The organism is Micromonospora sp. WMMD812 (genome assembly GCF_027497215.1).
Taxonomy (GTDB): domain Bacteria; phylum Actinomycetota; class Actinomycetes; order Mycobacteriales; family Micromonosporaceae; genus Micromonospora.
The window spans coordinates 3,388,662-3,444,041 of the sequence record NZ_CP114904.1 but is presented as its reverse complement, the minus strand read 5'-3'; the positions used below and the strand labels follow the sequence as shown (position 1 = coordinate 3,444,041).

Below are 55,380 nucleotides of genomic sequence, written 5' to 3'. Positions count from 1 at the left end.
AGCAGGCCGTAGACGGTGCCGGCGGGCACCTGGAGGTCGATCCCGGCCAGTGCCCGGGTCTCCCCGAACGACCGGGTCAGGCCCTCGGCCTCGATGGCCAGGCCGGTCGTGCGCTTACTCATGGTCTTCTCTTCCTTTCCATGTCAGGAGACGTACGGGCGCGCCGCGCGGCCCTCGCGCAACGCCAGGCCCCACCAGCAGAGCTGGTCGAGCAGGACGTGGGCGTCCTGGCGGAGCTGGTCCGCGTGCAGTGGCGTCGGCTCGCCGCAGAGCAGGTCGACGCCGACGACATCGCGCACCGTCGTCGCGTGCAGCGCGGTGAAGACCGTGCGGAGCTGGTCCACCGCGTGGACGCCGGTGGAGCGGCAGCCGTACGCGACGAAGCCGACCGGTTTGGCCTGCCACTCGTCGTACGCATAGTCGATCGCCTGTTTCAACGAGGCCGGGAAGCTGTGGTTGTACTCGGGGGTGACCACCGCGAACGCGTCGGCCCGGCGCACCTGCCCGACGAACGACCGGATCGCGTCGGTCGGCTCCGCCGGGTAGTTGGCCGGGAAGTCGTATTCGGCCAGGTCGACTACGTCCACCATAAGCTCGTCCCGCAGGCGTGCCTGGTCGACGAACCACTGGGCGACGCGGTCGCCCATGCGTCCCTCACGGGTGCTGCCGATGATCACGGCGAGCCGTAACGGCGTCATGGTTCCCCCTCCCGGCCTCGGGTCTCGTCCCTGAGGCGCGAGAAGGGGGCGCGCGTCCGCTAGACGGGATCTAGCGGGCTACCTACCAGCACAAACCCGTCGCGGCCTGATCGGTCCTGTCGGCGACCGGTTGCGGGGATACTGCGGGGGTGCGTGGCGCGTTCGTTCACGAGGCGGTCCTCCTCATGGAGCCGGATGCCGACCTGCGCGCGCCGGGCGGGGCGATCACCGTGGCGCTGTGCGGGCACTGGGATCACGAACCGCCCTGCCCGCTGGCGCCGCACCACACGCGGGTGGACCGGGTCGGTGGTGAGGTACGCCTGCGGGTGCTGTTCGCCGTCGAGCCCGACCGGGAGCAGGTCGTCCGGCACCGCATCGACCAGGCGCTGTCCGGTGGTCAGCTGCGCGGGCCGGACGGCGTGACCACGCGGTGGCGGCTGGAGAGCAGCCGGCCCGGTGTCGTCGCCGAGGAGGAGGCCGACCACGCCGAGCGGCTGGCTCGCGGCTGATCCGCGGCCGAGCGGAGCCTGGCGCCGAATCGGTCGCACCTCAGCCGCCCCGAACGACAGGGGGGCTCCCCAGGGGCATCCGCCAACGATTGATGTTCGTTGACGTGTCGGGGGAGTCCTGTTGACTGGACTCCGACGACGAGGGGGGCGGCATGGCGGAGGTGCGCATCGCGCCGTGGAGCGAGGACGATCTCGACCTGCTGCGGCGGCTCAACGCGCCGCAGATCCGGGCACACACCGGCGGGTCGGAGACCGACGAGCAGGTGCTGGCGCGGCACGAGCGCTACGTGCGGTTCGGCGGCATCGGCCACGGCTGCATGTACACGGTGGTGCTGCCCGACGGGGCGAAGGTGGGCAGCGTCGGCTACTGGGACCGCGAATGGCACGGCGAGCAGGTCTACGAGATGGGCTGGGCGGTGCTGCCCGCGTACCAGGGGCGGGGGCTGGCCACCGCCGCGGTGCGTGCGGTGGTCGAGGCGGCGCGCGCCCGGCGGACCCACCGCTGGGCGCACGCGTACCCGTCGGTCGACAACCCCGCGTCGAACGCGGTTTGCCGTAAGGCGGGGTTCACGCTGCTCGGCGAGACGGAGTTCGAGTACCCGCCGGGCCGGCTCATGCTCTCGAACGACTGGCGCATCGACCTGACCGCTCCCGCCGGGCGTGACCGGCCGGCGGCGGCGGTGGCTGGCGACGGGGCCGGGAAGGCGGCGGGGGGCCAGTAGCATGAGCCGATGCCGGAGCCGACTGCCAGCCGAAACGGCGGCGCGACGCGGGTCGACGCCGGGCCCGAACCCGCGGTCGCGGTCACCGATCTGACCGTCACGTACGGGTCGACGACCGTCCTCGACGGTGTCGACCTGCGGGTTCCCACCGGCACCGCGCTTGCCCTGACCGGTGAGAACGGGGTGGGCAAGTCCACCCTGCTGCGCTGCGTCACCGGTCTGCAGGAGCCGTCTGGCGGCGAGGTGGTCGTCCTCGGCGGGACGCCCGGGCGGGGCGTGGCGTTCTGGCGGCAGGTGGCCACCACGGTCGAGTCGCCGACCTGGTACCACGGCCTGACCGTACGGGAACACCTGGACCTGGTGCGGGTCGCCAACGGCGGTGACCCCGCCGACGGGCGGATCGACGAGGTCTCCACCCTGCTCGGCATCGACGCCCTAGCCGACAGCCTCCCGATCACCCTCTCCTCCGGCCAGCGGCAGCGGTTCCTGCTCGCGGCGACCTTCGTCCGCCCGAGCCGGCTCCTGGTGCTCGACGAACCGGAGCAGCGCCTGGACACCACGGTCAAGCGTGCCCTCGCCGATCACCTGCGGGCCTACGTGACAGCCGGCGGGACGCTGCTGATGGCGAGCCACGACGAGCAGTTCTGGCGCGACGCGGGCGCGACCCAGGTCGTCCTGCGCCGGCCGGAGGCGTGATTCGGTGACCGCGACGCGCGCGCCGGCCGCCGTGCCCACCAGCGCCGCGGCCACCGGTATCCGCCGTCGGATCCGGCGGATGCGGATCGCCGCCGTCGGTCGGGTCGACCCGTCGTCCGTCTACTGCGTGCTGCTCGCCATCGGGATGGCGGCGGCGCTGGTGGGGCAGCCCGTCGTCGCTGTCGTCTGGCCGTCTCGCGCGTCCGGACCGCCGGCGCCGGTGCTGGTCGTTGCCGCGCTGGTGCTGCTGGCCTTCTTCGGCGTGCTCCGCCGGCTCGGCCCGCTGGTGGTCAGCCGGGCGGACGCCACCTGGCTGCTGCCGGCGCCGGTGCCCCGGCGGACGCTGCTGGCCCCGGCACTGCTGCTGACCGCCCTCGCCGCGGTGATCCTCGGCGGGGTGGTCGGGCTCGCCGTCGCCGGCCACCTGGCCGCACGGCCCGCCACCGCGACCGGCGTCCTCGCCGGCCTCACCGGCGGTGCCGCCGCCGCGCTGGTCCTGGTGCTGCTCGCGGTGCGGTGCCAGCATCGGCCCCGCACCGCCCGGGTCGTCGACCTGCTCACCGGCGCGGCCGGGGCGGCGCTCGTCGTCGCGGCCGCCGGGGAGCGACTGGCCGCCGGGGAACGACTGGCTGGCGGGTACGCGCCGCGCGACGTCCTGCCGCCGGCGTCGGCGGTGCTGGCCCTGGCGGGCGCGGTGCTTCCGCTCGCCGTCGTGGCCCTCCTGTGGGTGTGGTGGCGGCTGGACGACTGGCCGACCCACCGGATCGTCGAGGCCTCGGCGACGACCGGCTCCTACGCCGACGCCGTCTACGCGGTCGAGCCGTCGTTCCTGGCCGAGCAGAGCACCCGTCGGTACTGGCGGCGCCGCACCGGGGTCCGCACCTCGCGGCTGCTGCGCGGCGGGGTTCCGCCGCTGGTGGCCCAGGATCTGCTCCAGGTCGGACGCCGGCCCGGTCGGCTCGGTTGGCTGGTCCCCACCGCCGTGGCGCCGACCGTGCTGGCCGACGGGCCGACCTGGCTGCTGATCGGTGTTCTCCTGGTCGGCGCGCTGGCGGCGGCCAGTGTCAGCGGCGCGTCGACGCACACCGACGCCGCGAATCCGGCGGTGCTGCGGCTGCTCGGCCTCACCGCCCGGCAGGTTCGGGCGCAGCGGCTCGTGGTCCCCACCGGGATCGCCGCGCTCTGGTGCGCGCTCGCGCTGGGCCTGCTCCAGGTGGCCGGCGAGCGGGCCGGCCCCTGGTGGGCGTTCGGCGTGGCCGCCGCCCCGGCGGTCGCCGTCGCCGCGCTCTGGCGGGCCAAGGCGAGCGCCTCCAGCCTCGGCACCGTCTTCATCGACACGCCGCTGGGCGCGTTCCCCAGCGGCATGCTCCTGTGGTTGGCCAACGGTGTGGACGTGGTGGCGGTGCTGGCCCTGCCGCTGTGGATCGGCCTGGCCACGGTGTCCGCCCCGGAACCGCTCGGCTGGCACTGGGTGGTGACGCAGGCGGTGCTGTCGGTCGTCAGCTGCCTCGTGTTGCTGCTGCGCCCGTCCGCCGCCCGTACCGTCGGGCTGTAGGGCGGCCGGACCCCGTCCCGGCCGCGTGGCCAGGACGGGTCAGTGGGCCGCCGGCCGGTACGCGGCCAGTCGCTCCTGCGCGGCCTCGACCAGCGCCTCCGGGTCGTCGGCGTGGAAGCGCAGCTCGGTGACGGCCGCGCCGCGGGCCTTGCGGACCGGCACCGCGATCGGCTCGCGCAGCAGAACGTCGATGCTGGTCTGGCTGGCCATGCCGAGGCTCAACGTGACGCCGGACGCGTTGGACTCCACCTGGGTCTGGCCCTCGGGCGGCATCGACCGGCGGTGGACGCGCACCCGCTCGATGGCCGACCAGGGGACGGTGTGGTCGAGGCTGATGCCGTTGCGGATCCGGATGCCACCCTCGCCGACCACGTGCGGGTGCACCTTGAGGCTCGCCAGCAGGCCGAACATCCAGAACAGGCCGTAGATGCCGAGGCCCAGCACGATGTTGGAGACGAGTTCCCAGGGCACGATCAGCTCCAGGATCGGGATCTCGATCGCCGAGACGATGATGAAGACCCACATCAGGGTCATCACCGCGCCGGTGTAGCCGAACGTCCGATCGCCGGGCCGCAGCTTCTCGGGGCGGCGGAAGATCCACCGGTAGAGGCTCGTCCACAGGCGGATCTCGTAGCGCGTGGCCATCCGTAGCAGTCGCAGCACGGCGGTCACCGGTCCTCCTCGCGGATCTCGGGGGAGAGGCCGTGCTCCCGCAGCCGGCCCAGAATCTCGTCCAGGCCGGCGAGGAAGGCGTCGAGCCGCTCGGCGGGCATCCGCCCAAAGAGAAGCTCGGCGAATTCGCGCTGGCCCTGCTCCAGCCCCTCCACCGTGGACAGGCCGTGCGGGGTGAAGGTCACCAGGAAGGCTCTCCGGTCGGCGGGGTGCGGCTCCCGGGTGACGAAGCCGGAGGCGACCAGGCCGTCGACCAGGCCGGTTATGGTCCGGGCGCTGACGCCGAGCGCCTCGGCCAGGTCCCGCTGGGTGACCGGTCCGGTGCGCCGCAGCGTCCAGAGCAGGGTGGCCCGGGACTCGGTCAGGCCCTCCCGGGCCAGCCCCCGGCTCATGTCGTCGCCGAGCACCACGACGAGTTCGAGCACCCGGTCCAGCGCGCCGGTCCAGCGGTCCCGCTCCGACACCGTTACCTGCCTTCACAGTGAGTGTGCTTCACTATGTTGCCACGCCACGATGCGCTCCGGCCATCCGCCCGGTACCGGTCACCAGGGCAGGACGCCGTACCCGCCGTCGCCGTCCGCGAGGTGGCCCCAGAGCTGCCCGGTCGGGCCGTCCGCGGGCAGCGTCGCCAGGTGCACGCTCACCTCCGCGCCCTCGTCGGCGGAGCGGAACCCGTGGTGGCCGTTCAGGTCGGTGGCGCAGTACCCAGGATTCGCCGCGTTCACCTTGATAGGGGTGTCCCGCAGCTCCTTGGCGTACATGGCGGTGACCATGTTCAGCGCGGCCTTCGACGACGGGTACGGCACCGAGGTCAGGGTCCAGATGAAGCTCTCCGGGTTCGTGATGGTGGCGATCGAGCCGACCTCGCTGGAGACGTTCACGATCCGGGCGGCGGGCGCCCGGAGCAGCAGCGGCAGCAGCGCGTTGGTCACCGCCACCGCCCCGAAGACGTTCGTCTCGTACACCTGGCGCAGCGTCGCCACGGTGGTCTCACTGGGCAGCGCCAGCGTGCCGTCACCGATGGCGATGCCGGCATTGTTGACCAGCACGTCGAGCCGGCCGTACTCCTCCTCGACCAGCTTCGCGGCGGCGGCGACCGACTCGGCGTCGGTCACGTCCAGCGGCACGAACCGGGCGTCCGCGCCGCCGGCGCGCAGCTCCCGCCCGGCCGCCCGGCCGCGCTCGGCGTCCCGGGCGCCGACCAGCACGGTCATCCCGCGCGCGCCGAGCTGCCGGGCGGTGGCCAGGCCGATTCCCTTGTTGGCCCCGGTGATCAGGGCGATCATGTTCGTCGTCATGCCGTCGACGCTGCCCGCCGTGTCGGGCGGGCGGGAGAGACGCGGCGAGGCTGGGACCGGCGGTACCACCCTCACCGCGGGCGGCTGAGGCAAGCTGGAGGGCATGACCAGCACCGGCCTGCGGCGCGACGAACTGGCGGCGTTCCTGCGCAGCCGCCGTGCCCGGCTGCGGCCGGCCGAGGTCGGCCTCCCCGACGGGGTACGCCGCCGCACCCCCGGCCTGCGCCGGCAGGAGGTGGCCCAGCTCGCCGGCATGTCGGTCGACTACTACATCCGGCTGGAGCAGGGCCGCGGCCCGCACCCGTCCCGGCAGGTGCTCGCCGCGCTGGCCCGGGCGCTGCTGCTCAGCCGCGACGAGCGTGCGTACCTGTTCCGGGTGGCCGGGGAGAGCCCGCCACCGTCCGCCGGGCCGAGCCGGGAGGTCGGCCCCGGCCTGCGGCACCTGATGGACGCGATGACCGAGACGCCGGCATACCTGGTCGACGCGGCCTACGACGTGCTGGCCTGGAACCCGATCGCCCGGCACTTCATCGGCGATCTGTCGGCGGTGCCGGCCGGCGACCGCAACATGCTCCGCTGGACGTTCCGGAGATCCGGCGACGGCGGCCACTGGGAGGACCCCGAGACCATGCGGTTCGTCCGCACCTCGGTGGCCGACCTGCGGGCCGCCTACGGCCGCTACCCGTCGGATCGGAGCATCCAGCAGCTGGTCACCGAGCTGCTCGGCACCTCGCCGCGGTTCGCACAGCTCTGGGCGGAGCACGACGTCGAGGAGCGTCGACCGGTCGTCAAGCGGGTGCCGCACCCCGAGCTGGGGCCGCTGGAGTTCGAGTGCCGGGTGCTGCACGTCCCGGAGACCGACCAGCGGCTGATCGTCTACGTCCCCGAGCCCGGCTCACCCACCCAGGTGGCGTTCCGCCGGCTCGCCGAGCGCGTGGCCGCCTGACCCGGCGGGAAGCCGAGGCTCAGGCGGCCTTCTCGAACGACCGCGCGTTCACCTCAGGCCGGCACGTAGTCGAAGGTGTCCGGGTTGCCGCCCTGCCGTCCAGCCGCGCCCCGGTCGAGTGAGCTGATCCGCTCCATCGCGGCGTCGTCCAGCTCGAAGTCGAAGAGCTGGAAGTTCTCCTCGATCCGCGCCGGCGTCGTCGACTTCGGGAAGATCACGTCGCCGCGCTGCACGTGCCAGCGGAGCACCACCTGCGCCGGCGTGCGCCCGATCTGGTCGGCGATGTCCACCACGGTCGGGTCGCCGAGCACCGCGCCCTGCGCGATCGGCGACCACGCCTCGGTGATGATGTTGAACTCCCGGCCGTACGCCCGCACCTCCTCGTTGCCGAAGTACGGGTGCGCCTCGACCTGGTTCACCGCCGGCACCACCTCCGCCTCGGCGGCCAGCCGCTCCAGGTGCGGCACCTGGAAGTTCGACACCCCGATCGAGCGGGCCCGCCCGTCCTGCTGGAACTCCTTGAGCGTCTTCCAGGTCGACACGTAGTCGCCGTCGTACAGGGTGGGCAGCGGCCAGTGGATCAGAAACAGGTCGATGTAGTCGGTCTTCAACGCCGACAGCGTGGACTCGAACGCCTTGCGGGCGTCGTCGGGCCGGTGGAAGGCGTTGCTCAGCTTGCTGGTCACGAAGACCTCGCCGCGGTCCAGCCCGGAGGTGCGGATCGCCTGACCCACCTCGGCCTCGTTGCCGTACATCTGCGCGGTGTCGATGTGCCGATAGCCGATGCTGAGCGCCGTGCCGACCGCCTCCGCGGTGTCCTTCGGATCGATCTGAAAGACCCCGAAGCCGAGCTGCGGGATGGTGTTGCCGTCGTTCAGGCTGATGGTGGGGACGGTGTTCGCCACGGGGGCTCCTTCGCGCGTCGTCAGGGCGTCGGGCCCGGGAAGTGCTCCCGCACTTGCCCCGGGCCGGACCTGCCACCTGCCCCCATACCCACCCCCGTCGCCGGCTCACGGATCCGCCGCCGGTGATCTCGGCCACGGCGCCGGCTTGATACTTGGCTCGACCCCGCCACGCCCGCGAAGGAGCCGGTGCCGTCGGGAGTCGCCCCCCGGGTCGGCGTCAGCCGGCCTCGTCGAACAGCACCGGCCACGGCCGCGGCGCCGGTGTCACCGCCGGGCCGGTCGGCGCGGGCTCGACGTCGGCCAGCACCTCGGCCGCGAGCTGGGCGAACATCGGCGCGGCCGGGTGCCCCGCGCGCTCCGGCCAGGCCGCCGAGGTGCGCTTGACCAGGGGAGTGCCCACGATCGGCCGCCACGCGAGCCGGGGCTCCCGGCGCGCCGTCGTCGCCGGCTCCACGGCCACCCCGCCGCCGGCGAGCACCAGCCCGAAGAGGAACTCGGGATTGCGCGCCGGCCGGACCCGGCCCGGGCGGAAGCCGTGCTCCCGGCACACGGCGAGGAGGTGGTCGTGCCAGCCGGGCGCGGTGGCCCGGGGCGCGGTGACCAGGTCCAGGCCGGCCAGCGCGGCCAGCTTCACCTCCCGCGCACGGGCGAGCGGCGAGGTCCGCGGCACCAGCACCCCCAGCGGTACGTCGACCGGAGCGCCGAACCGCAGCCCGTCCGTCTCGACCGGGTGGTGCACCAACCCCACGTCGAGCCGCCGCTCGGCGAGCATCCGCAGCTGTTCGCCGCTGGTCAGCTCGTGCAGCTCCACGTCCAGGCCCGGTGCCCGGTCGGCGAGCCGGTCCAACAGCGCGCGCAGCGTCACCGCCGGCGTCTCCGGCGGTACCCCGGCCCGCAGGACGCCGAGCGCCCCCGCGCGCACCTGGTGCATCAGGTTGCGCAGCCGCCCCTCGGCGGCGAGCAGCTCCTCGGCCTCACCGAGCAGCAGCTCACCGGCCGTGGTCAGGCGCACCTGCCGGCGGGACCGGTCGAAGAGCTCCACCGCCAGCTCCCGCTCGAGCCGCTGGACGGACTGGCTCAGCGGCGGCTGGGCGATGCCGAGCAGTTCGGCGGCCCGCCCGAAGTGCAGCTCCTGGGCGACCACGACGAAGTGCCGCAGATGCCGGAGCAGGTCCATTGCCCGGACCTTACGCCAGCACCCGACCAGGCGCCCCGGGGCCAGGGCGGGCGTTGTCGATCGGCTCGGGATCATGGAAGTCGGGGTGACGCTTGGATACCCCGACTTCTTGGAACCCGAGTGGATCAACGGGTGGCCGGCGCGGCGACCGGGCCGCTGGATACCGTGCCGGGGTGGCAGTGGGCGAGCTGATCCAGGACATCTTCGACCGGGCCGGCGTGACCGCCAGCCTGCACGTGGTCGACATCGACGCGCCCGGACGGGGCGACGCGCCCGGGCCGGGTGGCGCGCCCGGGCCGGATGGCGCGCCCGGGCCGGGTGGCGCGCCCGGGTCGGTCGGTGAGTGGGAGGTCGCGGTCCGGGCCGACGAGCAGGTGGTGATCGCGTCGATCTTCAAGATCCTGCTGGTGCTGGAGTTCGCCCGGCAGGTCGCCGCCGGTCAGCTCGACCCGACCGAGCGGGTCCTGGTCACCGCCGCCGACCGGCTCGGCGGCTGGGGGCTGGCGGGCTGCGCCGACGACGCCGAGGTGTCCCTGCGCGACCTGGCCTACTTCGCCATGTCGGTCAGCGACAACACGGCGGCGGACCTGCTGCTGCGCCGGGTCGGCGCGGACCTGCTGCCGATGCTCGCCGCCGAGCTGGGGCTGGCCCGTACCCGGATCGTCGGCGGCCCCCGGCAGCTGGTCGAGATGATGCTCGCCGACGTCGGCGCGCGCAGCGAGGCGGACTTCGCCCGGATCTTCCCCACGCTGCCCCCCGAGCGGGTCCACGCGATGCGGGTCTTCGACCCGCAGCAGACCACGTCCAGCACCGCGCGGGAGATCACCCGGCTGCTCGGCCTGATCTGGCGGGACGAGGCCGGGCCCGCCCCGGCCTGCGCGATGGTCCGTGCCTGGATGGCCCGCCAGCTGTTCTGGACCCGGCTCGCCGCCGGCTTCCCGCCCGGCGTACGGGTGTTCGGCAAGACCGGCACCCTGCCCGGGCTGCACCTGGAGGCCGGGGTGGCCGAGTATCCCGACGGCGGCCGGTACGCGATCGCGGTCTTCGCCCGCACCAACCAGCTCGCCACCCGGCGCATCGAGGTGGACCTGGCCATGGGGGAGGCGGCCCGGACCGCGGTCGAGGCGCTGCGCGGCCGAGAAATTTGATCCGCCGCACGCGGCGGGCGCGACGGTTCTGAGCAGGCCCGATATCCGCTGGCATATCACCGGTGCGTCTGTTCGATCTTGGACGCGGCCGGGGTGGCGCTGCTTGGCTCGGCGCCGACCGTTCGTACCGCACACGGGGAGCAGAATCCGTATGCCCAGTCTCGACCGCCGCCGCTTCCTCCGGGACGCCGCCGCCTCCACCGCCCTCGTCTCGGCTGGCGGGCTCGCCTCGACCGCGCTCGCCGCTCCGGCCCAGGCCGCCGCCACCGGGCCGGCCCCCGCCGCCGCGACCACCCGCCGCACCGGACGGGCCAGCTTCCGCTGGTGGGGCACCGCCGGCTGGCGGCTCGACATCGGCCAGCGGACCGTCCTGGTCGACCCGTTCCTCAGCCGGATCAACACCGGCCTGTTCGACGGCACCTTCAACGCCAAGACCCGGCTCGAGGTCCGCACCGACCAGGTCGACGCGCGTGTCGACCGGGCCGAGACGGTGCTCGTCACGCACACCCACTGGGACCACTTCATGGACGTGCCGTACATCGCCGGGCGTACCGGGGCCCGGGTGTTCGGCACGCTGACCGCGTACCACCTGGGGCTCGCGTACGGGGTGCCGTCCGGGCAGCTCAGCATGGTCAAGGGCGGCGAGGTGCTGGACTTCGGCGACTACACCGTCGAGGTGGTCGGCTCGCTGCACAGCCGCAACGTCTCGTACTCGATGGCCTTCCCGGGCCTGCGGGTGAGCCCGCCGGCGAAGCCGGAAACCATCGCCGACCTGCCGGAGGGCGACACGCTGAACTACCTGGTCCGGGTGGCCGGCGGGCCGTCGGTGTTCTTCATGGGCGCCAGCGACTTCGTCGCGCGGAACCTGGCCGGGCTCGCGCCCGACGTGGCCATGGTGGCGCTCAACAGCACCACCGTCACGGCCGACTACGTGCCCCGGCTGATGGCCGCGCTGGACCATCCGAAGGTCGTGGTGCCGGTGCACTTCGACAACTTCGAGACCGAGCTGCGCAACCCGCCCACCGTCGCGCCGAGCGACCGCAAGCAGCTCGACCAGCTCATCGCCGCGGTACGCGAGTCGTCGCCGCGCAGCCGGGTGCTCGTGCCCGAGTACGACACCGCGTACCACTTCTGACCGGGGCCGGCGGGTGGTCGCGGCGCCGCGACCACCCGCCGGTCGATCACAGGCCCTGCCGCGCGAGCCAGTCGAGACTGGTCCGCGCGACCTCCCGGAGCTGGCCGCCCAGCAGATGATGATGCTCCGCGACGGCGCGCTGACCGGCGCCTACCTCGACGACCGCGAGCCGATGGCCGCCGCGCTGATCGCCGCCGGCCGGGCGATCGGCGCCTACCGGGAGGACTGACCGGCGGCCAGGTCGGCCAGCGCCCGCACCGACTTCCAGTTCCGGGTGGTCGCCACCACCCCGAGCTTCTTCTCCAGGTACGCGTTGGTGAACTTCGACCGGCCGTACCCGCCCTCGGGAAAGTGCAGGTAGACCTCCCGCCCGGTCACCGTGAACGCGACGTTCTCGCCGCCGGGCACGGCGAGCGCGTCCACCGTGGACCGTGCGGGCGCGGTGGCGAGGAACGCCACCAGCAGCTTCGTCGGGTCGTCCTCACCGGTGGAGTACGGGTTGCCCCCGGCGATCGCGGCCAACTCCCGGGCGCTGCGGACCAGCACCGGCACCGACAACCCCAGCTCGTCGGTGATCGCCCGCTCGATGCCGGCGGCCAGCCGGCCCGCGTCCCGCACCCCGCTGCCGAAGACCACGTTGCCGCTCTGCAGGTACGTCTGGACGTCGGCGTGCCCGAGGTCGGTCACGAGCCGGCGCAGGTCGGCCATCGCGATCCGGGTGGTGCCGACGTTGACCCCGCGCAACAGGGCGACGTACCGGGTCATGCCGTCCTCCTCGACGTGCGGCTGCCGCCAGCCTAGGTACTGGCCGCCGCCGCGGTCGACGTCGCCACTCCGCAGGAGCCCGCGACGCGGCGGATCGTCGCGGAACGGCGGCCGCTCAACCGGGGTCGCGCCGGGGCCCGGGCGGGCCGACCAGCCCCGTCTCGTACGCGACGATGACCAGCTGCGCCCGGTCACGGACGGCCAGTTTGGTCAGCAGCCGTCCGACGTGCGTCTTCACCGTGGCCAGGCTGAGGTGCAGGTGCGCGGCCAGCTCCGGGTTGGACAGCCCACGGGCGATCAGCGTGAGCACCTCGCGCTCCCGCTCGGTGACCCCGTCGAGGCGGCGCGGCAGCGGCCGGGCCGGCTCCGGCCGCTGGGCGAACTCGTCGATCAGCCGCCGGGTCACGGTGGGCGCGAGCAGCCCCTCGCCGGCGGCGACGACGTGGATGCCGGCCAGCAGGTCGGCGGGCGGGGTGTCCTTGAGCAGGAAGCCACTCGCCCCGGCCCGCAGCGCGCCGTAGACGTACTCGTCGAGGTCGAACGTGGTCAGGATCAGCACCCGGGAGCCCGCCGTCGCCGGGTCGCCGCAGATCCGCCGGGTCGCCTCGATGCCGTCCATCTCCGGCATGCGCACGTCCATCAGCACCACGTCGGGACGGTGCCGAGCGGTCAGCGCCACCGCCTCCGCGCCCGTGCCGGCCTCGGCGACCGTGGTGCAGTCCGGGGCCAGGTCGACGAGCACCCGGAAGCTGCCGCGCAGCAGCGCCTGGTCGTCGGCGATCAGCACCCGGATCATGCGACGGCCTGGTACGGCAGCCGTGCGGTCACCGCGAAGCCCCCGCCGGCGCGCGGGCCGGCCGCGAACTCACCGCCGTGCATCGCCACCCGCTCGCGCATGCCGGTCAGCCCGTGGCCCTCCCCGTCCATCCGGACCGGGCGCCGCCCGTCGTCGGTCACCTCGACCCGCACCTCGCCCGGCGCCACCGTGACCGTGGCGCGGCAGGCCGCGGGTGCGGCGTGCTTCACGACGTTGGTCACCGCCTCCTGCACGATCCGGTACGCGGCGAGCCCCACCGACTCGGGCACCGCGGCCACGTCCGGCACGTCCCGCCGGACGTCGACCCGGACGTCCACGCCGCCGATCGCGGCGTGCTCGGCGAGCCTGGGCAGCTCATCCAGGCCGGGCGCCGGCCCGTACGCGACGCCCTCGCGCAGCGCGCCGAGCACCCGGCGGATGTCGGTGAGCGCGGCGCGGCCGGTGGCCTCAATGACCCGCAGCGCCTCGCGGGCCTCACCCGGCTGCGCGTCCGCCACATGGTTGGCCACCGCGGCCTTCACCACGATGAGGCTCATCGTGTGGGCCACCACGTCGTGCAGCTCACGGGCGACCCGCAGCCGCTCCTCGGTGGCGGCCTGGCGCACCAGGTGTTCGCTCTGCCGGGCGGCGAGCGCCCGCCGTTCCCGGATCGACCAGCCCAGCAACCACGCTGGCGCGATCATGACGGCCGCGTAGGCGATCGCGCCGGTCCGGGACCAGAGGTCTCCACCGGTCAGCGCCAGCGCGACACTGACCCCCACCAGACAGCTGGCGGCGCAGAACAGCGACCGCAGCATCGGGGTGGTGACGGCCAGCGTGTAGAACACCAGCCCGATGGCGACCGCCGGGGCGGCGGCCGCGAAGTTCGGGATCAGGCCGGTCACCAGCGCGGCGGCGGCCGCCAGGCTCACCGTGACCGCCACCGCGACCGGCCAGCGCCGCCGTGCGGCCACCGGCAACCCGATGACCAGACCGGTGAGCACCGACACCCACACCGGCTCGCGCGCGCCCCCGTTCAGCGGTGTCTCCAACGCCGCGTACGCGCAGAGCGCCGCGCCGACCACCACGGCCAGCGCGCCGTCCACCAGGTACAGATCCACCGGCCGCAGCCGCCGGGTCAGCAGGTGAGCGCTCACCCGTCAGACGGTAACCGTCCCGGCGGTCGACCGCGTCGGCCTCAGGGCGGTCATCCCCGGGGATGACGAGCGGGCCCTCCACGTACGGACACACCGCCCTGGGGACGGCGGGGAAGTGCCGGCCCCGGCACGACGCGCGAACCCCGGTGAGCGCGGCAGCGTGATGGCATGACGACACAGACGGTGACGCTGACCGGCCTCCGGGCCGTGTACGGCTCCGGCAGCCGCCGGGTCACGGCGCTCGACGGCGTGACGACCGGCTTCGCGAGTGGGACGTTCACGGCGGTGATGGGACCCTCGGGTTCCGGAAAGTCGACCCTGCTGCATTGCGCGGCGGGGCTGGACCGCCCGGCCGAGGGGACCGTCACCGTCGACGGTGTCCGCCTCGACGAGCTGGGCGAGGACGCGCTGACCCGACTGCGCCGCGACCGGATCGGCTTCGTGTTCCAGACGTTCAACCTGATCTCGACGCTGACCGCGGCACAGAACGTCGCGCTGCCGCTGCGCCTGGCCGGCCGGCGTCCGCCGGACGAGGACGTCACCGCCGCGCTCGCCGCCGTCGGGCTGGCCGACCGCGCCCGGCACCGGCCGAGCGAACTGTCCGGCGGCGAGCAGCAGCGCGTCGCCATCGCCCGGGCGTTGATCACCCGACCGGCGGTGGTCTTCGCCGACGAACCCACCGGCGCGCTGGACAGCGCGGCGTCCCGGCAGGTGCTGCGACTGCTGCGCGGGCTGGTCGACGAGCACGGGCAGACCGTCGTGATGGTGACCCACGACCCCACCGCCGCCGCGTACGCCGACCGGGTCCTGCTGCTCGCCGACGGGCGGCTCGCCGACGAACTCGCCGGCCCGCTCACCGCCGGGGACGTCGCCGCCCGGATCACCGACCTCACGCCGGAGCCGTCGTGCTGACCGGCCGCCGGTCGCTCGGCGCGTTCGTGGCCGTCGCCGTCGGGGTGGCGCTCGTCGCCGCGTCCACCCTGCTCCTGGCGTCCGGGCAGGCGCCGGTGCCGGACCGGCTGGCCCGCGCGGCGGTGGTCGTGCAGAGCCCCGAGGCGGGGAGCCCGGGAGACCCGTTCCCACCCACCCGACCCTGGTCCTCGGCGGCGGCGACCGCGCTCGCGGCACGGCTGAGCGGCCTGCCCGGCGTCGAGGAGGCCGTGCCGGACCGGACCTTCCACGCCCAGCCGCTCGTGGACGGCCGCCCCCCGGCCACCGACGGCCAGCGGCAGGACGTCCACGAGGGACACGGCTGGTCCAGCGCCCGCCTCGGCTCGGCCCGACTGACCGCGGGCGCGCCGCCCCGGCACCCCGGCGAGGTCGTCGTCGACGCCGCGCTCGGCCTGCGTCCCGGCGCCCCGGTCACCCTGCTCACCGCGACCGGTCCAGCGCCGTACACCGTCACCGGGCTGCTCGACGGGCCCGGCCCGCACGTCGCGGACGAGGTGGCCGCCGCCCTCGCGCCCGGGGTGCGCGCGATCGGCCTGATCCTGGCCCCGGACGCCGATCCGGATCGGGTCGCCGCCGCCGCCCGCGAGGTCGTCGGCGACGACGGTCGCGTGCTCACCGGCGACGCGCGCGGCGCGCTGGAGCCCCGGACCGACGCGCGGACCCGCTGGATCGGCCTGCAGGTGCTCACCGCCACCGCCGCCCTCGCCGGCTTCGTCACGGTCTTCGTCGTCGCCGCGACCTTCGCGTACGCGGTCGCGCAGCGCCGCCGGGAGCTGGGGCTGCTGCGCGCCGTCGGCGCCACGCCGCGCCAGGTGCGCCGACTGCTGTACGGGCACGCCCTCACCGTGGGCGCCGCCGGGGCGCTCGCCGGTCTGCTGGCCGGGGCGGTGCTCGCCCCGATCCTGGGCTGGTTGCTGGTCGATGCCGGCCTCGAACCGGCGACGTTCCGCGTCCGGTACACCCTCTGGCCGGTCGCGGCCTCCCTCGCGGCCGGGCCGACGGTCGCGCTGCTGGCCGTCTGGTGGACGGCCCGGCGGGCGGCGCGGATCCGGCCACTGGAGGCGCTGCGGGAGGCGGCGGTGGAGCAGCGGCCGATCGGGTGGCTGCGGCTGGTCACCGGCGGCCTCCTCGTCGCGGCCGGTGCGGCGGCCGGGCTCGCCACCGCCACGACCGCGGACGCGCAAGACGGGGCGAACGTCGCCCTGTTGATGGTGATGGCCCTGGTCACCGGCGCCGCGGTGCTCTCGCCGGCGTTCGTCGGCCCGCTGGTCGGCCTGCTCACCCCGCCGACGCGGCGACGCGGCGGCGCGGTCGCGCTGCTCCTGCGCGCCGGAGCGTCGACCGCGACCCGGCGGACCGCGTCGACCGCCGCGCCGGTCCTGCTCACCGTCGCGTTCGCGGTGCTGGTGTCCGGCATGGTGCGCACCTCCACCGCCGTGTACGCGGCGGGCCGGGCGAACGCCGTCAACGCCGGCTGGGTGCTCCTTCCCGACCGTGCGCCCGGCCTCTCCGACCAGGCCGTCGCGGCGGCCCCCGGAGCGGCCGTGCTGCCCACCACCGTGTTCGTGCCGAACGACGACCCGGCGCCGCCGTACCGGCCACTGACCGCGCTCGGCGTCGACCCGGCGGCATTCACCGCGGCGAACCGGGCGCTCTCCGTCGTCGCCGGCTCCCTGGCCGACCTGCGGGGCGACGACACCGTGGTGGTCGCCGCCTCGGCAGCACCGGGGTCCGGGCTGCCCGCCGAGCCCTTGCCGGTGGTCTTCGCCGACGGGGAGCGGGTGGCGCTGCGCGTCGTGGCGGTGGTGACCGACGACTCGCTCCCCGGCGACCTGCTGCTGCCCCGTGCCTCCGTACGCGCGCACGACCCGTCGGCCCTGACCTCGGCGGTGTACCTCTCCGATCCGATCGACCCGCCGCTGGGCGCGCGGGTGGTCGACGTCGCCACCTGGGCCGCCGAGGCGGACCAGGCGGAGGACCGTCGAGTCTGGCTGGCCACCCTGCTGCTGATCGGAGTGACCGCCGGGTACGGCGCCATCGCCGTGGTGAACACGTTGCTGATGGCGGCCGCCGGCCGGGCCGCCGACCTGCGGCTGATCCGGTTGGCCGGGGCGACCCGACGGCAGGTCGTCCGGCTGGTCGCCGCGGAATCGGCGCTGGTGGTGCTGGTCGGCGCGGTGCTCGGCGGGGCCGTGGCGTTCGCCGGTCTGCTGGGCATCCGGGCCGGCCTCGCCGAGCAGCTCGGCGCGCCGGTCGACCTGGTCGTGCCGTGGTGGGTGGTCGGTGGTGTTCTCGGGCTGTGCCTGCTGCTCGCGCTCGTGGCGAGCGCCGTCCCGACCTGGCGGCTGCTGCGCGGCCGGGCGATCGCGGACGCAACGGTCTGACCGGCACCTCCGGCGGCGACCCGGCCCGCGTGGTGCGGGTCGCCCGCCGGGTGGTCCGGCGGCTACCGTGCGCAGATGCGTTTCGCGCGCCTGGCCGGTCTGCTGCTCGCCGCCGTCGCCGTCGTGCTGTGGGCGGTCAACATGACCGTGCTGCAACCGCTGACCGAACCGATCGGCCCGTGGTCGGAGCAGCTGCCCGGCAACAACGCCTACTGGGCTCGCGACCTGCGCTTCGCCACGATCGTCGCGGTCGTGCTCGCCCTGGTGCTCGCCGGGCGCGGCGACCGTCGGTGGATCCGGCTCGCCGTGCCGCTCGGCGGCGTCTGGGTCGCCGTCGACCTGGCGGTCGACCGGGCCGACCCGACCGGCGCCAGGCCGACCGTGCTGCTCGCCGCCGGCGGCTGCGCGGTGCTCGCCGCGCTGGCCACGCTTCTGGTACGACGCACCGTGGACGCCTCCGCCGCGGACCGCCGCGCCGGGCAGCCCATCGGCACGGCGCACCGGTGCGCGTTGGCGGCGGCGGCCTCCGTGGCCGGGGTGCTGACCATGGTGGCCGCCGGCATCGAGTCACCGACCGACCGGGAGCCGGAACTGAACCCGGCCGCCGTCGCCGCCGCCGCGCTGCTCACCGCGCTGGCCCTCGGCTGCGCCCTGGCGGCGGCCCCGACCCCGACCTGGCCCCGGCGTTGGCTGGCCGTCGGTGCGGGCGCGGCGACCCTCGTCGGCATCGGGCTGCTCCGCACCGTCTCGCCCGAGGACGGGCGGGTGCTGCCCGAGGTGCTGCTCGGCGCGGTGCTGCTCACCGCGCTCACCCTGCTCGCCTGGGACTGGCCGCACGGCCGGCCGGACTGGCGCCGGCACGCGCTGGCCGCGCTCGCGGCCCTGATCGCCCCGATGGTGATGCTGCTCGCCGCGGTCCTCGCCACGATGCTGCTGCGCATCGGCGCGCCGTTCACCGCGTTGGCCGGCAACAGCCCGATCCACGCCGCCGACTCCGATGTCCTGCTCTCCCTGGCCGGGGTGCTCGCCGGACTCGGGATGGCGCCGCTGATCGCCTGGCCGCCGGCGCTGACCGGCCGGCGGGCCTCGCCCGACCCGGTGCCGCCCCTACGATCCGGCTCCCCGCACTGAGGGCAGGCGCACCGCCGCCCAGAAGGCCGCCGCCCACGCCCGTGATCCCGCCACCCACGGCCGGCGGACCGCGGCGCGCGGGCTACCGGCGGTCCTGCCCCGGCTCGCTGGGCGTCGGCTCCTCCGACGTGGGGAGCACGGCCCGCATGGTCAGCCGCCAGTACTGCCGGCGCTCGTCGTCGCGCACCACCACCCCGATCCGACCCAGCTCCCGGCGCAGCTCCCGGACGTCGTCGCGCCGGTCCCGGGTCAGGGCGTCCTGCCGCGCCCGCAGCAGCGCGTCGGCCCCCACCGGCAACCCGGGCAGCCCGGGAACCCAGAGCCGGTAGGCCGCCCGGTGCGGGTCCTCCTCCGCCCACGGCCAGCCGTGGGCCCGGAACGCCGACCGCAGCCGGTCCCGGTCCAGGTCCGAACGCTCCCGGACCAGTTCGCCGCCGTCCGCGTCCAGCAGCACCAGGTCCTTGCCGTCGACGAACACGACCCGAACCTCCCGCCGCGCCACGTCACGCTGCCGACCGTCGCGGCGCAGGCCGACCCCCGCACCGTCCACGCCGACGGTGAGCCGCTCGGCGTGGCCGGCACCGGCGAGCAGCCCGCCGGCCACCGCGCCGACCACTGCGGCACCGATGGTGACCTGCGGCTGCGGCAACCGGGACAGCGCCTCGAACAGCCCCTGCGCGGGCGCCCAGGGCAGGTCGGCGACCCAGCCGGCCGCCGCCGCGAGCAGCCAGCCCGCGGCCGCGCCGAGCAGCGGGAACCCGGCCCACATGACGACCAGTTCGGTCGCCCCGCCGCTGACCGTGATGCGCGAGCCAGGGGCGCCGTCCATGGTCAGGCCACCTCGCGGCGCAGCGTCCGGATCAGCCCGGCCGCCACGGGGACGGCCAACCAGACCAGCAGCGACACCGCCAGCCGACCCCACTGCCCACCGGTCAGATCACCGGTGAACAACGGCTCCATCGTCCGGCCGGTGTCCAGCCAGCCGGCCGGCTCCCGCAGCGCCGGCACCATCTCGCCGACGATCGACCAGACGGTGGGGAGCAGCAGGTAGGTCACGATGGCCAGCGGGGTGTTGAGGAGCAGCAACCCGAAGCCGGCCCCCATCAGGATGTTGGCGACCTGGAAGACCACGGCGTTCAGCAGCAGGGTCTCGTCGAACCGCCAGCCGCCCCCGTCCCCGGTGGCGCCGGCGATCAGCGTCCCGGCGGCGGCCACCGCCAGACTGGCCAGCACCGAGGCGAGCGCCGCCAGCACCACCGCGCCGAGCTTCGCGGCGACCACCCGCTCCCGGCGGGGCACCAGGGCGTAGGTGACGAGCGCGGTGCGCTGCGACCACTCGCTGGTGATGGAGAGGATGCCCAGCACGGGCAGCAGCACCCCCACCGGAAGCAGCGACGGCACGAAGAAGTTGGCGAAGGTCTGGTCCGCGTCGTCGGCGTAGATGAGCTGGAGGGCGACGATGACGGCGGTGGTCAGCCCGATGATGATCAGCAGCCACAGCCCGGCCCGGGTGTCGGAGAGCTTGCGCAGCTCCACCCCGGTCAGCCGGAACAGGGACGGCCGGCGTACGCCCGGACGGTGCTCGGGCGCGACGGCGCTCGCGGTGGGTGCGGTCGTGGTGGTCACTGTCCGGCCTCCTTGGTCGGCTCACCGGCGGTGAGGGTGAGGAAGAGCTGTTCCAGCCCGCCGCCGGCCGGGCGCAGCTCGGTCAGCACCACGCCGGCCGTCGCGGCGGCCTGCCCGACGGTCTCGCCGTCCGCGCGGACCAGCAGCCCGTCCGCGCTGTCCTTCGCGGCGAGGCCGGCGACGTCGAGGGCGCGGCGCAGCGCCGCGGTGTCCCGGGCGCGCACCAGCGTGCCGCCGCCCGCGAGCAGTTCGGTCTTGTCGCCCTGGGCCACGATCCGGCCGCCCCCGATGACCACCAGCCGGTCCGCGACCGCCTCCACCTCGCGCAGCAGGTGGGAGGAGAGCAGCACGGTGCCGCCCCGGTCGGCGAAGTCGCGCAGCAGCCCGCGCATCCAGAAGATCCCCTCCGGGTCCAGCCCGTTGGCCGGCTCGTCGAGGATCAGCACGCGCGGGTCGCCCAGCAGCGCCAGCGCCAGGCCGAGCCGCTGCCGCATGCCCAGCGAGTACGCCCGCACCCGCCGCTTGGCGGCGGTCCCGTCCAGACCGACCTGCTCGAGCTTCGCGGCGACCTCCCGCCGGTCCACCCCCATCGTGTACGCCGCGACGGCCAGCGCCTCCCGCCCGGTCCGGCCGGCGTGCTGGGCCGAGGCGTCCAGCAGGACGCCGACCTCCCGGCCCGGGTTGGCCAGCTGCCGGTAGGGCCGACCGTCGACCGTCGCCCGGCCGGCGGTGGGCGGGGTGAGCCCGCAGATCATCCGCAGGGTGGTGGACTTGCCGGCGCCGTTGGGCCCGAGGAACCCGGTCACCGTGCCCGGCTCGCAGCGGAACGACACGTCGTCGACGGCCGGGTGCCGGCCGTACCGTTTGCTCAGGTTCTCCACGCTGATCATGCCGTCGAGCCTGCCGGGGCCACCCGGTCGCCCGCTGCGGCCGGCGGTCTGCGTACGCACCGACCTTGGTCGACGTCCGGGTCTCGACTTTGGTAGCTGGTCGTCGCGGCGGGCCGCTGCCTAGCATGGGCGCGTGACCAGCGTCGTCGTGCCGGATCACCCCTGGCTGCTGCCCGGGGTGCTCACCGTGCCGGCCGACCGGGCCCGCGCACACCCGCGCCGCACCACCCGCGACTGGGTCGTGGACGGTGTGGCCTTCGTGATCTCGCTGTGCTGGGTGCTGCTCGCCACGCTGGACGCCCTCACGCCCGCCCCCGAGTTCGCCACCCGGCTGCCCTACGGCTGGATGATCGTCGTGGACGCGCTGGTCGGGCTGGTCTGCTGCGGGCTGCTCTGGGTGCGCCGGCGCTGGCCGCTCGGGCTGGCGGTGGCGAGCCTGCCGCTGACCACGTTCTCGCTGGCGGCGGCCGTCCCGCTGCTGATCATCTACTTCACCGTGGTGGTGCACCGGCGCGCCGCGGTCGCGCTGGCCGTCACCGCGGCCGGCCTGTGCACCAACTTCGCGTTCGGCTACCTGCGCCCCGAGCCGAGCATGCCCTACTGGGCGGCCACCGCCTTCGGCGTCGTGCTCAGCGGGACCGTGCTGGCCTGGGGGATGTTCGTCCGGGCCCGCCGGCAGTTGGTGGTGTCGCTGCGCGAGCGCGCCGAGCGGGCCGAGGCGGAGCAGCAGCTGCGCGTGGCGCAGGCCCGCCACCTCGAACGCACCCGCATTGCCCGGGAGATGCACGACGTGCTGGCCCACCGGATCTCGCTGCTGAGCCTGCACGCCGGCGCGCTGGAGTTCCGCCCGGACGCGCCCCCTGACGAGGTCGCGAAGGCGGCCGGAGTGATCCGGGGCAGCGCGCACGCCGCCCTGCAGGATCTGCGCGAGGTGATCGGGGTGCTGCGCGCCGTGGGTGACGGCGAGGCGGACCCGGAGCGGCCGCAGCCCACCCTGGGCGACCTGCCGGCGTTGATCGAGGAATCCCGGTCCGCCGGGGTCCGGGTCAACGTGAGCGACCTGGTGGCCGCCCCGGAGGCGGTGCCGACCGCGGTGGGCCGCAGCGCCTACCGGATCGTGCAGGAGGGGCTGACCAACGCCCGCAAGCACGCGCCGGGCGCGGTGGTGACCGTCGGCCTGGCGGGTGGGCCGGGGGCGGGCCTCACCGTGGAGATCCGCAACCGGTGGCCGGTCGGCGGAGTCAACGCCGTCGCGCTGCCCGGTGCCGGCACCGGGCTCGTCGGCATCGCCGAGCGGGTCACCCTGGCCGGCGGGCGGCTCGAGCACGGGCGCGACGACTCCGGTGACTTCCGGCTGGCCGCCTGGCTGCCGTGGCCGGCGTGACCGGGCCGGCCGCGAGCGATCCGGCCTCGGGAACGGCCGGGCCGGGCGACGCGCCCGCCCGCGGCGGCGAGCCGGTGCGCGTGCTGATCGTCGACGACGACCCCCTGGTCCGGGCCGGCCTGTCGATGATCCTCGGCGGAGTGCCGGACCTGCGGGTCGTGGGCGAGGCAGCGGACGGCGGCGAGGTCCAGGCCGCGGTCACCGCGACCCGGCCGGACGTCGTCCTCATGGACATCCGGATGCCGCGGCTGGACGGCCTGGCCGCGACCGAGACGCTCCGCGCCCAGCCGCACCCGCCCGAGGTACTGGTGCTGACCACCTTCCACGCCGACGAGCAGGTGCTCCGGGCGCTGCGCGCCGGCGCGGCGGGCTTCCTGCTCAAGGACACCCCGCCCGCCGAGATCGTCCGCGCGGTGCGCCGGGTGGCGACCGGCGAGGCGACCCTCTCCCCGGCGGTCACCCGCACGCTCATCGCGCACGTCACCGGCACCGCCCCCGGCGGCCCCGATCCACGGCGGGAGCGTGCGCTGCGCCGGCTCGCCGCGCTCAGCGAACGCGAGCGGGAGGTCGCGGTGGCGCTCGGCCAGGGCCGGACCAACGCCGAGATCGCCGCGGAGCTGTACATGAGCGTGGCGACCGTCAAGGCGTACGTGTCCCGGCTGCTCACCCGGCTGGAGCTGAACAACCGGGTGCAGGTGGCCCTGCTGGTGCACGACGCCGGCCTGGTCTGACCCCGCGCCGCCGCGGCTGTATCCCTGAGAACACGGATGAAGTTACACTCATTCTTGAGTGTTTCATTCTTGGAAGTATCAGGGGTGGCTGCGTGGACGGCTTCGTGGGGCGGGGACGAGAGTTGGCGCAGCTGGACGGCATGCTGCGCCGGGTGCGCGGCGGTGGCCGGGCGGGTCGTCCCGGCCGCGCCCTGCTCATGCGGGGACGCCGTCGAGTGGGCAAGTCACGCCTGGTCGAGGAGTTCGTCGAGCGGACCGAGATCCCTCACCTGTTTTTCACCGCCTCGGCGCAGCCCACGGTCGGTGCGGAACTCGCGTTGTTCGTCGAGGCGGCAGCCGGCTCGACGCTCCCTGGCGCGCACCTGTTCCAGGCGCAGGTTCCACGCACCTGGGACGCCGCGCTGACGCTGCTCGCTGCCGCGCTGCCCACCGACGGCCCCAGCGTGGTCGTCCTGGACGAGATGCCGTATTTGATCGCCGGCGACCCCGGCTTCGAGGGCACGCTGCAGAAGGTGTTCGATCGGGAGCTTTCTCGGCGGCCAGTCCTCCTGATCTGTGTGGGGTCGGACCTCGCCATGATGGAGGCGTTGAACGAATACGGCCGCCCGTTCCACCAGCGCGCCAGCGAGATGGTCATCCCGCCGCTGAGCCCCGCCGAGGTCGCGCAGATGCTCGCCCTTCCGGCTGCCGAGGCGTTCGACGCTTACCTGGTCTCCGGCGGCCTGCCCCTGATCCTCGACGAATGGCCCACCGGCGCAATGCTGCAGGACTATCTCGCCGACGCGGTGACGGACCCGACCTCGGCGTTGATCGTCAGCGGTGAACGGGCGTTGGCGGCCGAGTTTCCGGCGCAATCCCAGGCCGGGCTGGTGCTCCGGTCGATCGGATCGGGGGAACGGACCTTCTCGCTGATCGCCCGGGCCGCGGGCGACTTACCGCAGGCGTCACTCACCAGGGCGCTGCGACTGCTGACCGACAAGCGGATGGTGGAGGTCGGGCTGCCGCTGTCCACCAGACCGTCCCGCGAGACCCGATACAGCGTCGCCGACCCGTACCTTCGGTTCTGGCTGTCGTTCCTCGGTCCCTACCTGTCCGAGATCGAGCGAGGGCGGGGTGACCTGACCCTGGGCCGGATCAGTTCGGCGTGGACGACCTGGCGAGGACGGGCAATCGAACCGGTCGTGCGCGAGGCTCTGCGCCGGCTGCCGCCGGGCCACCTGCCAGAAGGCACGAGCGAGGTTGGCGGCTACTGGACGCGGACCAACGACCCGGAAATCGATCTCGTCGGTGCCGATCGAGGGCCGATCGCCAAACGACTCACCTTTGTGGGATCGGTCAAGTGGTTGGAGAACCGCCCCTTCGACGTGCATGACCTGGGTCGGCTGCTTCAGCACCGGTCTCAGCTGCCGGGTGCGGATGAGGACCTGGCGCTGGTCGCGGTCTCTCGCAGCGGGGTGGTCACCGACGGCGTCCGGGCGCTCTCGCCGGAGGACCTGCTCGCCGCGTACCCGGATTGAACTTCTGGTCGGCGCGCCCCGTACCACTGCCCGAGGATGCCGGTGTGGCGGGCCCGCCACACCGCTGCCGAACTGTGGGAGGTCTGCCGTGCGAGTCGGTGAGCAGTCGACGGATCCCATCGATCGGGTACTGGGCGAGGTGCCGCTGCCGGCGCCGCTGACCCCCGAGGACGTCCGGCTCGCGGTCCGGGCCGTGGTGGTGCACACGGCCGAGGAGTGGCCGACCGGGCCGCTGTGCCGCAACGACGGCGCCAGCTACCCGTGCCGGCTGCACCGGTGGGGCCGGCGGGTGTTGATCGCGCACGGGCTCAACGACCGTCAGGTCGACGCGCTGATCCGGCACGGCAACCCGTTCGTGCACGTACCCTTCCCGTTCACCGCCACCGGTCCGGTGCGCCCCGAACGGCCGGTCCCGCATCCGACGCGTGGCCCCGTCGCCGGCGCCGCCGGCCACGTCCGGAACCAGGCCAGCCGAGTCGTGCCGTCCGGCGTACGCCCGGTGGTGCGCGCCGCGGGCACCAGCCGGCCGGTGGCTCCCCCCGCCGCCGTGCCGCGCTGGCCCCGGGCGAGCTGAGCGGAGGTACGGCCGCTCCAGCCGCCCCCGGGGCAGGACGACGCCGGCCCGACGCGGGGTTCCCCACCCGCGCCGGGCCGGCGTCGAACCGATGGCCGGCTCAGTCGTTACCGGACTCCGCAGTCCGGCGCGGACCAGCTCGTCGTGTTGGAGCTGTTGTCCCGGTTGTTCTCCCGCCGCGAGTCGAGGTGCACGTGGTCGTCGTGGTCGGGGTAGCCCGGCCCGTAAAGTCCGCTGAAGCCGTTGTTCCGGGCGGCGCGGGCAACGTCGCAGAGCGACGAGGTACGCGACACCACGTCAGCGGCGTTGCCGTAGAGGTGCTGGCTGTCCGAGGCGCCGTCGACCTGGTTGTTGCAGGTCCGGCTGCGGAATCCGCTGCTCACGTAGAGCGGCTTGTCGCCGAGGCTGCGCCGCAGCGCCTCCAGCTTCCACATCGTGCGCAGCGCGTTTTGCCGGGTCTCGGCTGCCGGCAGCGGGCCCCCGCTCCACCCGCCGCGGCCGCAGCCGTCATCCATCTCGCTGTAGCTGAAGTGGCGTGGTGTGCAGTCGTTGTCCTGGAGCTCGTAGAGCTTGGCGTAGGTCTGGGGACCGGCGACGCCGTCCGCGCGCAGCCCGTACGCCTGCTGGAAGCGCTTGACCGCGGCGGCGGTCTTCGGTCCGTAGATGCCGTCGTTCTCCACGATGTCGCGGTTGCCGGCCCAGCCGGCCACCCGGATCTGCAGCTGGCGGACGTCCGCACCGGACCGCCCCTGGTAGAGGTTGCGGGTCCATGTGTAGCAGCCGTCGGCGTGGGCCGCTGGCGCGGCGACGACCGCGGCGATCGCGGCGCCTGGCAGGGCCAGGGCGAAGGCGACGGCAGCCCGCTTCAAGGTGTTTACGCGCACGGAAGTCCTCCCGATAGGAGAGTGAATGGGGTGGCTTTCGGGACATCGCCCGAGACGTCCCGTGATTTCCACCGTCGCACCTGTCGCTGCGGTTGGTGGCGAGAAACGAGAATCGTCCTCATAATTTGGTGTTCCTGGGGAGCGGCTGTGGATTCGGCTGATTTGCGAAACAGCCATTTCCGGCGTCGGCCGGAAGGAGAGCGCAAAACCGTACGGAACGTCGCGGACGATCCCACCGAGGGTCATGTTCTCCGGCCCGGCCGGGCCGGTAACGTCAGCGCCGGGCTGGCGCACTGGCGGAGGTGGACGTGGCGCGGGGAGGCGTCTTCTGCGTCGAGGGGCAGTGGCACCGCGACCTCAACGAGCGCGGGTCCGTGCTGCCCACGCTCGAACTGCTCGAACGACTCGGCAAGATCCGTTTCATCCACAAGGACGCGGCCACCCGCGACGAGCTCTTCTACTTCGTGGACCGCTGGCTGCTCAAGCAGTACGCCGACCACCGGGTCGGGTTCTTCGCCATGCACGGCGAACCGAACCGGCTGCGCCTCACGGACTGGCACTCGGTGGAACTCGCCGAGGTCGCCGAACTGATGGCCGGCCGCTGCGAGGGGCGGCGGCTCTACTTCGGCAGCTGTTCGGTGCTGCGCGCCTCGGACGCCACGCTCCGCGAATTCCTCGACATCACCGGAGCGGCTCTGATCTGCGGTTTTACCCGCGAAGTCGACTGGGTGGAATCGGCCGCCTTCGAAACCGTGCTCCTCGACGTGCTGGCCAACGGACAGCGGCACAACGCGGCCGAACTGCGGATGGGCTCGGCGCACTGGGCACCGCTCGCCTCGTACCTCGGGTTCCGGGTGATCTACGCCAACGGCCGCGCCTGGCGGCCCTCGGCCCGGCCCCGGGTGCCGGCGCAACCGGGCGCCGAGCACCTCACCCCCCGCCCTCGTTGACCCCCGGACGCCCCGGCGACCGGCCCTGGTAGAAACGAGCCGTGGCACGCAGCATCGCGACGAACACCAAGATCGACCGGGCCGGCCTGGTCGAGTTCCTCCGGCCCCGGCACCGGGTGGTCCTGATGACCACGCGGGCGGACGGCCGCCCGCAGGCCTCGCCGGTCACCGCGGGCGTCGACACCGCCGGCCGGTTGGTGATCTCCACCTACCCGGAGCGGGCCAAGGCGACCAACGTCCGCCGCGACCCGCGGGTGTCGGCCTGTGTGCTCTCCGACGAGTGGGACGGGCCCTGGGTGCAGCTCGACGGCACCGCCGAGGTGCTGGACCTGCCCGAGGCGATCGAGCCGCTGGTGGAGTACTTCCGCTGCATCTCCGGCGAGCACCCGGACTGGGACGAGTACCGCGCGGCGATGGTGCGGCAGGGCAAGTCCCTGATCCGGGTCACCATCGACCGCTGGGGGCCGATCGCCACCGGCGGCTTCCCCGCCCGCCTGGCCGACTGACCGCGCCCCGGCATCCGCCGGCTCGCGCTCAGTACGCGGCGGTGAAGCGGGTGTTCTCGTGCCGGGGGTTCTCGATCTCGTCGAGGATGGCCACCGCCAGGTCCTCGTAGGTGAGCACCGAGCGCCCCTGGTCGTCCGTGACCGGCTGGTCGGTGCCGGTCCGGTAGTGCCCGGTCCGCTCGCCCGGGTGGAACTCCAGCGGCGGCGGGGACACATACGTCCAGGTCACTCCGTCGGCGCTGGTGCGGTAGTAGTCGAGCGCGTCCGCCTGGCCCTGGGACGAGTCGCGGTATTCCGCCGGGAAGTCCGGCTCGTCGAGGAAGCGTGTCCCCTTCGGGGTGAGCAGGGTCGAGCCGCCACCGAGGTGGATGATCCGGGGCGGATCCGGCATCCCCCGCAACGTGCCGACCAGCGTCTCGGCCGCGTCCCGCCACAGCCCGCGCCCGTCGCCGCCGATGGCCACCACCAGCACGTCCGCCTCCGGGGCCAGCTCCCGCACGCTCCGTTCGCTGGTCGCGTCACCGGTCACCACCCGGACGCCGGCCGGCAGGTACGAGGTGGCCTCCGGGCGGCGTACGGCGGCGGTGACCCGGTGCCCCCGGTTGACCGCCTCGGCGGTGACCCGGGACCCCGCGGTGCCGCCCGCGCCGAACACGACGATGCTGCTCATGACCGCCTCCCGCCGGACGTGACCTCGTCCCCAGGCTATGACCGGGCCGGCCGGCGGGTGCCGTTACCCGAAGAACGCCCGGGGTGCGGTCAGTCGACCAGGGCGGAGTAGACCAGCTGGCGCAGCTGCGGCCGGATCGGGTAGGTGCTCGACGGGAGGAGCTGCGTGAAGAACAGCGCGGTGACCTCCTCGGCCGGGTCGACCCAGAAAGCGGTGCTCGCCACCCCGCCCCAGTAGTACTCGCCGACGCTGCTCGGCACCCGGCTGGGGATCGGGTCGTCGACCACGGCGAAGCCGAGCCCGAAGCCGATCCCGTCGAGGGTGGTCTCGGCGAACCCGCCGGTGGAGAGGGTGCCCAGGTCCTGCCCGCCGGGCAGGTGGTTGCGGGTCATGAAACGCACCGTGCGCGGACCGAGCAGGCGTACCCCGTCCAGCTCGCCGCCGCGCAGCAGCATCTGGGTGAACCGGTGGTAGTCGGCGGCGGTGGAGATCAGGCCACCGCCGCCGGAGAGCAGGGCCGGCTTCTCGTACGCCAGGGCGCCCAGCTTGTCGTAGCGGAAGGCGCGGCCGGTGCGCGGGTCCGGCGCGTAGAGCGCGCCGAGCCGGTCCGCGGCGTCGCCCTCGACCCACCAGTGCGTGTCGGTCATGCCGAGCGGACGGAAGATCCGGTCGGTGAAGAAGGCGTCGAGGCTCTGCCCGGAGACCACCTCGATCAGCCGGCCCAGCACGTCCGTGGCGACGGAGTAGCCCCAGGCGGTGCCGGGCTGGAAGAGCAGCGGCAGCTGGCCGAAGGCCCGCGAGGCGGTGGCGAGGTCGACGTCCGCCGGCGGGTACAGGTCGTAGCCGGCGGCCCGGTAGAGGCCGTCGACCACCGAGGTCTGCATGAAGCCGTACGTCAGGCCGGAGGTGTGGGTGAGCAGGTGCCAGACCCGGATCGGCTCCACGGCCGGCACCGTGTACGGCTTGAGCGTCGAGCCCTTGGAGTAGACCCGCAGGTCGGCGAACTCGGGCAGCCAGCGGCTGATCTCGTCGGTCAGCTCGAACCGGCCCTCCTCCCAGAGCATCATCGCCGCGACGGAGGTGACCGGCTTGGTCATCGAGTAGATCCGCCACAGGGTGTCCGGCTCGACCGGCGCGCCGGCCTCCAGATCCCGCAGCCCGTACGTCGTGGAGTGGACCACCTCCCCGCGCCGGGTGACCACCGCCTGCCAGCCGGCGAGCCGGCCGTCGTCGACGTACCTGCCGAAGTGCTCGTCGATCCGCGCCAGCCGCGCCGGGTCGAAGCCGATCTGGTCCGGGTCGATGCTCCGTGCCACGCTCACGTCGCCGAACCTACTCGTCGGTCCGCCCGGACCGGAAGGGCCCACCTGTCGGTGCCGGCCACTACCCTGGCCGGATGCCGGAGCTGACCGAGGACACCACCTTCCGCGACGAGGACTGGTACGGCGATGAGCTGGTCGACCGGCACTTCGCCCGCTGCGAGTTCTTCCACGTCGACCTCACCGAGGCCGTCACCCGTGGCGCGGTCTTCACCGAGTGCACCTTCGGCAACGTCCGGTTCAACGCCTCCCAACACACCGACTCGGCCTTCACCCGCTGCACCTTCAAGCGCGGCAACTTCTTCGAGGCCGAGTTCACCGGCTGCAAGCTGGTCGGCAGCACCTTCGACCAGTGCGACCTGCGCCCGCTGACCGTCACCGGCGGCGACTGGTCCTTCGTCGGCCTGGCCGGCGCCGACCTGCGGGGCGTCCGCCTCACCGACGTGCGGATGCGCGAGGTCGATCTCACCGGGGCCAACCTCACCGGCGCCACCGTGACCGGCGTCGACCTCGCCGCCGCCCAACTGCACGCCGCCCGCCTCGGCGGCGCGGACCTGCGCGGCAGCGACCTCACCGGGCTCGACCCGCTGGGAGTGGAGCGGGCCGGCGCGATCATCGACCCGGAACAGGCGGTGCTGATCGCTCGGGCGCTCGGCTTCGAGGTCGGTTGAGAGTCGGTCGAGGAAAGCCGACACCGGTTGTCAGGTTTCGCTGCCATCGTGGTTGACATGGCATGGTGGTCAGACCTCGTCGACGAGCAACCCGAGTTCGCCGCGCGCGTACGCGCCCGCTTCGCGGTGCGCAAGCACGGCACGATGGCGACGCTGCGCCGGGACGGCGCGCCGCGGATCAGTGGCACCGAGTTCGAGTTCGGCGCGGACCAGCTGCGACTGGGCAGCATGGCCGGCGCGCTGAAGGCGCAGGACCTGCGCCGCGACCCGCGGGTGTCGCTGCACTGCCCGACCGAGGACGCGCCGCCGGACGATCCGGCCGCCTGGGACGGCGACGCGAAGATCAGCGGCATCGCGCACGAGGAGCCGCCCGGCGAGAACGGCTCGCACCGATTCCGGATCGAACTGACCGAGGTGGTACTGACCCGGGTCGGTGACCCGCCGGACCACCTGGTGATCGAGAGCTGGCATCCGGGTCGTGGCCTGCGCCGCCGCGAGCGGCGCTGACGGCGCCGAGGTCCGCCCGCCCCGTCGACGCGAGGGACCTCGATTCCGCTTCCGGTCGATGTCCGCTACGGTGCGCTGACAGACTGGACACGTCGACCGTCCGGTTCTGGTGGATCCGAGCGAAACCGCGCGGGGGCGAACCCTCCGCGGACGACGCGCGCCACCGGGCCGGACCGTCCGGTGCGGAGCGGAGGGCCGGTGGCGGAGGACGACTTCAGCCGGGCGGGCACGGGCAGGTCCGGCGGGGGAGCCGGTCACCGGGCCGCCACCACACCGCCCCGGCACCGGTCGACCGTCCCGCTGCCGGCCCGGGCCCGCGCCGCGCTGCGGCGGTGGCCGGCCCCGCTCGGGCAGCGCCGCCTGGCGGCCGCCGGGCTCGCCCTGCTGGCCAGCCTGACCGCGCTGCTCGCGTACGTCGGCACCCGTCCGGAGTCCGACCCGGCGCTGCCCGGCGGGTTGCCCGCCGGGGCCGGCCGCTCGACCGGCTTCCCGGCGATCGAGGCGAACCGGAGCGACACCGGGCCGGCCACGCCCGGGCTGCAGCCGCGGCAGCGCCAACCCACCCTCGCGCCCAGCCCGTCGGCCACGCCGCCCACGCCGAACGCGCCCGCGCCCCCGCTGCTCACCGTCACCCAGGGCGACATCCCCGCCGAGGTCGACCTGACCGCCGCCGGGCCCCGGGACTGGGTGCACTGGGGGCTGCGCGGCGGCGAGTCGATCGTCCGCAAGCGGGACGGGTCCGGCGAGATCGTCGACGAGGGTGGCAGCGGCGCACGCGGCGGCTGGGACGGCAACCAGGAAATCTTCAGCTGGCGGGACGGCACGCGGGAACGCACGGTCGACGGCACCCCGAACGGCGTCTACACCTGCGGCACCGGCAGCGGCTTCGCGCTGGCGGTCGCCGCCAGCGGCGAGTTGCGCACCGTACGGCTCTACGCGGGGCTCTGGATGGCGCGGGCCCGTCTGGAGGCGCGGCTGTCGGTGGGCGGTCCGACCACGACGGTGCGGATGGAGGACCCGCACACCAGCCGCAGCGCCGAGTTCACCCTGCGGTTCCGCGCCCCCGAGGGAGCCCGGCTGCTCATCACCTGGACCACCGAGGCGGTCTTCAGCCGAGACTGCGGCAACGTCGGCCTCCAGGCCGTCGCCCTGCGCTGATCGCCGGGTCCGCCGCGCCGGCCCGGCGTGGCCGCCCCGTCCGCCCGGCGCGGGTGGGGCGTCGCGTTCGCCCGGCCGGCGGGGGCGCGCCGGAGTAGCGTGGGCGCGACGACCGAGAGATCTCTCAAGGAGCGCAGCGATGACCTCCAGTGAACAGGTTCTGGACAGCCCCACGGGTTGGGTCGCCGACCACATCCGCCGTTACCTGGAGACCGACGGCGCCGACGGCCACGAGTGGCGGCCCGGGGTGTTCACGCTGCTGCTGACCACTCGCGGCCGGCACAGCGGAAAGCTGCGCCGCACCGCCCTGATCTACGGCCGGGACGAGGACCGCTACCTGGTCGTCGCCTCGCAGGGCGGCGCCCCGGAGCATCCGGCCTGGTTCCTCAACCTGCTCGCGGACCCGCACGCGGAGGTGCAGGTCGAAGGCGAGCGGTTCACCGCCCGGGCGCGTCCGGCCACGCCGGAGGAGAAGCCCCGGATGTGGGCGACGATGGCCGGTATCTGGCCGGCGTACGACGAGTACCAGACCAAGACCGACCGGGAGATCCCGGTGGTGGTGCTGGAGCGCGCCTGACCGGGGCCGGATCGGTTGGGCGGCGCCGGGACAGTTTGTCCGTCGCCGCCCGTCCACGTCGGCGTAACTTTCTGCTGTCCCGGTCCGACCGTCCTGTATGGAGGCCCGCAGATGAGCAGCAGCACAGCCCGCCGCGCCCGTGCCGGCTCCGCGGCCGCCGCTGCCGCGGAGCCGTCCGGTGACGTGCTCCGGGAGATCCCGCTACCGCCCTATGTGACAGGTGAGGACGCCCAGTTCGCGGTGCGGGCGGTGGTGGTGCACGCGCCGCGGAGTTGGTCGGGCGGGACGGTCTGCCGCAACGACGCGAGTCCACACCCGTGCCGGCTGCACCGCTGGGGGACCCAAGTGCTGGCGCTGCGCGGGCTGCGGGATGCCGACATCGCCGCGCTCATCGAACGCGGCGATCCGGCTGCCCCGGTGCCGAGCCGCCCGCGTGCCTGAGCGGCGGGCTCGCGGCTCCGCCGCCGGCGGGAGCCGCGAGCCCGGCCCCGCGGCTCAGCAGGCGATCGGCTTGACCCAGGAGCACTCCAGCCCGTCGGGCGCTCCGGTGCGGTCGGGCTCCGCGGCCGGCGCCACCCGCGCCGTGGCCCCGCTCGTCTCGCTGTACGTGGCGAGCGCGACGGCGATCTGGTCCTCCAACCCCTTGACCGACGAGGCCAGGTAGTTGTTCAGCAGGATGGAGAACGCCAGCACCCGGCCGTCGGCGTCGGTGGCGTAGCCGGAGAGGCCGGAGACGCCGGTGAGGCTGCCGGTCTTGGCGTGCACGTTCCCGGCCGCCGGGGTGCCCAGCATCCGGCTGCGCAGCGTGCCGCCGACGAAGCGCTCGGGCTCGCCGGCGATCGGCAGCGCCGCGTACCAGGTGTCGAACCACGGCTGGCCGCGGACGGCGGCGAGCAGGTCCACGAATTCACCGGCCGGGATCAGGTTCCGGCGGGAGAGCCCCGACCCGTCCCGCTGGCGCAGCGTGCCGGTGTCCATGCCGGCCTCGGCGACGTAGCCGCTGATCGCGGTGAGCCCGGCCGACCAGGTGCCCGAACCGGAGCGCACCCGCCCGATCTCCTTGGTCAGCACCTCGGCGTGCCCGTTGTTGGACAGCTTGAGGAACGGCACCATCAGCTCGGCCAGGGGCATCGAGTCGTGCCGGGCCAGGGTGGCCGCCCCGGTGGGGGCGGGCGTGCCCACCGTGGTCCGGCCGAGCACCGTGACGCCGTGCCGGCGCAGCGCCGCCCGGAACACGTCGGCGGCGTAGCCGGTCGGCTCCCAGACCGTCACCCAGTCGCTCGCCGGCTCGTCGCCCACCGCGATCTGGCCGGTGACCACGACGGTGTTGCCGCCGTGCTCGCGCTCGAAGGAGATCGACGTCTCGCCGCCGGCCACCGTCCGGGCGCGGTTGTCGAACCGCAGGTAGCCGGTGGCGGGGGTGGTGGTGATGACCGGCGGGGCGCCAGCCTTGCCGGGAGCCGCGTGGACGATGACCGTGCCGGCGTCGTAGTCGGTGTCCGGCGCGACGGTCAGCGCGGAGACCTGCGCGGCGTAGTAGTAGGGCTCGTCGTCCCAGGTCCAGTCCGGCCCGAGGCGGGTCCGGTCGTAGCGGGTGTCGTCGGCCACGAGATCGCCGGTGACGACCCGCACGCCGCCGGCCGCCACCTGTGCGGCGAGCGCGTCGTAGTCCTTCGCCAGCATGGTCGGGTCGCCGCCGCCGCGCAGGTAGAGGTCGCCGGCGAGCAGCCCGGCGCGCCGCTTGCCGCTGCTGCGCACATCGGTGGTGAACCGGTGGTCCGGCCCGAGCAGCGCCATGGCCGCGGTGGAGGTGAGCAGCTTGGTGTTGGAGGCCGGCACCAGGCGGCGGTCGCCGTTGCGGTCGTACAGGGTCTGGCCGGTCGCGGTGTCCACCACGACCACGGAGGCCTGCGCCCCGGCGAGTCGGGAGTCGGCGAGGATCGCGTCGATGGTCGCGTGGAGGCGGGTCACCGCGGGGGCCGGAGCCTCGGCGGTGGCGCCGGGCGCGCCGGCGGTGGCGGCTGCGGCCACCAGCGCCACCAGCGCCAGCGTCCGAGGGAAGAGACGACGATGCATGCGCCGATCGTGTCACGGAGATAATCGCCAGTGAAGAGCCAGAGTCGAAGGTTTTTGCCGTACGGCCGTGGTGGGCGACGGCGTCAGATCGGACGCGCCTCCGGGCCGGGCGTCGGTGGCTGCTCCTCGCCGCCCCAGTACCGCCCGTCCTTCCGGATGATCAACGGTGCCACCAGCGCGGCCAGCGCCCCGCCGAGCAGTGGGAAGACGATGAACACCCACAGTTGCCGCAGGGCCACGCCGCCCTCGAAGAGGGCCGGGCCGATGGACCGGGCCGGGTTGACCGAGGCGCCGTCCAGGGTGGTGCCGACCAGCTGCGTCGCGGCGAGCGCCAGCCCGATCGCCACGCCGGAGACGGCGGCGTGGTCGGCGCGAGTGCCCGCGACCAGCACGACCAGCACGAACAGGAAGGTCAGGACGGTCTCCAGCAGGGCGGCCCCACCCCGGTTGATGTGCGCGCCGTAACCGTTGCTGCCGAGCGCGCCGGTCTGGTCCACGACGTCACCCCAGCGCGTCAGCGCCCAGAGCAGGAACGCGCCCACGATGCCCCCGAGGACCTGCGCGACCCAGTAGGCGACCGCGCCGATCACCGAGATCTTGCCGGAGATCAGCACCCCGAGGGTGACCGCCGGGTTCACGTGGCTGCCCGACAGCGGGCCGATCGTGTAGACCAGCGCGATCAGGACCAGTCCGAAGGCGAGCGCCACCACCACCACACCGCCCTGGACCCGGGCCGCGATCGCGCTGCCCACGCCGAAGAAGACCAGCAGGAGAGTGCCGAGGAACTCGGCGATGTAGCGGCGGACGTCTGTCATGGGGTCAGCCTAGGGACAAAGCGGCCGCAAGCGAGTAAAAAGACCAGCTAGCTCGCCGGTGGGCTGTGACCGGCGAGACGCCCCGGGAGGGCACAGCGGGCGCGCGCCCAGTGTTGGACCGGTCATGGACAGCCGCTCGGTCGACGTGGTCGTGATCGGCGCCGGCCAGGCCGGCCTCTCCGCCGGATACCACCTGCGCCGGACCGGCCTCACCCCCGAAACGGGCTTCGCCATCCTCGACGCCGACGACGGCCCGGGCGGCGCCTGGCGGCACCGCTGGCCCACCCTGACCATGGACCGGGTGCACGGCTTCCACGACCTACCCGCGATGCCCTTCCCCGCCGCCTCGCCCGACCAGCGGGCCGCCCAGGTGGTGAGTGACTACTTCGCCGCGTACGAGCGGGAGTTCGGCCTGGCGGTGCGGCGACCGGTCCAGGTCCGAAGAGTGCACTCGCTGCCCGACGGCCGGCTGGACATCCGCACGGACCAGGGCAGCTGGACCACCCGCGCCCTGATCAACGCCACCGGCACGTGGAGCCGGCCGTTCTGGCCGCACTATCCCGGCCGCTCGTCGTTCCGGGGTCGCCAGCTGCACACCGCCGACTACCGGGGCCCGGACGAGTTCGCCGGCCGGCGGGTCGTGGTGGTCGGCGCCGGCACCTCCGCCGTGCAACTGCTCGGCGAGATCTCCGCGGTCGCCGCCGACACGACCTGGGTGAGCCGGCGGCCGCCGGACTTCCGGGACATCGAGTTCGGCCCGGAGCACGCCCGGGCCGCCGTCGCCCTGGTCGAGGAGCGGGTCCGCACCGGACGCCCACCGAGCAGCGTGGTCGGCGTGACCGGTCTGCCGGTGACCCCCGAGGTGCGTCGCCTCCGCGAGCAGGGCGTGCTCGACCGCTTACCCATGTTCGACCGGATCACGCCGGACGGCGTCGCCTGGGCCGACGGCCGTTTCGTGCCCGCCGACGTGATCCTCTGGTGCACCGGCTTCCGGGCCGCGCTCGACCACCTCGCCCCGCTCAGACTGCGTGCGCCGGGCGGCGGCATCACCATGGACGGCACCCGCGTCGTCGCCGACCCCCGCATCCACCTGATCGGGTACGGGCCGTCGGCGAGCACCATCGGGGCCAACCGGGCCGGCCGCGCCGCGGTCCACGAAATCCGGGCGCTGCTCGCCCCGGCCGCCGCTCTCGACTGACCATCCTCTATTTGACGGATCGCCCGGCAGCGGGCACCGTAGGCCGTGAGGGGCCCCTTCACCTGCCCCGGCGCGGTCGCGACCAGGTCGCCCGCGATCACCTCCCACGTGCGCCCCGGACGCGGGCCAATCCCGGTCTGCGCCGTTCCGACCGCGATCCGAGAGAATTCACGAGGAGTTCCACCATGCTCACCATGACCGACAACGCCGTCCTGGTCATCCGTGACCTCGCCAACCAGCAGGACGTCGCCGAGGACGGCGGGGTGCGTATCGCCGCCGACGCCGCCGCGGGCTCGCTGACCGTCGAGCTGGTGCCCCAACCGGTGCAGGGCGACCACGTGGTGGACAACCAGGGCGCCCGGATCTTCCTGGACGCCGACGCCGTCGAGATCCTCGGCGACGCCTCGGTCGACGCCACCGTGGACGACGAAGGCATCATCCAGTTCGGTTTCACGGAGAAGCATTAGTCGCTCAGCCGGCGCGGCGGGTCTCCCCGCCGCGCGGCGATCGGGACGGCCGGCCGCGCTCCGGCGCGTCCGGCCCCACCCGCCACGGCTCCGGCCTGGCGACCGGGGCCGGGTGCCGCAGCGCGGCCAGCACCTGTGCGAGGTGGTGCGAGGTGCTCCACGCCGTCCAGTTGGTCATCGAGCCGGCGCCGGCCACGCGGCGGGCGCGGCGGAGGATCTCGTGGTCGCCCCACGAGAACGACGCCCCGGCGGCCGGCCAGTGCGGCGCGGAGACCAGGGTGCGGCACAGGTCCGCGAAGCGCTCGTCGCCGCGCCCGCCGCGCCGCGACCAGCGGTAGATCCACCACCCGCCGTCGGTGGTGTAGCACATGGTGGGCAGCCGGTCGCCCGGCTGCCCGGTGCCGGGCTGCGCCGAACGGACGCCGTAGTCGCCGTAGCCCACACCGAGATCGGCCAGGCGCTGCCAGAGCAGCCAGTCCCAGCGGTCGAGCCGGACCGGCTCGTCGGTGGGCAGCCGGGACAGGGTCGGCGGCAGCCCGCCGGCCGCCACCGTCACCGACCGCCAGGCGTACCGCCGGGCCCAGTCGAGCAGCCGGCGCGCCCGGGGCTCGGCCAGTCGCACGTCCGCCAGGCAGCACACGTCGCCCGCGTCCACCAGCAGGTCGCACTGCTCCGGCGTGAGCCGGGTGAACCGCCAGATCCGCTCGACCGCCGAGGTCGTCGCGTCCGGGCCGGTCCGGTCCAGGCCCGCCCGCACCCGGATCAGGGCCCGCCGCCCGTACGCCCGGGCCGCGGCGCCGTGCGCGACCAGCCGCCGGTCGCTCTCCGCGAGCCCGATCACCGGCATCAGCGGTACGCCCCAGCGGACCAGTTCGCTCTCCGGCGCCTCCGGCAGCGCGGTGACGTCGACGGCCGGCATCAGCCCGGCCGGCAGCCGCGCGAGAGAGTCCGATGTGGTCCGGTCGAGGGTGTCGACGTCGAGGATCGGCGCGACCAGCGGGGCGGTGGTGGCGTCGAGGTGGGACAACGCCTCCAGCTCACCCCGCCGAATGGCGAGGATGGGGCGGTAGACCGGTTCCGCCGCCCGGCCCCCGTGGGCGGGCACCATACTTCAGGTTAGCCAGGCATTCCCATACGTCACAGGGCCGATCGGGCCTGGAAAACGGGTCGGACGACGGTCACCCGGGGCCTACGATCGCCGGATGCCCAACGCCCCGTACCGCTACCGGTCCGACGACGAGGACAGTGCCCGGTGGCGTGGATTCCCGTTCCGCGCCGGTGACATCGTGATCAGCACCCGGTCCAAGAGCGGCACCACCTGGATGCAGATGATCTGCGCGCTGTTGGTGCTGGGCACCCCGGAACTGCCGGCGCCGTTGCCGGCGCTCTCGCCCTGGCTGGACTGGCTGGTCGAGCCACGCGAAGAGGTGTTCCGCCGGCTCGCCGCCCAGCCGCACCGCCGGTTCGTCAAGACGCACACGCCGCTGGACGGGATCCCGCTCGACCCCCGGGTCAGCTACGTCGTGGTCGCCCGGCACCCGCTCGACATGGCGGTCTCCCTGTATCACCAGGCCCGCAACCTGGACCGCGACCGGATGCGCGAGCTGACCGGGCGGCCGGCGCCGCAGCAGCCCTCGGCCCCGCCGCTGCCGGTCGACCGGTGGTTGGCCCGCTGGGTCGGCCGGGAGGTCGATCCCCGTACGGAGCTGGACGCGCTGCCCGGGGTGATGTGGCACCTGCGCGACGCCTGGGCCCGCCGGCACGACCCGAACGTGGTGCTCGTGCACTATGCCGACCTCTCGGCGGACCTGGCCGGGGAGATGCGCAGGCTCGCCGACCGACTCGGCCTCGCCGTACCCGAGGAACGTTGGCCGGCGCTGGTCGAGGCGGCCACCTTCCGCCGGATGCGGCAGCGGGCCGAACGACTGGCCCCGGACCCGGCCGGCGTGTTGAAGGACCGCCAGGCATTCTTCCGTGCCGGTCGTTCGGGGCAGGGGTGGGAGCTGCTCGACGAGGCGGGCCGGGCCCGCTACGACGCCCGGGTCGCCGGCCTCGCCCCGCCGGACCTGCTCGCCTGGCTGCACCGCTGACCCGCCCGGTCCGCCCCGGCGGGCCTGCCCCGGGCAGGCCTGCCCCCGGTATGGCCCGCCCCGGTGTGGCCTGCCCCCGGTGTAGGCCTGCCCCCGGAAGGCCCGCCCCCGGTGTAGGCCTGCCTCCGGTGTAGGCCTGCCTCCGGTGTAGGCCTGCCTCCGGTGTAGGCCTGCCTCCGGTGTAGGCCCGCCCCCGGCGTAGGCCCGCCTCCGGTGTGGCCCGCCCCGCCGTAGGCCCGCCCCGGTGTGGCCCGCCCGTTCGTCGAGTCGTCCGGAGCGGGCGCTGGCTTTCTTCGCGGATCCTTTCGAGCTGAGTCGGATTCGACATCAGGCGTGGGAGCGCGACAGGGCACCGCCAGCGGTTGGCCGCCGGAGGCCGCGCAGCGGTCGTCGTCGCGCACCCGGACGGCCGTCCCGGCGCTCTGGAGCGCCATGTGGCAGCCAGGGTGAGTCGTTGACGACATCAGCTCCAAAGGACGTGTGCAGCAGACCCGCACGCCAGGTGCGGCAATGCGTTGGGTGCAGCGAGGGGTGGGCCGCCGTCCGCCCGTTGTCCGCCCCGGTCCTCCTGTTCCGGAGGACCGGGGCGGAACGTCCCGCGCCGCGAGCCAGGGGCGCGGTGACCGTGCCGGCTCAGTCGTCGTCGCCGTGGTCGTCGTCATCGTCGTCGCCGCGACCGTCGTGCCGGCCGTCGTCATCGTCGTCGTCCGCGTCCTCCTGCTCCGCCCGGAGAACGGCGCCGGTCTCCCGGTCGACGTCGATGTCGTGCTCGGTGCCGCCGGCCACGACTTCCACGCTCCACACCGGACGGCTGTGCTCCTGCTCGGCCTCGATCTCGACGATCCGGCCGCCACCGGCCCGCGCCAATGCGATCTCACCGGCCTGCTGCTGGTCGACGCGGTCGCCGCCCGGCCCGGTGGGCTGGGTCGAGCTGCCGCCGGTCGTCGGGGCGCCGCTCGGCGTGCCGGTCGTCGCGCTGTCGCCGGGTGTGCCGCCGGTGGCGCTGTCGTCGGGTGTGCCGCTGGTGGCGCTGTCGTCCGGCGTGCCCGGCGCGGTCGGGTCGGCGGTGGCGGCGGCCAGGGTGGTGCCCCGGGCACGGTCCCCGTCGGCGGCGCTGACGCCGACCGCCACCCCGGCCACCGCCAGCACGGCGGCGCCGCCCGCCGACGCCAGGATCATCGCACTGCGTCTCATGATCTCCACCTCTCCTCGGTTGTCGCTTCCGAGGATCGGTTGCGCGGGGATAGCACCGCGCTGTGCGGACCCTAAAGCGGGGTTAAGCCGCCGGCGGGCCGAGTCGCAGCAGCACCTGGGCCCCGCCGCCGGAGCCGGTGTGCAGCTCGAGCCGGCCGCCCGCGGCCTGCGCCGCCCGGCGGGCGATGTCCAGGCCGAGGCCGGTCGAGCCGGCCGCGCTGGCGCCCCGGCGGACCGCGTCGGCGGGCATCCCCGGCCCCTGGTCTGCCACGGTCAGCACGACCTGACCGTCGTCGAGGGCCAGCCGGACGGTGAACGGCGTGCCGTCGGGGGTGTGGGCGAAGACGTTGCCGAGCAGCGCGTCCACCGCGGCCGCCAGTTCGTCGGCGGGCACGCCGACCGGGAACGGCCCCGGCGCCAGGTCGAGCGTCACCGCGCGGCCGGTGTCCTCGGCGAGCACCGACCAGAACGCAACCCGCTCGCCGACGATGCCGGCCGCGTCCGCGGCGACCCGCTCGGCGGCCGGCGATCGCCACCTGGCCTGCCGGATCAGGCCGGTGACCGCCCGTTCCACCCCGTCTACCGCGGCGGTGACCCGGGCCGCGTCCTGGGGGTCGCGCAGTGACTCCGCCTCCAGGCGCAGCGCTGTCAACGGGGTCCGCAGCTGGTGGGACAGGTCGGCGACCTGCTCGCGTTCCTGTACCAGCAGCACCTGGATCCGGCCGGCCAGGTGGTTGAGCGCCCCGGCCACCTCGCGCAGCTCGGCGGGCCCGGACGGGGTGACCCGGGCGTCCAGTTCGGCGTTGGCGAGCCGGTGCGACACCGCGGAGAGCGCGTCGATCGGCCGGACCAGGGTGCGGGCCAGCCGGTCCGCGACCAGCAGCCCGATGAGGACCAGCAGCACTCCCAGCAGGGCCAGCACCAGCCAGGCGCGGGTCACGCCGGCGGTCAGCTCCGCCCGGGGCACCTCGACCCGGATCACGCCGGTGCCGTCCGGCCGGCCCTGCACGGCGATGACCACCTCCCGGCCGGCCGCCGACTCTCCGGTCAGGCTCTGTCCCCGCGCGGCCAGCGCCACCGCCGCGGTACGCGGCACCGGCGCGCCGAGCACCGTGCCGTCCGGCAGGTAGATGCTCACCGGACGGCCGGAATCGGCGGCCAGCTGCTCGACGGTGAGCCGGATGGTCGCCGGATCGGAGGTGCCCACCACCGGCACGAGGCTCTGCGCGTCGGCGGTGGCCCGGACGGTGGCGCGGTCCTCGGCCGCGGTGCGCACCAACAGCGCCAGCGGCACCAGGAACGCGAGCAGGGTCAGCACACTGACCGCGGCCACCAGCAGCGCCAGCCGTGCCCTCACCCGGTCGCCCCCGGCGCCTCCAGCCGGACCCCGACGCCGCGCACGGTGTGCAGGTAGCGCGGGTCCAGCGCGGTCTCGCCCAGCTTGCGGCGCAGCCAGGACAGGTGCACGTCGACGGTCTTGTCGGCCCCGCCGTACGGGATCTGCCAGACCTCGGTGAGCAGCTCCCGCTTGGTGACCACCTGGCCGGGACGGCCCGCCAGGTGGTGCAGCAGGTCGAACTCGCGCGGGGTCAGCTCGACCGGCGTCCCGTCGAGGGTCACCTGTCGGGAGCGGGGGTCGACGCGTAGTGCGCCCACCACCAGCGTCGGGTCGCCGGCGTCGGCGCCGGACGGTCCACGGCGGAGCACCGCGCGGGCCCGCGCGTCGAGCTGCGCGGCGGTGAACGGCTTGACCACGTAGTCGTCGGCCCCGGCGTCGAGCACCCGGACGATCTCGGTCTCGTCGTCGCGGGCGGTGGCCACGATGACCGGCACGGAGCTGACCGCGCGCAGCATCCGCAGCAGTTCCCGGCCGTCCAGATCGGGCAGTCCCAGGTCCAGCACGACCAGGTCGGGCCGGTCGTCGAGGGCGTCGCGCAGCCCGGCCATGGCGGTCGAGGCGGCGGCGACCGCGTGCCCGCGCTCGCGCAGCGCCCGGATCAGCGGCGTGCGGATCGTCAGGTCGTCCTCGATGAGCAGCAGGCGAGCCACCCTCGAAGGCTAACCACTGCCGGCGGTGGGGACGAGCTGCGTTAACCGTCCCTTAGCGTCCCGCTGTGCCGGCGCCAACCTCCGCTCGGGGACACTCGGAGGATGCGCCGCCGTTCGCTCCTCGTCGCCGCCGGGTGGCTGGCCACCGCCGCCGTCGCCACCCTGATCGGGCTGGGGGCGATCCGGCTGGTCGGGGAGAGCATCACCGGGACGCCGGGCGGGGTGCGCAGCGAGGAGGAGATCGCCCGCGCGCTCGAGGCCGACCCGTTGCCGTCTGCGTCGGCCCCCGCGCCGACGACCGGCGGCCCGCCGGCCACCGCCTCGCCCTCGGCCGCGTCGCCGTCGGTCACCGCGGGGGCGCGGCGGAGCTTCGCGACCGCCGGGGGCACCGCGGTGGCCGAGTGCACCCCCGCGGGCGTACGACTGGTGTCCTGGGCCCCCGCGCAGGGCTTCCGCGTGCGTGACGTCGACCGGGGCCCGGACGACGACGTCGAGGTCCGCTTCGAGGGGGCCGCGGGGAAGCATGAACTGCAGGTGCGCTGCCTCGGTGGCGAGCCGGTCTCCGTCGAGGACGACTGACTCCGCCCCAGGTCAGGCGAGGTGAGCTGCGTTCGCAATATCGACATTTGTCCATGATCGGACAGTGCTGCGACTGGTTGCCGGCGGCAGTGTCGACCTAGCTTCGATGACAGGGGGTGCGATCACCGCCGTTCCCTCTCGCCGCACCACTGCACCATCGCTGCCCGGCCCGCCCGGCCAGCAGGGAGGACCGCACGATGCCCAGCTCGAGATCCCGGCGAGGGGCGGCGGCCCAGCCCGCACCGGAGGAGGGCGATGCCGTCCGCGCCGACGACGAGGTGACGACCTGCGCGAGCGTCGGCCTGCCGGCGTCCGCGCGGATGCTCTTCGCCGTCGTCAACGCCAACGGCACCCTCATCCGAGGGCTCGGCGTCGCGACCGCCAACCGGCTCTCCACCGGGATGTACCAGGTGATCTTCGACCAGGACGTGTCGGCCGCCGGATATGTCGGCACCCTCGGGCTGCCGGGCAGCGCGGGTGTCGGGCCCGCGGGGGAGATCTCCGTGGCCGGGCGGACGGGCATCGCGAACGGGGTCTTCGTGGAGACCTTCGCCAGCGACGGCACGGCCGCGGATCGCCCGTTCCACCTCGCGGTGCTGGCCTGAGGGTCGACCGGGCACGCACACGAGCGCACGGCGCCGCCCGACCTCAGTCGGAACGTCGCCGCGCTCTGGCCGTCTCCCACCATCGCAGCCGTGCGGCAGTACGCCAGCGGGGACCTGGCTCGACCGGAAAGTTCCGGTCAGCCTTGTCGATCCCCGCCCGCCACGGATCCAAACCTCCGGCGAGTGGCGAATTCCACCATCTGCGAGTCCCGGCGTGGCGCGCCGCCGTAGCGGGTATGGGCGCGACATGGAGCATTTCACGATCGCGACCGTCGCCGAGAAGAGCCCCGACTTCCGGCGCGTGCTGTGGACCGGAGAGCACACCCAGTTGGTGATCATGACGATTCCGCCGGGCGGCGAGATCGGCGAGGAGGTGCATGAGGGAATCGACCAGATCCTGACCTTCGTGAGCGGCACCGGCGAGGCCCGCGTGGCGGGGGAGAAGCGGGAGGTCGTCCAGGGCGACCTGGTGGTGGTGCCGGCCGGCACGAAGCACAACTTCGTCAACACCGGCCCCAACCCGCTGGTCCTCTACACCGTGTACGGCCCGCCCGAGCACGCCGACCAGGCGGTGCACCGGACGAAGCAGGAGGCGGACGCCGCGGAGGCCGCCGGCGAGGACGAGCCGCCGCGGTGACGGGCGCCGGCACGGCGCCGGTCTGATCCGGGCCGATCGGGGTACCCGCAGCGGGTGGAGCAGCCGGCGATCTCCGACTACGGATTCCTCTCCGACTGCCGCTCGGGCGCCCTGGTCGGCCGGGACGGCTCCATCGACTGGTGGTGCCCCGATCGGATCGACAGCTCCGCGGTGTTCGCCCGGCTGCTCGACCCGGGCGCCGGGCACTACCGGCTGGCGCCGGTCGGCGTGGGCGGGCCCGGGCACCGGTCGGAGCGCGCGTACCACCCGGACACCCTGGTGCTGCGCACCGTGCACCACACCCCGCACGGCAGCGTGGCGGTCACCGACGCGCTCGCCGCCGAGGCGGGCGCCCGCGCGCACGACCTCGGCATGAACTCCCCGGCGGTGCTGCTGCGCGTGGTCGAGGGGCTCAGCGGTCGGGTCCGGATGGGGCTCGACTTCCGCCCCCGACCCGACCACGGCCTGATCACCCCGTACCTGCACGACCAGCCGGACGGCACGGTGCTCGCCCGCGGGGGCGCGGTGGCGCTCAGCCTGCACGCCGACGGGCTGTCGTTGCGCGCCGAGCGGGACCGGGTCCGCCAGGAGTTCGAGGTCGCCGCCGGACAGGTGATCGGCTTCGACCTCGCCTACGGCCGGGCGTACGGCGACCCGCCGGTGCGGCTGGACCCGACGACCGCGCTCGCCGACACGGTGCGGGCGTGGGAGGCGTACCGGGGGACCCACGCGTACGCCGGCCGCTACCCGGACCTGGTCCGGCACAGCGCCACCGTGCTCACCGGCCTGACGTACACCCGTAGCGGCGCGGTCGCCGCGGCGCTCACCACGTCGTTGCCGGAAGAGATCGGCGGTGACCGCAACTACGACTACCGCTACTGCTGGCTGCGCGACTTCGCGCTGACCATTCGCGCCTTCTGGGTGGCGGCCTGCCCGCATGAGGTGTCCCGCCTCTTCGACTGGGTGACCCGGTCCGTCGGGCGGGTGGGCGAGGAACCGGTGCCGGTGCTCTTCGGCCTGGAGGGGGAGCGGGACATCTCCGAGCACGAGGCGCCGCACCTGCGCGGCTACCTGGACAGCCGGCCCGTGCGGTTCGGCAACGAAGCCTGGCGGCAGCGGCAGCTCGACGTGCCCGGCGAGGTGCTCTCAGCGGTCTGGCGGATGCGCCACTACCTCGGCGACACCTTCGATGACGAACTGCAGGAGATGGTCCTCGGGCTGACCGAGCAGGTGGCCGACACCTGGCACCTGCCCGACCACGGCGCATGGGAGAGCCGTGACGTCGAGCGGCACTACCTGTCGTCGAAGGTGTTCTGCTGGGCGACGATGAATCGCGCGGTGGGGCTGGCCCCCCGACTGGGCGATCGGGCAGACCCGCGCCGCTGGGCGGCGATCCGCGACGAGATCCGGGCCACCATCCTGCGCGAGGGCTGGAACGAGCGCATCGGCGCATTCGCCGGTGCCTTCGGCTCGCCCGAGCTGGACGCCTCGGCGCTGTACCTGCCGGTGGTGCAGTTCCTACCGGCCAGCGAACCGCGGATGCGCTCCACCATCGAGGTGATCGAGCGTGAGCTGAGCACCGAGGACGGCCTGGTCCGCCGCTGGGACAGCGACCCGGCGGGCTTCCTGCCCTGTTCGTTCTGGCTGGTGGAGTGCCTGGCGATGGCCGGCGAGCGGGATCGTGCCGAGGCGCTCTTCGAGCGGGTGATCGGCCACGCCAACGACGTCGGGCTGCTCAGCGAGCAGATCGACCTGGCCACCGGCGCGCAGCTCGGCAACACCCCGCAGGCGATCTCCCACATCGGCCTGGTCTCCGCCGCCTGGCGGCTCACCGACCCCCCCTCCGAATGAGCACACCCACGGTGGGCGAGCGTCGCGGCGACGGTCAGGCCGGCAGCACCGGCAGGTCGCTGACGTCCACCGTCTCCGGGTACTTGAGGCCGGCGCCGGTGTTGAGCACGACCACCCGCTCGCCGGCCCGGATCCAGCCGCCGGCGCGCAGCTGGCGGGCGGCGGTCAGGCAGGCCGCTCCCTCCGGGCAGAGCAGCAGCCCCTCCCGGGCGGCGAAGTCCCGCAGGTCGCCGAGGATCTCCTCGTCGGTCACCGCCACCGCGGTGCCGGCGCTCTCGCGCAGCGCGGTCAGGATCAGTTCGTCGCCGAGCGGGGCCGGCACGGTGATGCCGAACGCGACGGTCTGCGCATTCTCCCAGGGCTGCGCCCGCTCCTCGCCCGCGGCGAACGCCCGGACGATCGGCGCGCAGCCCGTGGACTGCACCGCCACCAGTCGGGGCAGCTTGTCCTCGACCCAGCCCAGCTCACGCAGCTCGTGCAGCGCCTTGTGGATGCCGATCAGGCCGACCCCGCCGCCGGTCGGGTAGATGATCACATCGGGCACCTGCCAGCCGAGCTGCTCGACGATCTCGTACCCCATGGTCTTCTTGCCCTCGAGCCGGTACGGCTCGCGCAGCGTGCCCGCGTCGAAGATCGCGCCGCCGGACCCGGCGACCAACTCGGCCACGCGCCGGCCGGCGTCACTGATCAGCCCGTCCACCAGCCGCAGGTCGGCGCCCGCGGCCACGCACTCGCGCCGGCAGATGGTCGGCGCGTCCAGCGGCATGACGATCGTGGCGCCCATGCCGGCCCGGGCCGCGTACGTCGCCCAGGCCGCCCCGGCGTTGCCGTTGGTCGGCATGGCGATCCGCTCGACGCCCAGCTCGCGGGCCCGGCTGACGCCGACCGCCGCACCCCGGGCCTTGAACGAGCCGGTGGGCGTGAGCCCTTCGTCCTTGACCATGAGGTCCGGGATGCCGATCTCCGCGCCGTAGTCAGGGGTGCGCAGCAGCGGCGTCCAGCCCTCACCCAGCGTGGTGACGTGTCGCGGGTCGGCGACCGGCAGCAGCTCCCGGTAGCGCCACAGGTCCGCCGGGCGCAGGGGGAACCGTTCCGGGGTGACCTCCCGGGCCACCGCGGCCAGGTCGTACCGCGCGAGCAGGGGCGAGCCGCAGTCGCAGAGGTTCTGCGGCCGGTCGGCCGGACGCTCCTTGCCGCAGCGGGGGCACTCGAGGTGGGTCAGGTACACGTCGCTCCTCGCGGTCAGCTCGCGTCGATGCTCAACCAGCGCCGGCCGCGACGGCCCGGCTCGTAGACCGAGTCCAGCCGTTTCGCCACCACCCCGGGCAGCCCCTGCTCGCGGCCGGTGCGCAGCGCCTCGGCGCCGGTGCCGGGGAACCACGGCGGAGTCTGCCAGTGCGAGCCGGTCAACGCCAGGCCATCGAGCAGCTCCCGGCGCTGCGCGTACGGCAGGTCGACGCAGCTGACCCCCTCCAGCCAGAGCAGGTCGAACAGGAGGTACTGGGCGCCGGCGGGGACCCGGCCGCCGGACTTCCGCGGGGCCGGGCGCACCCGGCCGGCGCCGTCGATGCGGACCAGCACCCCGTCCAGCACCGCCTCGGTCGGCGCCAGCGCCTCGGCCAGGTCGCGCAGCCAGCCGTACGCCGCGGTGATCTCCTCGTCGGTCTCGGAGAACAGCCGCAGCCGCCCGCCCGACACGTACGCCACCGCCCGGACGCCGTCCCAGCGCAGCTCGTACCCCCAGTTCTCCTGGTCGCGGGGAAGCCGGGCGGCCGGGGTCGGATGCATCGGGCGTACCAGCTCGGGCATGCTCGTCCAGCCCTCGGGCGGCGGGTCGGTCCGCCGGACCATCCAGTCCCGGCCGTCCCGGCCGCCGGCGGCGAAGAGCACGTACCGCCCGGAGGTCCGCTCCCCGTCCAGCACCACGATGACCTCGTCGTCGCGCCACTTCTCGCAGCGGTACGTCCCGCGGTCGTGGATGGTCATCGTGCCGCCGCCGTACTCGCCGGCCGGGATCTCGCCGTGGAAGTCGAGGTACTGCATCGGGTGGTCCTCGGTGTGCACGGCGAGATGGTTGCGGCCGGGATCGCGGGGCAGGCCGCGCGGCACCGCCCAGGAGGCGAGCACGCCGTCGCGCTCCAGCCGCAGGTCCCAGTGCAGGCTCCGGGCGTGGTGCTGCTGGATGACGAACCGGGCCGTGCCGTCGGCCGCCCGCCTGCGCCGGCGCGGGGTCTTCTCCGGCACCGGCTCCGGCGTCCGGGCCGCGTCGCGCCGGCGTCGGTACTCGTCCAGCCGGTCCGCCACACCCGCATTGTCCGGCACCCGGCGCCCCTTCGCTGGTCGGCCCGGGGGTCGGTGCCACGGTCGGCCGGAGGTCGGGGCGCCGTGGCCGGCCCGGGGCGGGGGTTCTGCCGCATGCCGGGGGTGAGGAGGGGTAGAACGGTCGTCATGGACCACGACGACCAGCCCACCGCACTGCTCCCCGGCGAGATCCGGATGCCCCTGCTCGGGTTCGGCACCTGGCAGGCCACCGGCAAGGCCGCGTACGACGCGGTGCTGGCGGCGCTCGACGCCGGCTACCGGCACATCGACACCGCCACCATGTACGGCAACGAGAAAGAGGTCGGCCAGGCGATGCAGGAGAGCGGCCTGCGCCGGGAGGACGTCTTCCTCACCACCAAGCTGCCGCCGGAGCGGGTGGGCCGGGAGCGCGAGACGCTGGAGGCGAGCCTCGAGGCGCTGGGCACCGACCACGTGGACCTCTGGTTGATCCACTGGCCGCCCTCCTCGGCGGCGGACAGCATCCCCGTCTGGCGGGAGCTCCTGGCGGCGCGGGACGAGAACCTGACCCGGGCGGTCGGGGTCAGCAACTACAGCACCGCCCAGATCGACGAGCTGATCCAGGCCACCGAGGAGAACCCGGCGGTCAACCAGATCCGGTGGAGCCCCTTCCTGTACGACCGGCAGCGGCACATCGAGCACCGGGACCGGGGCATCGTGCTCGAGGGCTACAGCCCGTTCAAGACCAGCGACCTCTCCGACCCGGTGCTGACGCGCGTCGCCTCCGCGCACGGCGTCTCCCCGGCCCAGGTGGTGCTCCGCTGGCACATCGACCACGAGATCGTGGCGATCCCGAAGAGCGTCACGCCGGACCGGATCCGGGCCAACGCGGACGTCTTCCGGTTCGCGCTGACCGCCGAGGAGATGCGCGACATCGACGCCCTCGGCAACACCTGATCGGTTAATTTCCTTCAGCCGCCGACTCGGCGATGAAGGGTATCGACATCGACGTACGTGAGGATGTAGCGTCCCCGCCATCACGTACGTCGATGCGTCGTGATCCCCTCCGTCGGCTGAAGGAGCGTCATGGCCACGTCCCGATCCGTTCGTCTGCGCCGCCGAGGACTGCTCGGCATCCCGGCCCTGGTGGCCGCCGCACTGACCGCCGCCGCCGTTCGGCCCGCCCCGGCCGCCGCCGCGCCCAAGGCCGAGTGCCTGGCCGACCTGCTCGCGGGGTCCTGATGGCCACCATTCCCTGGCTCGTGGACGTGCTGCGGGGGGCCGGCGTCCAGGTCGTCGTCGAGGGGGACTGGCTCAACCGGATGCGACCCGGCTCCTTCGACCCGATCGGGGTGCTCTGGCACCACACGGCCTCCACCTCCAGCGCCACCAACCCGCACCCGGCGCTGAACATCTGCATCAACGGCCGGTCCGACCTGCCCGGCCCGCTCTGCCAGGCGCTCGTCGACTACCACGGCGTCTTCCACGTCATCTCCGCCGGCCGGTGCAACCACGCCGGCGCGAGCGGCGGGAGCGGCCCGATCCCGGCCGGCGACGGCAACACCCTCATGATCGGCTGGGAGATCGACTACAACGGGGTCAACCAGGAGATGACCGCGGCGCAGTACAACGCGTCGATCTCCGCGACCGCCGCCGTGCTCACCCGCCTGGGCAGGGACAGCAGCTACGCCCGCGGGCACCGGGAGACCAGCACCACCGGCAAGATCGACCCGTCGTTCATCGACCTCAACGTGATGCGGGCGGACGTGGCCGCCAAGATGGCCGGCGGCACCGCCTGGTCCTCCGTCGTGGACAACACCACCGCCGGCCGGTTCACCGCCAGCACCAGCTGGGGCGTCTCGTCGTACTCGGGGCAGCGCTACGGCGCCGACTACCGCTACGCGGACCCGGTCGCCGCGAGCGACCCGGCCTGGTACAAGTTCAACGTCCCGACGGCCGGCAACTACCGGGTCGACGCCTGGTGGCCGGCGAACTCCGGCTACAACAGCGCCACGCCGTACATCGTCGCCACCAGCACCGGCAACCGGACGGTCTACGTCGACCAGCGGACGACCGGCGGGCAGTGGCGGACGCTCGGCACGTACGCGCTGCCGGCCGGGGACGCGAACCGGGTGGCCGTCAGCCGGTGGAGCTCGGCGGCCGGCCTCGTCATCGCCGACGCCGTCCGGCTCACCCGGGTCTGACCGCGCCGGCTCCACGCGTCTGAGCGACCGGCCCGCATCCGAGGGCGCACGGGTGCGGGCCGGCCGCCCGGGCGAAACGGGGCGCCGGATGTCGGTGCGGTGCTCTAGGGTCGGCGCTCCGACCCTCCAGTAAGGAGTACCGTGATCCGTCTTCGCACCATCCTGACCGTCGGTGCCACCGCCGCGGCCACCGTCGCGTTGGCCGCCGCCCCGGCCCAGGCCGACACCGTCGACCGCCACGCCCACGCCCACTTCGACAGCAACGGCGGCGGGAGCATGTACGTCGACGTGACGCGACCGGCCACCGGCGCCACCCTGGTGGACGTCGAGTGGCAGAAGAGCGCCTGTGGTCTCACCGACGGCGTCTACGCCTGCGACAGCGTCTACCGCACCGCGTACGACGTGCCGGTCACCCGCTTCACGTTCGCCCTGACCGGCGCACGCCTCACCGCGACCGTGCCCTACCGGGAGACCCGGCGGCACTGCGAAATCGTGAACGAGGACGAGGTCTGCGACGAGCCGCAGGAGAGCACCGGCACCACCGACCTCCAGGTGACGTGGACCGCCTCCGGCGAGCCGACGCGCGAGCGGCGTACGGGCGAGGACGGCACCGTCTACGTCACCACGTCGGTCAACACCACCGTCGCCGGCAGCGGCTTCGGCAGCGCCTACGACGACCCGGCCAGCAGCTTCGGCCAGCTGGCCCGGGTGCGGACCGTCCCGCCGGCCGCCTGAGCGCACCGGGGTGCGGCGGCCAACTCCGCCGCACCCCGTACGCGTCGAGGACGCTGACACATGTACATCTACCGAACTGTTGCGCAACCCCGTGGAACAAGCCGCCGGACAGTGCGGTCCGCCACCGGTGCCTTCGGCCCGGACGTCCGTCCGCGTGACGGGACCGAACCGCCCAGGTGACAGGTCCGGGCCGCCGGCCCGACAGCGGCGGGCCGCCGAGGAGCGTGCGGGCGCGGGCTGATCGGCCCTGGTGTGCGCCGATTGCGCCGAGTAGTGTCTTGCATCCGACGCGTGCCGATCCCCTCCGGAGGCGTACCGCAACCATGGGTGGTTCACCCCTGCGCATCCTCGTCGTCGGCGCGGGCATCGCCGGCCTCGCCGTGGCCCGAGCGCTGCGGATGGCGGGCTTCCGGCCGGACGTCACCGAGAAGCTGCCGCCCGGGGAGTCCCACGAGACCGGCCTCTACCTTCCCGGCAACGCCGCCCGCGCGCTACGCCGGCTGGACCTGGACGGCCCGGTCCGCCCGCTCGGTCACGTCGTGCACCGCCAGCGCTTCCTGGACGCCGCCGGAGCCCCGCTCTGCGAGGTCGACCTGGACGCCCTCTGGACCGGGGTCGGCGAGTGCCGGGCACTGCCCCGAGCCGAGTTGCACCGGGTGCTGCTCACCGGGGCCGGCGGCGCGGTGCGGCACGGCGCCGAGGTGTGCACCCTCGACCTGCTGCCGGCCGGCGTCGGGGTGACCTTCGTCGACGGCACCACCGCCGAGTACGACCTGGTGATCGGCGCCGACGGACCGCGTTCGTCGGTACGCACCCTCGCCGCGCTCGGTGGCCCGCCCCGACCGGCCGGGCAGGTGGTGTACCGCACGGTGCTGCGCGACGGGCCGGCGGTCACCGAGTGGACCGCGCTGCTCGGCCAGCGCTCCGGTTTCCTGGTGGTGCCGATCGGCGCCGGGCGGGTGCACTGCTACGCCGACGAGGCCGGCACCGAGGCGCCCGCCGACCCGGTGGCCCGGCTGCGCGAACTGTTCGGCTCGTACGGCGGCCCGATCCCCGAGGTGCTCGACGCCCTGGAGTGGGTGCACGTCGGGATCACCGACGAGGTCGAACTGGGCCGCTGGTACCGGGGCCGCGTGCTGCTCGTCGGCGACGCCGCGCACGCCACCGCACCGACCCTGTCCCAGGGGGCGGCGATGGCTCTGGAGGACGCCGTCGTGCTCGCCGAGTCGCTGAAGGTGGCCGGCAGCGTGGAGGCGGCCCTGGTCGCGTACGAGAGCCGACGGCGCCCGCGTACCCGATGGGTGCGGGACCGGACCCGCGACCGCAACCGGACCCGCGACGTCCCGCCGGCCCTGCGCGACCCACTGCTGCGCGGCCGGGGCGGTCGGATCTTCGGCGAGCACTACCGGCTTCTGCTCGGCCCGCTCTGACCGCCGTCGGCGCCGGCCGATGATCGTAGCCGGCCACCCCACGCGGCGCTGCCACCTGCCGGGGACTATCCTCCTTGCGGATGACGGCCCGCTGAAAAATCAACGCGTGCCGAGCGGGACAACCGAGAACCGGAGGCCATTCGTGACCACCGTCGCACCCAAGCCGGTCGTGACCCGGCCCTGGCCGGTCCGAGAGCCGGTCAAGGGGTCGGCCATCGCGCGGCTGCTGCGGACCACGGACGCGAAGCAGATCGGGATCATGTACATGGTCACCGCGTTCGCGTTCTTCATGATCGGCGGCCTGATGGCCCTGATCATGCGGGCCGAGCTGGCCCAGCCCGGGCTGCAGTTCCTGTCGCCCGAGCAGTACAACCAGCTCTTCACCATGCACGGCACGATCATGCTGCTGTTCTTCGCGACGCCGATCGTGTTCGCCTTCGCCAACTACATTGTGCCGATCCAGATCGGCGCGCCGGACGTCTCGTTCCCGCGACTGAACAGCTTCGCCTACTGGCTGTACCTGTTCGGCGGCACGATGGCGACCGCGGGCTTCATCACCCCGGGCGGCGCGGCGGACTTCGGCTGGTTCGCGTACGCCCCGCTGAGCAGCGTGGAGCACTCCCCGGGCGTCGGCGCCAACATGTGGATCATGGGTCTGGCCATCTCCGGTCTGGGCACCATCCTCGGTGCGGTCAACATGATCACCACGGTTCTCACCCTGCGCGCCCCCGGCATGACCATGTTCCGGATGCCGATCTTCACCTGGAACATCCTGGTCACCAGCCTCCTGGTGATCCTCGTCTTCCCGCTGCTGGCCGCCGCGCTCTTCGCGCTCGCCGCCGACCGCATCCTCGGCGCCCACGTGTACGACCCGGCGACCGGCGGGCCGATGCTCTGGCAGCACCTGTTCTGGTTCTTCGGGCACCCCGAGGTGTACATCGTCGCGCTGCCGTTCTTCGGCATCATCAGCGAGATCATCCCGGTCTTCTCCCGCAAGCCGATCTTCGGCTACAAGGGCCTGGTCGCCGCCACCCTCGCCATCGCCGCGCTGTCGATGAGCGTCTGGGCGCACCACATGTTCGCCACCGGCCAGGTGCTGCTGCCGTTCTTCAGCTTCCTGAGCTTCCTGATCGCCGTGCCCACCGGTATGAAGTTCTTCAACTGGATCGGCACCATGTGGCGCGGCCAGGTCAGCTTCGAGACGCCGATGCTCTGGGCCGTCGGCTTCCTGGTGACGTTCCTCTTCGGTGGTCTCACCGGTGTGCTGCTGGCCAGCCCGCCGATCGACTTCCACGTCTCCGACTCGTACTTCGTGGTGGCGCACTTCCACTACGTGCTCTTCGGCACCATCGTGTTCGCGGTCTTCGCCGGCATCTACTTCTGGTTCCCGAAGATGTTCGGCCGGATGCTCGACGAGCGGCTCGGCAAGGTGCACTTCTGGCTGACCATGGTCGGCTTCCACACCACCTTCCTGGTGCAGCACTGGCTCGGCAACGAGGGCATGCCCCGCCGGTACGCCGACTACCTGCCCAGCGACGGCTTCACCACGCTGAACATGATCTCCACGATCGGCGCGTTCATCACCGGTATCTCCACGCTGCCGTTCATCTACAACTGCTGGAAGTCGTACAAGACCGGGCCGGTGGTCGAGGTCAACGACCCGTGGGGTCACGGCAACTCGCTCGAGTGGGCCACCAGCTGCCCGCCGCCGCTGCGCAACTTCGACCGGATGCCGCGGATCCGCTCCGAGCGGCCGGCGTTCGACGCCAAGTTCCCGGAGCTGGCCGCCGGCCACCAGAGCCTCGCCGGCCCGCCGGAGGGTGGCGCCAAGCCGCTGACCAGCGAGTCCGACGGCGGCGCCCGCTACACCGAGGACACCGCCAGCAACATCGACCGGGCCTGACCGCCCAGTCCCGCACCACGTACGACGGGCGCCACCCTCAGGGGTGGCGCCCGTCGCCGTCGTCCAGGGGTAGCGCCCGGCCCGTTCGGGCCCGGGTCCTGGGTCCCGCCCGGCCATGCCCGCACGTGGCCGCGCTCAGCCCCAGTCCGACCCCCGGCCCCCCGCCGGCCTCCCCGCTCGCCCGCCCGGCCCCGCGCCCGTCCTCCGGTCTCCCGCTCCTCGCCTGGCTGGTGGTGGGCGGGAAGATCCACTCCGGGGGGCCGTAATGGTGGGGTCCCGGGGCGCCGGATACCGCCATGTCGGCGACATGGTGTCGGTCATGGCGGTGCTGGAACTCGAGTTGGCCCCCGGCGCGGGGATGGGTGTCAGTTGGTGGTGGCGGGGGCCAGTTCCCGCTCGGGTTCGGTGGGCACCGCGGTGGTGGCGCGGCGGCGGCGCAGCTCCAGGGGGAGCACCGCGAGGGCGACCAGGGCGCCGATCGCGCCGGTGACCGCGAAGCCCCAGGCCGGCGCGGACGCGTCGATCACCGCGCCGGCGAGCGGGGCGCCGACCGCGATGCCGACGGTCACCGCGGAGCCGTGCAGGCCCATCGCCTCGCCGCGCGCCTCGGCGGGGGCGAGCCGGCTGACCGCGTCGGACGTGGCGGCGATGGTCGGGG

General features: G+C 74.1%; 59 protein-coding genes (2 of these 59 running past the window's edge). 34 read left to right on the top strand and 25 right to left on the bottom strand.

Features of this window, described 5'->3' with window-relative positions; all coding sequences use genetic code 11:
- Positions 1–122 carry the start of an ATP-binding cassette domain-containing protein gene (locus O7603_RS15775; protein ID WP_281576464.1) on the bottom strand. It extends 892 nt beyond the left edge of the window, so 122 of the gene's 1,014 nt are visible here — the first part of the coding sequence; it begins with the start codon at positions 120–122; its stop codon lies beyond the left edge, outside the window.
- Positions 123–143: 21 nt separating this feature from the next.
- Positions 144–698, bottom strand: coding sequence for an NAD(P)H-dependent oxidoreductase (locus tag O7603_RS15770; RefSeq protein ID WP_281576463.1), 555 nt, complete (start codon positions 696–698; stop codon positions 144–146).
- A 149-nt stretch (positions 699–847) separates the two neighbouring features.
- Here O7603_RS15770 and O7603_RS15765 point away from each other — a divergent pair, with 149 nt between their 5' ends.
- The 4 genes from O7603_RS15765 to O7603_RS15750 all read left to right on the top strand — a co-directional run bounded on the left by O7603_RS15765 (position 848) and on the right by O7603_RS15750 (position 4,180).
- Positions 848–1,207 (top strand): hypothetical protein, encoded by a 360-nt coding sequence (locus O7603_RS15765; RefSeq protein WP_281576462.1) that lies wholly within the window; start codon positions 848–850, stop codon positions 1,205–1,207.
- A 152-nt stretch (positions 1,208–1,359) separates the two neighbouring features.
- Entirely contained in the window at positions 1,360–1,929 is a 570-nt protein-coding gene (locus O7603_RS15760) for a GNAT family N-acetyltransferase (protein ID WP_281576461.1), read from the top strand.
- Positions 1,930–1,938: 9 nt separating this feature from the next.
- Complete coding sequence (locus tag O7603_RS15755) at positions 1,939–2,625, top strand: ABC transporter ATP-binding protein (protein ID WP_281576460.1); 687 nt, start codon at positions 1,939–1,941, stop codon at positions 2,623–2,625.
- Positions 2,626–2,629: 4 nt separating this feature from the next.
- A complete protein-coding gene (locus O7603_RS15750) occupies positions 2,630–4,180 on the top strand; it encodes a DUF6297 family protein (protein WP_281576459.1) in 1,551 nt (516 codons plus the stop codon).
- A gap of 39 nt (positions 4,181–4,219) precedes the next feature.
- Here O7603_RS15750 and O7603_RS15745 read toward each other — a convergent pair whose 3' ends face one another.
- The 3 genes from O7603_RS15745 to O7603_RS15735 form a co-directional block, all read right to left on the bottom strand.
- Complete coding sequence (locus tag O7603_RS15745; protein ID WP_281576458.1) at positions 4,220–4,852, bottom strand: PH domain-containing protein; 633 nt, start codon at positions 4,850–4,852, stop codon at positions 4,220–4,222.
- Entirely contained in the window at positions 4,849–5,316 is a 468-nt protein-coding gene (locus tag O7603_RS15740; protein ID WP_281576457.1) for a MarR family transcriptional regulator, read from the bottom strand. The genes O7603_RS15745 and O7603_RS15740 overlap by 4 nt, the downstream gene beginning before the upstream one ends.
- A 78-nt stretch (positions 5,317–5,394) precedes the next feature.
- Entirely contained in the window at positions 5,395–6,150 is a 756-nt protein-coding gene (locus tag O7603_RS15735; protein ID WP_281576456.1) for an SDR family oxidoreductase, read from the bottom strand.
- A gap of 103 nt (positions 6,151–6,253) precedes the next feature.
- On the opposite strand from O7603_RS15735, the gene O7603_RS15730 reads away from it, so the two are divergent.
- A complete protein-coding gene (locus O7603_RS15730) occupies positions 6,254–7,096 on the top strand; it encodes a helix-turn-helix transcriptional regulator (protein WP_281576455.1) in 843 nt (280 codons plus the stop codon).
- Positions 7,097–7,149: 53 nt separating this feature from the next.
- Here O7603_RS15730 and O7603_RS15725 read toward each other — a convergent pair whose 3' ends face one another.
- Both O7603_RS15725 and O7603_RS15720 read right to left on the bottom strand, forming a co-directional pair.
- Complete coding sequence (locus O7603_RS15725) at positions 7,150–8,001, bottom strand: aldo/keto reductase (protein WP_281576454.1); 852 nt, start codon at positions 7,999–8,001, stop codon at positions 7,150–7,152.
- Between the two features lie 217 nt (positions 8,002–8,218).
- Positions 8,219–9,178 (bottom strand): LysR family transcriptional regulator, encoded by a 960-nt coding sequence (locus O7603_RS15720; protein ID WP_281576453.1) that lies wholly within the window; start codon positions 9,176–9,178, stop codon positions 8,219–8,221.
- A 173-nt stretch (positions 9,179–9,351) separates the two neighbouring features.
- Between O7603_RS15720 and O7603_RS15715 the strand changes: the two genes are divergently transcribed.
- The gene (locus tag O7603_RS15715) at positions 9,352–10,326 is read left to right on the top strand and encodes a serine hydrolase (protein WP_281576452.1); all 975 of its coding nucleotides are present in this window, start codon (positions 9,352–9,354) and stop codon (positions 10,324–10,326) included.
- A 151-nt stretch (positions 10,327–10,477) separates the two neighbouring features.
- Positions 10,478–11,461 carry an MBL fold metallo-hydrolase gene (locus tag O7603_RS15710; RefSeq protein ID WP_281576451.1) on the top strand — a complete coding sequence of 328 codons (984 nt, stop codon included), beginning with the start codon at positions 10,478–10,480 and terminating at the stop codon, positions 11,459–11,461.
- Positions 11,462–11,674: 213 nt separating this feature from the next.
- On the opposite strand, the gene O7603_RS15705 is transcribed toward O7603_RS15710, so the two are convergent.
- The 3 genes from O7603_RS15705 to O7603_RS15695 all read right to left on the bottom strand — a co-directional run bounded on the left by O7603_RS15705 (position 11,675) and on the right by O7603_RS15695 (position 14,179).
- Positions 11,675–12,226 carry a DUF1697 domain-containing protein gene (locus tag O7603_RS15705; RefSeq protein ID WP_281576450.1) on the bottom strand — a complete coding sequence of 184 codons (552 nt, stop codon included), beginning with the start codon at positions 12,224–12,226 and terminating at the stop codon, positions 11,675–11,677.
- 115 nt (positions 12,227–12,341) lie between these two features.
- On the bottom strand, positions 12,342–13,022 hold the full coding sequence (locus O7603_RS15700; protein WP_281576449.1) for a response regulator transcription factor: 681 nt from the start codon (positions 13,020–13,022) through the stop codon (positions 12,342–12,344).
- Positions 13,019–14,179 (bottom strand): sensor histidine kinase, encoded by a 1,161-nt coding sequence (locus O7603_RS15695; RefSeq protein ID WP_281576448.1) that lies wholly within the window; start codon positions 14,177–14,179, stop codon positions 13,019–13,021. The genes O7603_RS15700 and O7603_RS15695 overlap by 4 nt, the downstream gene beginning before the upstream one ends.
- A gap of 168 nt (positions 14,180–14,347) precedes the next feature.
- Here O7603_RS15695 and O7603_RS15690 point away from each other — a divergent pair, with 168 nt between their 5' ends.
- From O7603_RS15690 to O7603_RS15680, 3 genes are all read left to right on the top strand, one after another.
- Entirely contained in the window at positions 14,348–15,091 is a 744-nt protein-coding gene (locus tag O7603_RS15690) for an ABC transporter ATP-binding protein (protein ID WP_281576447.1), read from the top strand.
- Entirely contained in the window at positions 15,085–17,514 is a 2,430-nt protein-coding gene (locus tag O7603_RS15685) for an FtsX-like permease family protein (RefSeq protein WP_281576446.1), read from the top strand. The genes O7603_RS15690 and O7603_RS15685 overlap by 7 nt, the downstream gene beginning before the upstream one ends.
- Before the next feature lie 75 nt (positions 17,515–17,589).
- Positions 17,590–18,645, top strand: coding sequence for a hypothetical protein (locus O7603_RS15680; RefSeq protein WP_281576445.1), 1,056 nt, complete (start codon positions 17,590–17,592; stop codon positions 18,643–18,645).
- 82 nt (positions 18,646–18,727) lie between these two features.
- Here O7603_RS15680 and O7603_RS15675 read toward each other — a convergent pair whose 3' ends face one another.
- The 3 genes from O7603_RS15675 to O7603_RS15665 form a co-directional block, all read right to left on the bottom strand.
- On the bottom strand, positions 18,728–19,474 hold the full coding sequence (locus O7603_RS15675; RefSeq protein WP_281576444.1) for a hypothetical protein: 747 nt from the start codon (positions 19,472–19,474) through the stop codon (positions 18,728–18,730).
- 2 nt (positions 19,475–19,476) lie between these two features.
- Positions 19,477–20,199, bottom strand: a complete 723-nt coding sequence (locus tag O7603_RS15670) for an ABC transporter permease (RefSeq protein WP_281576709.1) — start codon at positions 20,197–20,199, stop codon at positions 19,477–19,479.
- A gap of 68 nt (positions 20,200–20,267) precedes the next feature.
- On the bottom strand, positions 20,268–21,161 hold the full coding sequence (locus tag O7603_RS15665; RefSeq protein ID WP_281576443.1) for an ATP-binding cassette domain-containing protein: 894 nt from the start codon (positions 21,159–21,161) through the stop codon (positions 20,268–20,270).
- Positions 21,162–21,294: 133 nt separating this feature from the next.
- Here O7603_RS15665 and O7603_RS15660 point away from each other — a divergent pair, with 133 nt between their 5' ends.
- The 4 genes from O7603_RS15660 to O7603_RS15645 all read left to right on the top strand — a co-directional run bounded on the left by O7603_RS15660 (position 21,295) and on the right by O7603_RS15645 (position 25,367).
- Positions 21,295–22,545: a histidine kinase gene (locus O7603_RS15660; RefSeq protein WP_281576442.1), complete on the top strand. Its 1,251-nt coding sequence runs from the start codon at positions 21,295–21,297 to the stop codon at positions 22,543–22,545.
- A gap of 74 nt (positions 22,546–22,619) precedes the next feature.
- Positions 22,620–23,276: a response regulator transcription factor gene (locus tag O7603_RS15655; protein ID WP_281576708.1), complete on the top strand. Its 657-nt coding sequence runs from the start codon at positions 22,620–22,622 to the stop codon at positions 23,274–23,276.
- A 92-nt stretch (positions 23,277–23,368) separates the two neighbouring features.
- On the top strand, positions 23,369–24,793 hold the full coding sequence (locus O7603_RS15650) for a DUF234 domain-containing protein (protein ID WP_281576441.1): 1,425 nt from the start codon (positions 23,369–23,371) through the stop codon (positions 24,791–24,793).
- Positions 24,794–24,881: 88 nt separating this feature from the next.
- Positions 24,882–25,367: a hypothetical protein gene (locus O7603_RS15645; RefSeq protein WP_281576440.1), complete on the top strand. Its 486-nt coding sequence runs from the start codon at positions 24,882–24,884 to the stop codon at positions 25,365–25,367.
- A gap of 107 nt (positions 25,368–25,474) precedes the next feature.
- Here O7603_RS15645 and O7603_RS15640 read toward each other — a convergent pair whose 3' ends face one another.
- Complete coding sequence (locus O7603_RS15640) at positions 25,475–26,251, bottom strand: D-Ala-D-Ala carboxypeptidase family metallohydrolase (protein ID WP_281576439.1); 777 nt, start codon at positions 26,249–26,251, stop codon at positions 25,475–25,477.
- Between the two features lie 308 nt (positions 26,252–26,559).
- On the opposite strand from O7603_RS15640, the gene O7603_RS15635 reads away from it, so the two are divergent.
- Positions 26,560–27,201 (top strand): DUF6642 family protein, encoded by a 642-nt coding sequence (locus tag O7603_RS15635; protein WP_281576438.1) that lies wholly within the window; start codon positions 26,560–26,562, stop codon positions 27,199–27,201.
- A gap of 41 nt (positions 27,202–27,242) precedes the next feature.
- Positions 27,243–27,707, top strand: coding sequence for a PPOX class F420-dependent oxidoreductase (locus O7603_RS15630; RefSeq protein ID WP_281576437.1), 465 nt, complete (start codon positions 27,243–27,245; stop codon positions 27,705–27,707).
- Positions 27,708–27,735: 28 nt separating this feature from the next.
- Here O7603_RS15630 and O7603_RS15625 read toward each other — a convergent pair whose 3' ends face one another.
- Positions 27,736–28,377 (bottom strand): NAD(P)H-binding protein, encoded by a 642-nt coding sequence (locus O7603_RS15625; RefSeq protein WP_281576436.1) that lies wholly within the window; start codon positions 28,375–28,377, stop codon positions 27,736–27,738.
- A gap of 89 nt (positions 28,378–28,466) precedes the next feature.
- Positions 28,467–29,699: a serine hydrolase domain-containing protein gene (locus tag O7603_RS15620; protein WP_281576435.1), complete on the bottom strand. Its 1,233-nt coding sequence runs from the start codon at positions 29,697–29,699 to the stop codon at positions 28,467–28,469.
- A 74-nt stretch (positions 29,700–29,773) separates the two neighbouring features.
- Here O7603_RS15620 and O7603_RS15615 point away from each other — a divergent pair, with 74 nt between their 5' ends.
- From O7603_RS15615 to O7603_RS15595, 5 genes are all read left to right on the top strand, one after another.
- On the top strand, positions 29,774–30,367 hold the full coding sequence (locus tag O7603_RS15615) for a pentapeptide repeat-containing protein (RefSeq protein ID WP_281576434.1): 594 nt from the start codon (positions 29,774–29,776) through the stop codon (positions 30,365–30,367).
- A 57-nt stretch (positions 30,368–30,424) separates the two neighbouring features.
- Positions 30,425–30,874, top strand: a complete 450-nt coding sequence (locus O7603_RS15610; RefSeq protein ID WP_281576433.1) for a pyridoxamine 5'-phosphate oxidase family protein — start codon at positions 30,425–30,427, stop codon at positions 30,872–30,874.
- A gap of 198 nt (positions 30,875–31,072) precedes the next feature.
- On the top strand, positions 31,073–32,032 hold the full coding sequence (locus O7603_RS15605) for a hypothetical protein (RefSeq protein WP_281576432.1): 960 nt from the start codon (positions 31,073–31,075) through the stop codon (positions 32,030–32,032).
- A gap of 139 nt (positions 32,033–32,171) precedes the next feature.
- A complete protein-coding gene (locus tag O7603_RS15600; protein ID WP_281576431.1) occupies positions 32,172–32,609 on the top strand; it encodes a nitroreductase family deazaflavin-dependent oxidoreductase in 438 nt (145 codons plus the stop codon).
- A gap of 111 nt (positions 32,610–32,720) precedes the next feature.
- Positions 32,721–33,050 carry a hypothetical protein gene (locus O7603_RS15595; protein WP_281576430.1) on the top strand — a complete coding sequence of 110 codons (330 nt, stop codon included), beginning with the start codon at positions 32,721–32,723 and terminating at the stop codon, positions 33,048–33,050.
- Between the two features lie 54 nt (positions 33,051–33,104).
- On the opposite strand, the gene dacB is transcribed toward O7603_RS15595, so the two are convergent.
- Together dacB and O7603_RS15585 are read right to left on the bottom strand one after the other, a co-directional pair.
- On the bottom strand, positions 33,105–34,685 hold the full coding sequence (gene dacB / locus O7603_RS15590) for a D-alanyl-D-alanine carboxypeptidase/D-alanyl-D-alanine-endopeptidase (protein WP_281576429.1): 1,581 nt from the start codon (positions 34,683–34,685) through the stop codon (positions 33,105–33,107).
- 83 nt (positions 34,686–34,768) lie between these two features.
- Entirely contained in the window at positions 34,769–35,500 is a 732-nt protein-coding gene (locus tag O7603_RS15585) for an aquaporin (RefSeq protein WP_281576428.1), read from the bottom strand.
- A gap of 124 nt (positions 35,501–35,624) precedes the next feature.
- Here O7603_RS15585 and O7603_RS15580 point away from each other — a divergent pair, with 124 nt between their 5' ends.
- Positions 35,625–36,698: an NAD(P)-binding domain-containing protein gene (locus tag O7603_RS15580; protein ID WP_281576427.1), complete on the top strand. Its 1,074-nt coding sequence runs from the start codon at positions 35,625–35,627 to the stop codon at positions 36,696–36,698.
- Between the two features lie 185 nt (positions 36,699–36,883).
- Complete coding sequence (locus tag O7603_RS15575; protein ID WP_281576426.1) at positions 36,884–37,165, top strand: adhesin; 282 nt, start codon at positions 36,884–36,886, stop codon at positions 37,163–37,165.
- Positions 37,166–37,169: 4 nt separating this feature from the next.
- On the opposite strand, the gene O7603_RS15570 is transcribed toward O7603_RS15575, so the two are convergent.
- Positions 37,170–38,273, bottom strand: a complete 1,104-nt coding sequence (locus O7603_RS15570) for a beta family protein (protein ID WP_281576425.1) — start codon at positions 38,271–38,273, stop codon at positions 37,170–37,172.
- Positions 38,274–38,367: 94 nt separating this feature from the next.
- Here O7603_RS15570 and O7603_RS15565 point away from each other — a divergent pair, with 94 nt between their 5' ends.
- Complete coding sequence (locus tag O7603_RS15565) at positions 38,368–39,255, top strand: sulfotransferase domain-containing protein (RefSeq protein ID WP_281576424.1); 888 nt, start codon at positions 38,368–38,370, stop codon at positions 39,253–39,255.
- Between the two features lie 633 nt (positions 39,256–39,888).
- On the opposite strand, the gene O7603_RS15560 is transcribed toward O7603_RS15565, so the two are convergent.
- The 3 genes from O7603_RS15560 to O7603_RS15550 all read right to left on the bottom strand — a co-directional run bounded on the left by O7603_RS15560 (position 39,889) and on the right by O7603_RS15550 (position 42,498).
- On the bottom strand, positions 39,889–40,449 hold the full coding sequence (locus tag O7603_RS15560; protein WP_281576423.1) for a PepSY domain-containing protein: 561 nt from the start codon (positions 40,447–40,449) through the stop codon (positions 39,889–39,891).
- Positions 40,450–40,531: 82 nt separating this feature from the next.
- The gene (locus O7603_RS15555) at positions 40,532–41,806 is read right to left on the bottom strand and encodes a HAMP domain-containing sensor histidine kinase (protein ID WP_281576422.1); all 1,275 of its coding nucleotides are present in this window, start codon (positions 41,804–41,806) and stop codon (positions 40,532–40,534) included.
- A complete protein-coding gene (locus tag O7603_RS15550; RefSeq protein WP_281576421.1) occupies positions 41,803–42,498 on the bottom strand; it encodes a response regulator transcription factor in 696 nt (231 codons plus the stop codon). Before O7603_RS15550 ends, O7603_RS15555 begins: the two co-directional genes overlap by 4 nt.
- Positions 42,499–42,600: 102 nt before the next feature.
- Here O7603_RS15550 and O7603_RS15545 point away from each other — a divergent pair, with 102 nt between their 5' ends.
- From O7603_RS15545 to O7603_RS15530, 4 genes are all read left to right on the top strand, one after another.
- Positions 42,601–43,077, top strand: coding sequence for a septum formation initiator (locus O7603_RS15545; protein WP_281576420.1), 477 nt, complete (start codon positions 42,601–42,603; stop codon positions 43,075–43,077).
- 197 nt (positions 43,078–43,274) lie between these two features.
- Positions 43,275–43,682: a hypothetical protein gene (locus tag O7603_RS15540; protein ID WP_281576419.1), complete on the top strand. Its 408-nt coding sequence runs from the start codon at positions 43,275–43,277 to the stop codon at positions 43,680–43,682.
- A gap of 247 nt (positions 43,683–43,929) precedes the next feature.
- Positions 43,930–44,319 carry a cupin domain-containing protein gene (locus O7603_RS15535; RefSeq protein ID WP_281576418.1) on the top strand — a complete coding sequence of 130 codons (390 nt, stop codon included), beginning with the start codon at positions 43,930–43,932 and terminating at the stop codon, positions 44,317–44,319.
- A 54-nt stretch (positions 44,320–44,373) separates the two neighbouring features.
- Entirely contained in the window at positions 44,374–46,170 is a 1,797-nt protein-coding gene (locus tag O7603_RS15530) for a glycoside hydrolase family 15 protein (protein ID WP_281576417.1), read from the top strand.
- Positions 46,171–46,204: 34 nt separating this feature from the next.
- Here O7603_RS15530 and O7603_RS15525 read toward each other — a convergent pair whose 3' ends face one another.
- Complete coding sequence (locus O7603_RS15525) at positions 46,205–47,398, bottom strand: threonine synthase (protein WP_281576416.1); 1,194 nt, start codon at positions 47,396–47,398, stop codon at positions 46,205–46,207.
- Between the two features lie 14 nt (positions 47,399–47,412).
- The gene (locus tag O7603_RS15520; protein WP_281576707.1) at positions 47,413–48,474 is read right to left on the bottom strand and encodes a DNA polymerase ligase N-terminal domain-containing protein; all 1,062 of its coding nucleotides are present in this window, start codon (positions 48,472–48,474) and stop codon (positions 47,413–47,415) included.
- 144 nt (positions 48,475–48,618) lie between these two features.
- On the opposite strand from O7603_RS15520, the gene O7603_RS15515 reads away from it, so the two are divergent.
- From O7603_RS15515 to ctaD, 6 genes are all read left to right on the top strand, one after another.
- Complete coding sequence (locus tag O7603_RS15515) at positions 48,619–49,407, top strand: aldo/keto reductase (protein ID WP_281576415.1); 789 nt, start codon at positions 48,619–48,621, stop codon at positions 49,405–49,407.
- Positions 49,408–49,536: 129 nt separating this feature from the next.
- Positions 49,537–49,692, top strand: a complete 156-nt coding sequence (locus tag O7603_RS15510) for a hypothetical protein (protein WP_281576414.1) — start codon at positions 49,537–49,539, stop codon at positions 49,690–49,692.
- Positions 49,692–50,654, top strand: coding sequence for an N-acetylmuramoyl-L-alanine amidase (locus O7603_RS15505; protein WP_281576413.1), 963 nt, complete (start codon positions 49,692–49,694; stop codon positions 50,652–50,654). Before O7603_RS15510 ends, O7603_RS15505 begins: the two co-directional genes overlap by 1 nt.
- 141 nt (positions 50,655–50,795) lie before the next feature.
- A complete protein-coding gene (locus O7603_RS15500; RefSeq protein WP_281576412.1) occupies positions 50,796–51,389 on the top strand; it encodes a hypothetical protein in 594 nt (197 codons plus the stop codon).
- Between the two features lie 323 nt (positions 51,390–51,712).
- Positions 51,713–52,819, top strand: coding sequence for an FAD-dependent monooxygenase (locus O7603_RS15495; RefSeq protein WP_281576411.1), 1,107 nt, complete (start codon positions 51,713–51,715; stop codon positions 52,817–52,819).
- A 142-nt stretch (positions 52,820–52,961) separates the two neighbouring features.
- Positions 52,962–54,722 (top strand): cytochrome c oxidase subunit I, encoded by a 1,761-nt coding sequence (ctaD, locus tag O7603_RS15490; RefSeq protein WP_281576410.1) that lies wholly within the window; start codon positions 52,962–52,964, stop codon positions 54,720–54,722.
- Positions 54,723–55,087: 365 nt separating this feature from the next.
- Here ctaD and O7603_RS15485 read toward each other — a convergent pair whose 3' ends face one another.
- On the bottom strand, positions 55,088–55,380 hold the end of the coding sequence (locus O7603_RS15485; protein ID WP_281576409.1) for an MFS transporter. It continues 955 nt past the right edge of the window; 293 of the gene's 1,248 nt are visible here — the last part of the coding sequence; its start codon lies beyond the right edge, outside the window; it ends in the stop codon at positions 55,088–55,090.

Excerpts from the sequence above, each read along its gene's own strand:
- O7603_RS15770 (WP_281576463.1), bottom strand. The coding sequence starts at position 698 with ATGACGCCGTTACGGCTCGCCGTGATCATCGGCAGCACCCGTGAGGGA.
- O7603_RS15760 (WP_281576461.1), top strand. The coding sequence starts at position 1,360 with ATGGCGGAGGTGCGCATCGCGCCGTGGAGCGAGGACGATCTCGACCTG.
- O7603_RS15755 (WP_281576460.1), top strand. The coding sequence starts at position 1,939 with ATGCCGGAGCCGACTGCCAGCCGAAACGGCGGCGCGACGCGGGTCGAC.
- O7603_RS15735 (WP_281576456.1), bottom strand. The coding sequence starts at position 6,150 with ATGACGACGAACATGATCGCCCTGATCACCGGGGCCAACAAGGGAATC.
- O7603_RS15730 (WP_281576455.1), top strand. The coding sequence starts at position 6,254 with ATGACCAGCACCGGCCTGCGGCGCGACGAACTGGCGGCGTTCCTGCGC.
- O7603_RS15720 (WP_281576453.1), bottom strand. The coding sequence starts at position 9,178 with ATGGACCTGCTCCGGCATCTGCGGCACTTCGTCGTGGTCGCCCAGGAG.
- O7603_RS15710 (WP_281576451.1), top strand. The coding sequence starts at position 10,478 with ATGCCCAGTCTCGACCGCCGCCGCTTCCTCCGGGACGCCGCCGCCTCC.
- O7603_RS15705 (WP_281576450.1), bottom strand. The coding sequence starts at position 12,226 with ATGACCCGGTACGTCGCCCTGTTGCGCGGGGTCAACGTCGGCACCACC.
- O7603_RS15700 (WP_281576449.1), bottom strand. The coding sequence starts at position 13,022 with ATGATCCGGGTGCTGATCGCCGACGACCAGGCGCTGCTGCGCGGCAGC.
- O7603_RS15690 (WP_281576447.1), top strand. The coding sequence starts at position 14,348 with ATGACGACACAGACGGTGACGCTGACCGGCCTCCGGGCCGTGTACGGC.
- O7603_RS15680 (WP_281576445.1), top strand. The coding sequence starts at position 17,590 with ATGCGTTTCGCGCGCCTGGCCGGTCTGCTGCTCGCCGCCGTCGCCGTC.
- O7603_RS15675 (WP_281576444.1), bottom strand. The coding sequence starts at position 19,474 with ATGGACGGCGCCCCTGGCTCGCGCATCACGGTCAGCGGCGGGGCGACC.
- O7603_RS15665 (WP_281576443.1), bottom strand. The coding sequence starts at position 21,161 with ATGATCAGCGTGGAGAACCTGAGCAAACGGTACGGCCGGCACCCGGCC.
- O7603_RS15625 (WP_281576436.1), bottom strand. The coding sequence starts at position 28,377 with ATGAGCAGCATCGTCGTGTTCGGCGCGGGCGGCACCGCGGGGTCCCGG.
- O7603_RS15615 (WP_281576434.1), top strand. The coding sequence starts at position 29,774 with ATGCCGGAGCTGACCGAGGACACCACCTTCCGCGACGAGGACTGGTAC.
- O7603_RS15610 (WP_281576433.1), top strand. The coding sequence starts at position 30,425 with ATGGCATGGTGGTCAGACCTCGTCGACGAGCAACCCGAGTTCGCCGCG.
- O7603_RS15600 (WP_281576431.1), top strand. The coding sequence starts at position 32,172 with ATGACCTCCAGTGAACAGGTTCTGGACAGCCCCACGGGTTGGGTCGCC.
- O7603_RS15595 (WP_281576430.1), top strand. The coding sequence starts at position 32,721 with ATGAGCAGCAGCACAGCCCGCCGCGCCCGTGCCGGCTCCGCGGCCGCC.
- dacB (WP_281576429.1), bottom strand. The coding sequence starts at position 34,685 with ATGCATCGTCGTCTCTTCCCTCGGACGCTGGCGCTGGTGGCGCTGGTG.
- O7603_RS15585 (WP_281576428.1), bottom strand. The coding sequence starts at position 35,500 with ATGACAGACGTCCGCCGCTACATCGCCGAGTTCCTCGGCACTCTCCTG.
- O7603_RS15580 (WP_281576427.1), top strand. The coding sequence starts at position 35,625 with ATGGACAGCCGCTCGGTCGACGTGGTCGTGATCGGCGCCGGCCAGGCC.
- O7603_RS15575 (WP_281576426.1), top strand. The coding sequence starts at position 36,884 with ATGCTCACCATGACCGACAACGCCGTCCTGGTCATCCGTGACCTCGCC.
- O7603_RS15570 (WP_281576425.1), bottom strand. The coding sequence starts at position 38,273 with ATGGTGCCCGCCCACGGGGGCCGGGCGGCGGAACCGGTCTACCGCCCC.
- O7603_RS15565 (WP_281576424.1), top strand. The coding sequence starts at position 38,368 with ATGCCCAACGCCCCGTACCGCTACCGGTCCGACGACGAGGACAGTGCC.
- O7603_RS15560 (WP_281576423.1), bottom strand. The coding sequence starts at position 40,449 with ATGAGACGCAGTGCGATGATCCTGGCGTCGGCGGGCGGCGCCGCCGTG.
- O7603_RS15545 (WP_281576420.1), top strand. The coding sequence starts at position 42,601 with ATGCGCCGCCGTTCGCTCCTCGTCGCCGCCGGGTGGCTGGCCACCGCC.
- O7603_RS15540 (WP_281576419.1), top strand. The coding sequence starts at position 43,275 with ATGCCCAGCTCGAGATCCCGGCGAGGGGCGGCGGCCCAGCCCGCACCG.
- O7603_RS15535 (WP_281576418.1), top strand. The coding sequence starts at position 43,930 with ATGGAGCATTTCACGATCGCGACCGTCGCCGAGAAGAGCCCCGACTTC.
- O7603_RS15515 (WP_281576415.1), top strand. The coding sequence starts at position 48,619 with ATGGACCACGACGACCAGCCCACCGCACTGCTCCCCGGCGAGATCCGG.
- O7603_RS15510 (WP_281576414.1), top strand. The coding sequence starts at position 49,537 with ATGGCCACGTCCCGATCCGTTCGTCTGCGCCGCCGAGGACTGCTCGGC.
- O7603_RS15505 (WP_281576413.1), top strand. The coding sequence starts at position 49,692 with ATGGCCACCATTCCCTGGCTCGTGGACGTGCTGCGGGGGGCCGGCGTC.
- O7603_RS15495 (WP_281576411.1), top strand. The coding sequence starts at position 51,713 with ATGGGTGGTTCACCCCTGCGCATCCTCGTCGTCGGCGCGGGCATCGCC.